We start from the raw sequence: 57,671 nt of genomic DNA on the forward strand, positions 1-57,671 counted from the left end.
TGTGTTTCTAAAAAATCATTTGCAAATTCGCCTTCTCGTAAATATTCTTCTGTGATAGCTATAATTTGATGTTTACCATGAGAGCTTATAGTTTCTACACTAAATTGTCTACCTTTTAAAACTTCTTCGGCTAAAACGATTTTATTATAAGAGAAATCTTTAGCTTTGTAAAAATATTTTTTTAAATTTTCTTTATCAAATACTTTTACAACTCCTCTTCCAGCACTTCTATCGCTTGGTTTTACAACAACAGGGAAATTAGCAATTTGTTCTAAATCTTTTTCATCTTTGAGTATAAAGTATTTAGCATGATTGATATTGTTTCTTTCAAATACTTTTTTCATTAAGCTTTTATCTGTAGTATTTTTAGCACATTCATAAGAATTAGTTCCAAGATTAAGCTTTTCTCCAATGTAGCATACTGTTAAATTTCCAAGTTCTGTAGCAGCAGTAGCAATACCTACTATATTAAATTTGATAGCTAATTCCAGAATTTTTTCTTTATCAGCAATAGAAATAGGATGAAAATAATCTGCTAAATCTTTGCAAAAACAATTTTCATTGTAGTCAAAAACATGAGTGATAAAATCTTTTTTTGCATGTAACACTAAATCTGCTTGTAAATCACCACCGCCAATAATAAAAAAATGTTTGTTTTTCATGAAAACTTTCTATATTTTTGTTATTTTATTTTTATTATAACAAAATATTTATAATATAATTATACAAAGTATAGATAATATTACTTGGTATATTTTAATATTTGAGGGAAAAATGAAATTCTGTAAAAAATGTGTAATGCCAGATACCAAGCCTGATTTGCATTTTGACGAAGAAGGGGTTTGCGATGCTTGTCGTTCTCAAGAATCTAAAAATAAAAAAATCAATTGGCAAGAAAGGGAAAAAGAATTTTTTGAGCTTGTAAAAAAGTATAAAAAACATCCCGCTTATGATTGTGTTATCGGAGTAAGTGGTGGAAAAGATTCTACTTTTCAAGTGGTTAAAATGCTTGAACTTGGACTTAATCCTTTGTGTGTGTGTTTTGAGCCTAGTGTGCCTACGAAAATAGGGCGCAAAAATTTAGACAATTTAAATCATCTTGGCGTGGATTTGATCCATATCAAGCGTGATCCAAAAGTTTATCAAAAACTTGCTCGTGAAGCTTTTATAAGAACAGGGGATAATGAATGGCAAAACCATTTGGGAATTTTTACTTCTGTTCCACGCATAGCGGTAAATTTTGGAGTGCCTTTGATCATCTGGGGGGAAAGTCCGCAGATAGAGTATGGTGGTCCTGCGAGTAGTAAAAATAAAAATATTTTAGGCAGAGAGTGGCTTGAAGAATTTGGTGGACTTTTAGGAAATCGTATTAGTGATATGATAGGTGTTGAGGGTATCACTCAAAAAGATGTGTATTTTTATACTTATCCAAGTGATGAAGAACTTCAAAGAGTAGGGGTTACTGGGCTATTTTTAGGGTATTATTTTAAATGGGATTATAAGGTAAATCTTAAAGTATCTAAAGAACATGGTTTTTCAACAACAGATCGCCCTGTCGAAACTACTTATGAAAATTTTGAAAATTTAGATTGTTATTCTAATCATGTGCATGATTATTTAAAATACTGCAAATATGGCTTTGGTAGAGCAACAGATAATGCTTGTTTGGATATTCGTTTAGGTTATATCAGCCGTGAAGAAGGGGTGCGTTTGGTGCAAAAATACGATGGTAAACCCCCTAAAAAAGCTATTAAAAAATACCTTGAATTCAGTGGTTTTAGCGAGGAAGAATTTCAAAAAATAGTAGATTCTTTTACCAATAAAAAAATCTTTAAACGTGATGAAAATGGCAAATTTATAAGAGATTATGATGGCTCTTTGGTAAGAAAAGACGAGTGTGTTTTAAAATGATAGCACTCATTGATTACAAGGCAGGAAATTTAAACTCCGTTGCTAAGGCTTTTGAAAAAATAGGAGTTACAAATTTCATAGCTAAAAATCCAAAAGATTTGCAAAAAGCCGATAAATTGCTTTTACCTGGAGTGGGATCTTTTAAAGAAGCGATGAAAAATTTAAAAGAGCTTGGTTTTATAGAAGCTTTAAAAGAGCAAGTTTTAGTACAAGAAAAACCTATTTTAGGCATTTGTTTAGGAATGCAACTTTTTTTAGAAAGGGGTTATGAAGGTGGGGTTTGTGAAGGACTTGGTTTTATAGAAGGCGAAGTAGTCAAATTTGAAGAGGATTTAAATTTAAAAATCCCACACATGGGTTGGAATGAACTTGAAATTTTAAAACAAGAGCCTTTATATCAAGGTATAGAAGATAAGAGTGATTTTTATTTTGTGCATTCTTTTTATGTGAAATGTAAAGATGAGTTTGTGAGTGCTAAAGCACAATACGGGCATAAATTTGCCGCATCTTTGCAAAAAGATCATATTTTTGCGACGCAGTTTCATCCTGAAAAAAGTCAAAATTTAGGCTTAAAACTTTTGGAAAATTTTATAAGGCTTTAAATGTTAAAAACTAGAATTATCCCTTGTGTGTTATTAAAAAATTCTCAACTTGTTAAAAGTATAGAATTTAAAGATTTTCGTACCATCGGGCATTTAACTTCAACGATGAGAATTTATAATGCACGTAATGTTGATGAGCTTATTATCTTAGATATAGATGCTTCAAAAAGTGGTGAGATAGACTTTGATAGTATAGAAGATCTTGCTAAAGAATGCTTTATGCCCTTAACCATAGGTGGTGGTATAAAAACTCTTGAAGATATACAAAAGATTTTAAATTTAGGTGCGGATAAAATTTCTATAAATTCTAAAGCCTTAGAAGATATGGATTTTATAAGTAAAGCGGCAAATCGTTTTGGTTCTCAATGTATAGTTTGTTCTATAGATGTTAAAAGAAAAGGAGAGCAATTTTGTGTTTATGATAGGGGAAAATTACTCGAAAAAAGTCCTTTAGAACTTGCTTTAGAATATGAAAAAAAAGGAGCTGGAGAGCTTCTTTTAACTTCTGTGGATTTTGAGGGAAAAGCAAAGGGTTATGATTTAGAACTTTTAAATATCTTTCAAAATAAACTTAAAATTCCTCTTATTATCAATGGAGGACTTAGCAATCCAAGTGATGGAGTTAAGGCTTTAAATTTGGGTGCAGATGCTTTAGCGGGGGCTTATATTTTTCATTTTTCTAAGTATACCCCTAAAGATGTAAAAGAAGAATTAGCTAAGCAAGGTTTTGCAGTGAGATTGCTTTAGGCAAACATAGTAAAAATCTTTATCTTCATCATAAATAGTAAAATGATTTTGTTGATATAATTTTAAAGCTTTGTGATTATTTTTAAAAACATAAGCTTTAAGAGTATCTACTTTTAAAATTTCAAAAGCGTATTTTATAATTTCATTCATTAAAATTTGTCCTACGCCTTTTAAATCAGGTTTTGCATAAAGTCCAAATTCGCAAGATTTAGTTGTGATATTGACAAAATCAATCACACCAATAATCTGCTCATCTTGAAAAACTAAAAAATATTTTTTATTAGAATCTTGATGTAAGTTTCTTATAAATCTTAAATGTTCTTCAAAATCAATTTGTTTTGTTTTCATAAATTGACTAATATAAATATCATTACGCCATTTAAAAATCAGATCTATTTCTTGAGAATTAAGTTCTGTGAAATTTTTAAGTTTTATCAATACCTATACTCCACTTCATAGCCTTTTTTAGCAAGCCAAGATGCTGTAGGTTCTTGATTTTTTATATAGCAAATAGCTTTAAAATTTGCCTTTAAAAGCAAGGCTTCATTGACTAAAGAACTTGCACTGATGATGAGTTTATTGCTTTCATTCATCAATTTTGCAATATTTTCATGATCGATAAATAATCTAATATTGTCATGTAATTTTGCAAATTTTTGTAATTTTTTAAGATTGGGATTAGAAGAGCTGGTTGCAATGCCTATGATTTTTGTTTTAGGTAATTCGCTAGCGATTTGCAAAGAAAGATTTTTTATATCAGTTCCACCCATGCAAATGAAAAAATCATATTTTTTTTCTCTATTTTCTTTGGTTTCTTGATAAAATTCTTCTCTGATTAAAGCATAAGAAAAACCACATCTTACTTCGCATTTAAAAGGCACTAAACCTTCATAATCACTTGCTTTTGAGTAAGCATTGACATTGAGTAAAATGTCACAATGATGAGGCTTTACTTCATCATCAAAGCTTAGAATTTTTACCCCTGTTTCAAGCTTGATCAGTTTTTCATCATCTAAGCTGATGCCATAGTGATCAATGATAAGAAGTTCAAATTTTTCTTCTTTGATGAGATTGATAAGCTCGTAGATACTTTCGCTACTAAGCTCATAAACAGGATAAGGAATTTCATCGATCAAAGAGCCTTCTAAAGGCAAACAAGCAAAACTTACATCATCATATTGTTTAGCTAAGACTAGATCGCGTTTAATGTGTCCAAAGCCTATATGAATGGAGCTATCACTTCTAATAAGAACTTTCATGATTTACCTTATAAAGTATTTTTGCAAATTCTAAATCTTGCATGGTGTCTATATCGCAAACTAAATTTCTTGGTAATACAAACGCACTAGAATGAGGTTTAAACATAAAATCTTCTTCAAGCCAAGCTTTACTTATACCAAAATAAAAAGCCCCTGCATCATGATAAGCTTTTATTAAGTCTTGTGAGCGGCTTTTATAGTGTTTTTCATCAAACATATAAACTTGATTGTTCTCATTTAGATAAAAAGCCCTTTGTATAGGATACTCAAACTCAGTAGCAGCAAATAAAAACTTGCTGTGATTTTGGATAAATTTTTCATAGGCTTGTTTTAAAATGTCTTTGTTTAACAAAGGAGCAGTAGCATAAAGGCAGCAGACATGATCATAAATTTTATTTTGGCTTTGTAAAATTTCTATGGCATTTTGCACTACAGCAGTGCTTGAAGTATAATCATCGCTTAATTTTTTATCACGTATAAAAGGAGCTTTTGCACCGTATTTTAAGGCTACTTCTATGATTTCTTCATCATCACTTGAAAGCACCACTTCATTAAAAATGCCTGAATTTAAAGCATTTTCTATGCTATAAGTGATTAAAGGTTTACCTAGAAAATCAATGATATTTTTTCTAGGAATTCTTTTTGATCCACCACGAGCAGGTATGATACAAAGATTTTTCATAGTTAAGCCTTGTTTTTTTGTGTTTTATTTTACTAAAATTTAAGTATAATTGTCTTTAAAATACAATAAAATAATGCAAATAGGGTGGAATAATGCTCATAAACCAAACCTTTGAAATCGATTCTTGTGATGATGTAGAACTAGGTATTAAAAGAACTAGCAAGCTTGAATACCGCATAAGTTATGATGATGAAAAAGATATTAAAGCTATAGTTTTTGTAATAGGTGGCTTTGGAGCCAATGCAAATATTTCTTTTTTAGACTTTGATAGAGAATATATTGCTAAAAATTTTGATGTTGTAGTGGTTCATGTTTTTTATCATTGTTTTTGTACAAGAAAAAGTATTGATCAAAAGTATAATCCAAAGCTTATTCCTAATCAAGATGATTTAGAGCGTATCAATGGTATTTTAAAAAATATTAATTTGGGACATTTATCGGTTAATAAAGATAATTTTGAACAAATTATTCCTTTTATAGAGCAAAGAGCTGGAGAGATTAAACAAGCAGGTTTGGTTGATGAAAGTCAAAAGATAGAACTTTTTTGCGATTTTGTTCCGCCTAATGGAGACTATCAAAACTATGGCATTATGGCAGCTATTGATCATATCAATGCTTTAAAAGATTTAGTAAAACGCTTTCCAAAATTTGCAAATTTACCAAAAATTTATGGGGGGGGGTCATACGGAGGATACCTATCTTTACTCATAGCAAAAATAGCTCCTTGGTATGTGGATGGTGTGATTGATAATTCAGGTTCAGCTTTGCCTCTTCTAAATTGCATAATAGGAAGAGAATTAAATAAACCCGAATTTATTTACAATGATCCTAATGCGCTAATAGAAATATTTGTTAAAGCTTATTGGATTAGAGAAGATGAAAATTCACCTTATTTTTTTGCTAATGAAAATTATATGATTCGTTCTTTGTTAAATTCTTCTCATTTAACCATACAGGCTAATATTAACAAAAATATCATTTTTACATCTTATCATAGTTTAAAAGATGAGTTTAATACAGCCAAAGATAAACAAACTCTTTTTTTAGCATACAAAGAATTAGGCTATGATGTTACTTTGCATTTAATAAAAGATGAAAGTGAAATAGATGGTAGATTTATAAAAGATTTAAAACATGGACTTAGAATGACTGATAAGGCTCTGCTTAGAAAAGAACTTCCTTTAATACTTGAAAAATTGCAAAAAAGAAAATCTTTTATGCAGGAAAATTCCATCTCTTATCCTTGCGGCGATAAAATTTTTACCTTTAAAGATAAGGGAGATAAATTTGTTTTATGTATCAAATAAAAGCTTGTTCTATCATGTTTTTAATGGCTTGAAAGCTTTCAAAATTTTCAGGTGTGATAAATTCTGCTTTTAAGGGTTTTTTGTAAAATTTTTCTATTTCAGCAACCAAAGCCATGATATCAATACTATCGATAAAATCTTCACTTACTAGATTTTCCATACTCTCATTGATATCTGTTCTTTCTATATTGATAAAAAATTGTTTGATTTCTTGCATTTTTATTCCTTTGTGATTTTAAAAAGGGTATTATCGCTTAAATTTAAAATTAAATCAAGTTCATTAATCTCATAAAACAAAATTTCCTTTTCTTCTCCTAGGATTTTTAATCTAGCCTTGGGCGCTTCGCTTAAAGCGCCACAGTCCATAGCCCTTAAAAAACGAGAAATCTTTTCTTTATCCCAAGTAAGATCTAAATAACCCTCATTTGGTAAAGCCAATTTTTTATGATACCCTTTTTTTGAAATTTGAGCTTTAAGTGCTTTATTTTCTAAATTTTCTATAGCTTCTTTAAATGAAGCTATAGCAAGATTGTGCTGAGTGTTTAAAAGACTTAGAGCGGTAAAATTATCATCAAGTTTTATTTCTTTTTGGATTAAAATCTCACCTGTATCTATATTTTCTTCAACCATATGCCAAGTAATACCTGCTTTTTTATCATTTTCCCATATACTCCAAATATGAGCATTACATCCTCTGTGAAAAGGCAATAAAGCATTATGGTAGTTAATAATAGTGTTATTTTGAATACATTCTTTTTTGAAAATATAAAAATTATTAGCACTAATAATAAAGCAATTTTTAAGATTTTTAAAGAAATCATCCAAATTTTCTATATTCTTTATAGAAATTACTTCTTGCTTAAAAAAACCACTAGCTATTTTTTGGCATTCTTTAGCGACTTTTCCTGTGCCTATAATGTAAATATTTTTAAATTTTTTCATTTAAAACTTTCCTATCAATCTTACCATTTTGATTGAGTTTAAAACTATCTATTTTTTTAAAATGTTTAGGTATCATATAAAGAGGTAATTTATCTTTTAAAAACATTCTAAAATCAATTTCCTCTTTACTCTCATAAAAACAAATAATATCTTCTTTAAAAATACAAGCACTGTTTTTTATATCTGAATGAGAATTTATCACGCTTTCTATTTCTCCAAGTTCTATTCTATGTCCCATATATTTGATTTGATTATCCGCTCTTCCATAGCATAAAAGTTCGCCAAATTCATTATAAGAAACGATATCTCTTGTTTTATAGAGTAAATCTAAATAATTATGATGCAAAGGATTTTGTATAAAAGCTTGTTTGCTTTTTTCTTTGTCATTATAATACCCTAAAGACAAAGAAGTTCCACGCACGAAAAGTTCCCCTTTAACACCTATTTGTTTAGGACTTATGAAATTCATATCTTCATCAAAGACTAGAAGTTCTGTATTTTTACAAGCTTTACCTATAGGTAAGAGTTCATCATCTTTAAAAGGGCGGTTGATGATATAAAAAGAACATACATCGGTGATTTCTGTTGGGCCATAAAGGTTGGCAAATAAAGCATTAGGTAAGTGTTTGCGCCAAATATTTAGCTGCTTATTAGGCATGATTTCACCACAAAAGAGAATTTTATGTAAATTTGATAAATTAAAGTTATCTAGGGCTTCAGTATTTGCAAAATAAATCAGCACCGAAGGTACCCAAAATATAGTGCTTACTTTTTCTTTTTCAAGGCATTCTAAAATTTTATTTGGAAAGGCAAAAAGATGATTAGGTAAAAGGTGTAAAGTCGCTCCTGATTTTACACTTGAAAAAATATCTAAAACACTATTGTCAAAATAAAATGGTGCTTGATTGGCTAAAATTTCATTCTCATCAAATTTAAAAGTCTCACATACCCAAAAAGTATAATCAATCACACTCTTATGTGCTATGCTTACTCCTTTAGGAATGCCTGTGCTTCCACTTGTAAAAAGAACATAGAGTAAATTAGTATCTATATGTTTTTCTTTTGCATTTTTTATTAAATTCTCATCTATATCAAAACTTTCAAAGTCTTGTGTATAAAGCGTAGGTAAATTTAAGTTAAAATTTAAATCCTTTGAAGTAATAAAAAGCTTAGGTTTTAAAACCTCTATAACTTTTTCTACTCTTTCTTTAGGACTTTTTTCATCTAAAAGGGTATAAAAATTCCCACTTAATGCCACTCCAAAAAATGAAATCAAACAATCAATCCCTTTAGGTAAGATGATTAAAATAGGAGCTTGTATAGGATTATCATTTCCTAGGTTTCTTAAAATTTCACTGGCTAGTTTTTTAGAAAAAAGATCAAAGTTTTTATAAGTGATTTCTTTTCTTTCTTTAGCAAAAGGTTCTATAAAAGCGGTTTTTTCGCTAAATTTGATTAAACTTTTTTCTAAAAAATCGTAGATATGGGTTGTCATGATTTGCCTTTTTAGTTTTTTGTAATATAATATCGATAAATTAATAAAAAAGGCCTTTATATGCTTATAAACCAAACCTTTGAAATCGATTCTTGTGATGATGTAGAATTAGGCATTAAAAGAACCAGTAAGCTTGAATATCGCATCAGTTATGATGATGAAAAAGATATCAAAGCTATAGTTTTTATCATAGGAGGTTATGGAGCTAATGCAAATATATATTTTTTAGATTCTTATAGAAATTATATTGCTAAAAATTTTGATGTAGTGACAATAAATGTTTTTTATCATTGTTTTTGCCAAAGGCGTTCAGATGTTGAGAAATATAGTGCTTTTACAATATTTACAATAGAAGATTTGTCAAATTTATCTCAGGCTTTATTGGAAATAGGTGTTAATATCAATGTCAATCTTGAGAATGCACAACAATGTTATGAATTACTTAATCAGAATATTACTACTTTAAAATTACAAGGAAAACTAGTACAAAATTATCAAGCGAAATTTACTTCAACTTTTATCCCACCTAATGGAGATTATCAAAATTTTGGCATTATGGCAGCTATTGATCATATTAATGCCTTAAAAGATTTAGCTAAACGCTTTCCAAAATTTGCAGATTTACCAAAAATTTATGGGGGGGGGGTCTTATGGAGGATACTTATCTTTACTCATAGCAAAAATAGCTCCTTGGTATGTGGATGGCGTGATTGATAATTCAGGTTCGGCTTTGCCACCTTTGATTTATATTTTAGGAAGAGAAATGGATAGTGGTTGTGATTATGTATTTGATGATCCAAATACTCTAATAGAATGTTTTCTAAAAACCCATTGGACACGTAAAGAAAATTCACCTTATTTTTTTAATAATGAAAATTATTTTATTAGAACATTGTTAAATAAAGATCATTTGATTTTACAAAGTCAAAAAAATAAAAATATTATTTATGTGAGTTATCATAGTAAAGAAGATCCTTTAACTCCAGCAAATTTTAAAGAACAAACCATGCAAATATTAAAAATTTTAGGATATGATGTAAGCTTAAATTTGATAGATGAAAATAAAATTGATGGAAAATTTATTAAAAATTTAGACCATGGTTGTGGTATACCTGATAAAGCCTTATTTAGAAAAGAACTTCCTTTAATGCTTGAAAAATTACAAGGAAGAAAATCTTTCATGCAAGAAAATTCCATCTCTTATCCTTGTGGGAATAAAGTGTTTATATTTAAAGATGTGGGAGATAAATTTGAATTAGAGATAAAAGATTAAAACCTTAAAGGTTTTAATCAAGCTTTGCTAAATCGATTAAATCACTCACTTTTTGGCAATTTTTCAAGTCCTCGGCTGTGATTTTTAAAGTAAAAAGATTTTTATAAAGCACCATCACAGATACAAAAGCCAAACTATCCCACTCATCTATATCATCAAGTAGCATATCTTCATTTAAGTCTTCATCTCTATGCATAGCTTCTTTAAGCTCTTCTAAAAATTCAGTTTTTGTCATTATTTCTCCTTTGTGTAAATTAAAATATCTTTTGTGTATAAATCCTTGAAATTTAGCACCGCACTTCCCCAACTAAGCCCTGCGCCAAAAGCACTTAAGCTCGCTTTAAATTCTTTTGGAGTATCTAACTCGCAAAGTAGGGCAGGTAGTGAACAAGCGCTTAGATTAGCGTATTTTTCCATGATGAAATTAGGAACTTTATCATCATTAAGTTTTAATTCTTCTTTAATACAATCAACCAAATACGCATTAGATTGATGAAAAAGATGAAAAGCAATGTCTTTTTCTTCTACCTTGGAAAATTCTAAAATTTCTTTAAAGCTTTTAGGTTCGCATTCTAAAGCCATATTAAAAATATTTACTCCGTCCATGTAAAGATTTTCTAATTGTCTAAACTCCTCAGTTTGCATGAGCGAATCATTGTTAAAAATATCTGCTTTAGGTATTCTCATCGCACCTTTTGGAATGATGAGTTTATCAAAATGTCTTCCATCACTTCCAAGTTCAAAAAAGGCTTCATTAAAATCCGTTTTTTCAATCAAAGTTGCGCTTACTCCATCGCCAAAAATAGGGGCTAAATTCATATTTTTAGGATGGATGAATTTGCTTAAAGTATCCCCACAAATGAGTAAAATTTTACCTAAGCCACTTTGTATTAAAGAATGAGCGACAAATAAGCCGTATAAATACCCTGCACAAGCTTGTCCTAAATCAAAAGCTATGGTTTTAGAGCTTAAATTTAAAAGCTGATGCAAATAACAAGCCGTAGAAGGCATGAAAAAATCAGGACTTTGAGTTACTACGATGAGTGCATCAAGGCTATTTTTATCTATATTTAAACCTTGTAAAAGTGTATTGGCTGCGTGTTTTCCAAGATCGCTTACACAAGTGTTTTCATCGCAAATATAACGCGTGTTTAAACCTATGACTTTTTTCATTCTTTTAAGGGTTTTGATATCGTTTGAAAAAACGCTTTCTAACTCATCATCAATGCAAATTTTATGTTCAGGTATGCTTACGCAAATGCCTGAAATTTTGGCTTTATCAAATCTAGTTTTCATGGATTATAAGTCCTTTAAAATTTAAATTTTGAAATGAAACAAGGGCTGAGTTTTTTTCAATTTCTTTAGAAATTTGTTCTAAAAAGCTTAAAAATGGCATATTTCTTTCGCCTTTTTGATAATAAAGCCTTGCATTATTGTTTTTAAGATCAAAGAAATTTAAAGCTAGTTCAAAGGCTTTAAAAAACATTCGAGTTTCAAGTTTTCTACCTAAAGCTCTGCAAGAAATGCAAAGATCATTGATAAATAATTTTCCTTCTTTGCAAGAAAAAACAAAAATAGCGATAATCCCACTATCGCTTAATTTATCACTCATGCTCACACTTACAATGAGCTCTTTTTGCATGTGTTGTGCGACTTTTTCTTGATTTAAGCGTGTGTAATTAGCGATAAATTGATTAGTTTTGCCTAAAAGTTCGCTAATGCGAGGGATATTTTGCAGATCATTTTTGCTAAAATCTAAGCTGATTTCAAGATTTTGAAAATATTCTTCATCGCTTAAACTTTTAAGCTCGTCTCTTAAAGCATTGGCTGCTATATCTTTGGCACGAATTTGATCTTCTTTGGTATTTGAAAGTTTTAAAAGATTAGGAAAAAGCTTGATTTTATAAAGTATATTTTCATCGCATAAAAGTGTTTTAACACCTGTAAATTTGGTATTTTCAAGCTCGGCGATATTATCATCTATAAAAAGCATAGCATTAGTATTTATATTAAATTTTTTAGCAATTTTTAAGATATTTTCACTCTTTGGCTCCCAATTGATCATTCTAGCATCAAAATCATCCCATTGTAAGATGAAATCTTTCCTTGTTTCAAAAAGTTTTTTTGCGTCTTTTTCTTCATTTTTTGAAGCTAGGGCGAGCAAAAAGCCTTGTTTTTTAAAAGTTTTAATTTTTTCTTGTAAGGTTTTGTGCAAAGGACTTAAATTAAGATTATCTATACCCTCTTCACCTAAAATTCCTTGATACAAGGTATTATCAAGATCAAGTACAAGAGCTTTAAGAGCAGGTTTTATGAGTGCAGGGATGAGGCTAAGTCCTAAAATTTGTGCTAAAAAAATCAAGGCTTTATTATTAAGTTTAGAGCCTGTAAGTTCTTCTTTAGCTAAGTCTAAAATATCTTCTTCATCAAAATACTCTTTTATGAGTTTTTCCACATTAAAAATTTCGCAATTTAAAATTTTTTTATCTGTTTTAAATTCTCCTAAACTAAGGACTAAAATAGGGCTTTGTGAAATTTTTCTTAATGCTAAAAGCCTTTCTTCTAGAAAATTTTGCACATTATTTTTATAGTGGGTCAAATCTAGCCATAAAAGTTCTAAACTAGCTTCTTTAAAGTTATCAAAACTCAAGCTATCATCATAAGAGCTGAAATTAAAATCAGCTTTTAAATTGGCAAAATGTAAAAAAGGAGCAATGATGCTTTGCACTCCTTCAAAAGCATGATTTCTATGGATATTGATAAGAAGATCTTGACTTTTACTAAAGTCTAATTCTTTGGCAAATTTTATAAGTTCATTGCGTTTTAAATGAGGTGAAAAAAGATTCATTATTTTTCCAAGACCACTGCCATAACAATGGCATTTTTTGTTTTTAATGCTTTTTCTAAAGAATAATTATTTGCCATAAAATATTCGCATTCTTTGATTTTTAAACCTACATTTTTAAGCAAATCTTTAACTTCATCAGGATTGGAAAATAAATAAATATGATCAATAGCAGGAGCGTTGATAGGGATGGTTGCAAAAATTTCTCCACCATCATTAAGTAAAGTTTTCACATCTCTCATAAACTGTAAAGGTTGTTCCACGTGCTCCAAGACTTCTCCCATTACAACTAAATCTGCTTTATTGCTGAAATTGCATTTAGTGAAATCTTTACATATAAAATCACATTTAAAATTATTTTGATTAATTGCTCCAAATTGATTTTCTACCATATCTTTGCTCATTTGACAACTTATAGGAGAAATGTCTATACCATAATATTCTATAAATTTTTGACTTCTTAGTGCTTTAACAAAAAATTCTCCATGACCAGGACCGATTTCAAGATAAGTGCTTTTTCGATCTTGTTTTTTATCTATATATTTAGCAAAATATCTTCTAACTTCAATATGAGCATTCCAAATAAAAGAAGATATAGCAAGTCCCACCATGTATTGCTTCATATAATTTTTATTGAAATATACCATATTTTCTACTTCTGCTAAAGTGCTATATCTATATTTTCCAAATTCTATAAAATATTTAGTTTCTTCTAGGGTATCATTGAGTACAACTATATAACTTTTAGCCTGTTCTTCTAGATTGATGTTTAATGTATCTTTATAATAGATGATAAGTTTTTCTAAATCATTATATTCTTCATCTGAAAGTTGCAATCCATCTAAACATTTTTTATGCAAGGCATTTTTTTCTTCTATGAGTTTAAATAGTTTTTTAGTATTTTTTAACATAATTTCTCCTTAATAGTCTTTAAAAGTTCATTTTGAGATTTTAATAGGCTTAAATCTTCTTTGTTAAATTTGATTTCAAATTCTTCTTCTAAACTCATGATGATATCAATATGGGCTAAAGAAGTCCAGTTCTTGCAGTTTTCCATACTTAAATTTGTATTTTCATCTACTTTGATTTCAAGGATATTTTCTAAAATTTCATAAAATTGTTTTTCCATTGTATAGCACTTTCTTAAGAATGTTGAAAATTAATATATTGTATCATAAAATTTTTCATTAATTATAAAATATTTTATTTAGGTTTTAACATGGAAAAGATAATACGATTTATAAATTTCTTAGAGTTAAATAAAGATGATTTTATTTTATTTACAGGGAATTTAATGCAATTTTTGCAAAATATAGATGGAGATAATAGAAAAAAATTAAATTTTTTATTAGATTGTATGAAAGATAATGTAGATACATTAGCTATTCATACTTTTAATTGGGATTTTTGTAAAGGTTTGGCATATGATATTTTAAATTCTAAATCACAAACTGGAGTTTTAGGTAATATAGCTCTTAAAAGAGATGATTTTAGAAGAACAAAACACCCTATTTATTCTTTTGCGGTTACTGGAAAATTTCAAAAAGAACTTGTTGCACTTGAGAATAAAGGAGCTTTTGATAATAATTCTCCCTTTGCTTTTATGTATAAAAATAATACAAAAATGATTATTGTAAATTTGCCTTTGCAAGATTCTTTTACCTTTGTGCATTATGTGGAAGAATGTTTAAAAGTGGATTATCGCTTTAACAAAAGTTTTGAGGCTTTATATACAGATGAAAAGGGATTTACGCAATTAAAAACTTATGATATGTTTGTTCGCAAAGATGGAGTTTTAACGGATGTTAATGGTTTGGAAGATCTTTTTATAAAAGAAAATGTGATGGAACTTAAAAAATTTGAAAATCTTTGCATTAAGAAAATTGATTTATCTAGGGCATATGACATAATTGTTAAGGATATTAAAGATAATTATGCTAAAAATTTAATGAATTATGCTTAAAAGTTTATATTCTAAGATTTTTTCCAAAAGCTCTTTAAATTCATAAGCTTGCATATTTAAGATATTGGCTATATCGATGATATCATTCTCTCCATCGCAGTAAGCTAGAAAATTACAAGCTAAAGGAATGTCATTGGCAGTGCTAAGGGTATGATATAGTCCTCTTTTGCCAAGATTAGGTTCACATACTATAGTGTTTTCATATACAGTGTTGATTTCTAGATTTAAAATCATTTCTTGCATACTTTGAAGTCCACCCATTAAACCTTTTTCAGAGATAAAATTGAGATCATCTTTACTAGTGTGGTATTGTTCGTATTCTAGGTATCTTGTGCGACATACTCCTACAATGCCAAGATTTACAAGCGGAGCATTGTATTGTCTTTCATCGCTTCCACGATCTAAAAAACTAAAAGCTTTGAAATTTTTTTTATTTTTAAGCGTATGCAAGGCAACTTTATCACTTAGAGTGTTTTTTTTGGGTGTGTGTATGAGTGAGTAAGCATGATCATCACCTAAGCAAGAAAGCACAAAGCCTGCTTTAACATGTTTTTTTAAATGCTCTAAATGTTTGCTAAGATAGACTATAGAGCCTATGGTTTCAGGAATGATGACAAAGCGGTAATTATACTTTCTTTCTTTTAAACTCAAAAGCCATTTTGCTAGGAAAATAGCCACCACAGGACCACTAAGCTCATTATTTGCCATGGAAGGATGACAAAGATAGGTTGAAATTAAAATTTCATCTTTTGAATTTTGCGTACTAGGTAGGATAAAATCAGCATAATCCAAAACCCCATTTTCATCATGTTTTGCATCGATATAAACTTTGTATTTGCCTTTTTTGAGTTTTTTTCTTTCGTTGTGTGCAAGGCAAAATCCCCAACGCCTTTTATAATAACTCGTTACATAAGGAATGGCATCAGGCATTTCTTCTATGGAGTAAAGATGATCTTGAAGTTCTTCTAGTTCGATTTCTTTGTCGATAGCTTCGCTATAGTTTAGAAGGTGTAAATTATGCTTTTTAAAATCACAAATTTTTTCTCCTTCTGGAGTGATGATATAGGCTTCTTTAACATTCCATTCATCAGGGACTATCCAGTCAAAAACCTTTGTACCACTTTTTATAGAGTGAAATTTGAGTATACCCCCCCCCAGAGTTTTATTTAAAATTTCTAAGCTAGCTCTAAAACCTTGCCCTGTGATGCTTCTAAGGATAGGAAAAAGTTCACAAGCTAGTTCATACATAGCCTTTCCAGTTTGGCTAAAATCTTGACTTCTAAAGTCTAGCTTATCCACAATATCCCTTTTTAACTTTTTCAAGAATGCTAAACAAAGTATCTTTTACAAATTTTGCATCTTTTAGATTCATTTCTTGATGACAAGGTATGCTAAGCTCGGCTTTGTAAAAATTATCCGCATTTTGGAGTCTGATTTCTCCTAAGAGTTTTTTATAAAAACTAAACTCATAAGTAGGTTTATAATGTACCTGTACACCAATTCCTGCATGAAGCAAGCTCTCAAAAAGTTCTTCTTTTTGACAATAAAATTCAGGAAAAAGCAAAATAGGATATAAATGTCTCGAGCTTTTTTTATAATCTTTGATTTTTATCGTGGAGAAATAAGGATTTTTTTCAAATTCTTTATCATAAAATTTTGCGATTTCTTCTCTTTTTTCAAGATTGTGATCGAGTTTTTTAAGCTGGTTTATCCCTAAAGCACAAGCAACATCACTTAAGCGGTAATTATAGCCAAGTTCTACCATATCACTATCCCAAAGCCTTTTTTTAATTATGCCATGGCTTCTTAAAAGCTTGATTTTAGCGATAAGCTCTTTATTATCACTCACCACAGCCCCACCTTCAAAAGTGGTAATAGGCTTAACAGGGTGAAAAGAAAAGATAGAAAGATCAGCTTTTTTCCCTACTTTTTCGCTCTTATACAAAGCACCTAAAGCATGGCTTGCATCATCGATTAAAGGAATATTATATTTTTTAGCAAGGTTTGAAATTTCATCCATTTCAACGCTATTGCCCGCAAAATCCACTACGCTAATAGCTCCTATATTTTCGCTATCTTTTAAAAGTCTTGCTTCTAATTTTTTTTCATCGATATTGCCATCGTTTTTAATGTCGATAAACTCTACCTTAGCTTCCGCCATTAGGGCTGCATTAGCTGTAGCAGCGAAGGTTAAAGGGGTGGTTAAAACGATTTTTTCTTTGACGTCTAGTGCTGTATAGGCAAGATGAAGGGCTGAAGTGGCTGAGTTTAATACACAAGCGTGTTTTACACCCACATATTCGCAAAGGGCTTCTTCAAATTCATCTACCTTTTTACCCCCTGTTAAAATTTCATCTTTTAAAGCTTTTGTAAGCGTATCTATATCGCTTTGATCGATGTTTTGATGAGAATAAGTAAGCATTTTAAAAACCTTCAGTGTGATTGATGATTTCTAAAAGTTCTTTTTCGCTTGCCCATAAAGGATTATTATCCGAACTATAAGAAAAACCATCTTTTACTTTTTGCCCTTTTTCGCCTAGGGCATTAATGCTAAAGTCATTATCTTTATCCACAAGTTTAATACTCGGGCTTATAGCATAGTAGTTTTCAAATTCGTAGGTTAAATGACTATCATCGCTTGAAATCATGATTTCATGTAGTTTTTCTCCTGCTCTTATACCTATGATTTTATGGCTTAAATGAGGAGCTAAAGCATGGGCTAGATCGGTGATTTTCATAGAAGGAATTTTAGGGATGAAAATTTCTCCTCCGTGCATTCTTTCAAAATTACTCAGCACAAATTTCACTCCATCTTCAAGGCTGATCCAAAAACGAGTCATTCTTGTATCGGTGATAGGAAGTTCTTTAGCTCCTTCGCTGATGAGTTTTTTAAAGAAAGGCACTACTGAACCTCTTGAACCTACAACATTGCCATATCTTGTAACGCTAAAGCGTGTTTGTTTATTGCCTGCTATGTTGTTTGCAGCGACAAAAAGCTTGTCGCTTGCAAGTTTGGTTGCGCCGTATAAATTTACAGGATTGCAAGCCTTATCTGTACTAAGAGCGATACATTTTTTAACCCCATTTTCAAAACAAGCATCGATGACATTTTGCGCACCGTGTATGTTTGTTTTTATGCATTCCATAGGGTTATATTCAGCAATAGGCACATGCTTCATCGCAGCAGCATGTATAACAAAATCCACATCACGCATAGCAGCACTTAAACGCTCTTTATCTCTTACATCTCCTATGAAATAACGCATACAAGGAGCATTAAAAACGCTTGCCATTTCAAATTGTTTAAGCTCATCACGAGAATAAATGATAATCTTATTAGGTTTATAATTTTCTAGCAAAACCTTAGTATAGGTTTTTCCAAAAGAGCCTGTTCCGCCTGTGATTAAGATATTTTTTTTGTTAAACATTTTGCCTTCCTTTGCTTAAGTTTTTTTAAAATTAAAGCAACAAGTGTTCCTATTTTAAAATTCTTGGCAAGGTTATGCCAGTTTGGGCTTGATACTTGCCTTTTTTGTCTTTATAAGTGGTATCACATTTTTCATCGCCTTGTAAAAACAACACTTGTGCTATGCCTTCATTGGCATAAATTTTTGCAGGTAAAGGCGTAGTGTTTGAAATCTCTATAGTGATATGTCCTTCAAAACCTGGTTCAAAAGGAGTAACATTGACGATGATACCACATCTTGCATAAGTGCTTTTGCCAAGACAAATAGCTAAAACATCATCAGGCATTTTAAAATACTCTATAGTTCTAGCTAGGGCAAAAGAATTTGCAGGAACTATACATACATCACCTTCAAAATCTACTACATTTTCTTCTACGAAATTTTTTGGATCTACTACGGTTGAATTAACATTGGTAAAAATTTTAAACTCACGCCCTACGCGTATATCGTAGCCATAACTTGAAAGTCCATAGCTTATTACACCTTTTCCTATATTTGCTTCGCAAAATGGCTCGATCATCTTGTATTCTAATGCCATTTTTCTTATCCAGTTATCTGCTTTTAAGCCCATTTTTAACCTTTTAATATTTGTAATTTTTTATAAGGATTATAACCTAAAAAATCTATATTTTTTATGATTTTTTTCTTTTTTAAAGTTAAATTTTAAGTTTTTTTATATAATACAAGATTAAGTTCTTAAATTTTAGGAGAATTTTATGACAAAAGAAGAAATTAAAGAGTTAGTAAACCTTTTTGCTGAAGCAAATATTAGTAAAATTAAGATCAAAGAACAAGATGGTTTTGAAATAGAACTTGAAAGAGATATGTGTTGCGATGTTCCAGCTCCTGTTTGTCCTCCAGTTCCAGCTCCACAACCTATCAATGTAAGTGTTGTAAATGAAGCTCAACCTAGTCAAAATGCAAAATCAAACAAGCCAAGTATAAACAGCCCTATGGTGGGAACTTTCTATCAAGCTCCAAGCCCAGGTGCAGCACCTTTTGTAAAAGTAGGTAGCACGGTTAAAAAAGGCGATACTATAGCTATTATCGAAGCGATGAAAATCATGAATGAAATTGAAGCGGAATTTGATTGCAGGATCGCTGAAATTTTAGTTGCTGATGGTCAGCCTGTAGAATTTGGAATGCCTTTATTTGCGGTGGAGAAATTATAAAATGGAAATTAAAAGCATATTAATTGCTAATCGTGGAGAAATAGCATTACGCGCTTTAAGAACGATTAAAGAAATGGGTAAAAAAGCAATTTGTGTGTATTCTGAAGCAGATAAAGATGCTTTATATTTAAAATACGCTGATGCAAGCATTTGTATAGGAAAAGCAAGAAGTTCTGAAAGTTATTTAAATATCCCAGCTATTATCACAGCAGCTGAAATTGCTGAAGCAGATGCGATTTTTCCAGGATATGGATTTTTAAGTGAAAATCAAAATTTTGTTGAAATTTGTGCTAAACATAACATCAAATTTATAGGTCCTTCTGTAGAAGCTATGAATTTAATGAGTGATAAATCAAAAGCTAAACAAGTAATGCAAAGAGCAGGCGTGCCTGTAATCCCAGGAAGCGATGGGGCTTTAGCAGGAGCTGAAGCAGCTAAAAAACTTGCTAAAGAAATAGGCTATCCTGTGATTTTAAAAGCAGCTGCTGGCGGTGGCGGCCGTGGCATGCGTGTGGTGGAAAATGAAAAAGATCTTGAAAAAGCGTATTGGTCAGCTGAAAGCGAGGCTATGACAGCTTTTGGTGATGGAACTATGTATATGGAAAAATACATTCAAAATCCACGCCATATAGAAGTGCAGGTTATAGGAGATAGTTTTGGTAATGTGATTCATGTGGGTGAAAGAGATTGTTCTATGCAAAGACGCCATCAAAAACTTATCGAAGAATCTCCCGCGATTTTGCTTGATGAAAAAACACGCACTAGGCTTCATGAAACTGCTATTAAGGCAGCCAAAGCTATAGGATATGAAGGTGCGGGAACTTTTGAGTTTTTAGTTGATAAAAATTTAGACTTTTATTTTATAGAAATGAATACACGTTTGCAAGTTGAACACTGTGTAAGTGAAATGGTAAGTGGGATTGATATCATAGAACAAATGATTAAGGTAGCAGAAGGTTATGCCTTACCATCTCAAGAAAGTATTAAATTAAATGGGCATTCTATAGAGTGTAGAATCACGGCAGAAGATTCTAAAACTTTCTTGCCAAGTCCAGGCAAGATTGCTAAATACATTCCACCCGCAGGACGCAATGTCAGAATGGAAAGTCATTGTTATCAAGACTATAGCGTGCCTCCTTATTATGATTCTATGATAGGTAAGCTTGTAGTTTGGGCAGAAGATCGCAATAAAGCTATTGCAAAAATGAAAGTAGCTTTAGATGAGTTACTTATAAGTGGGATAAAAACAACCAAAGAATTTCATCTTTCTATGATGGAAAATCCTGATTTTATTAATAATAATTACGATACAAATTATCTTGCAAGACATTAAAATTTCCCTATTAAAGGGAAATTTTAATTGTAATTTTTATCTTAAATATTCTATATTGATTTTAGAGCGGAGTTTATCAAAATAATCCTGTATGAAATTTTGTCTTTGTTCGCTTACATAAGCGTTTAAAACTTCATTTTTAACTTGTTCGTATTCAGGAGTTTGTGCTCCATCTTTGCTTTTAACTTCATAAAGTTCATAGCCATTTTTTCCATTTAAAACAGGGGAAAAGCCTCCAACAGGAATTTGCGATAAAAGCCCTAAAAGTCTTGGATCGGCATTGCTTGTGTTTAAAGATGCATTTTGTGGTTTAAGGATTGTTTTTTTTGTATTTTTGATATTTTCTAAAGTTTGAGGATTGTTTGATAAATAAATATTTGCATTAATTTGTGTATAAAAAGTGAATTTATCTTTATTTTGTTCGAAAAATTTTTTTGCTCCATCATCACTAAAATCAGTTTTTGCCATACTTGCGATTTTTTCATAAAGCTTTCTTTTTTCTAAATCTTTTTTTAAATTTGCACGAAATTGTTCATAGCTTTGATTTTTGGATTTTAAATTTGCTTTGAAAGCATTTAAAGTAGTTTTGTTTTGAGCAAGCATTTTATTTATAGCATCATCAAGCTCTAGATCATTGACTACAATACCCAGTTGTTTCATTTGTGAAATTTCCATTTTTTCATTGATGAGTACGCCTAAAGCTTGATTTCTATCAATTTTAAGTACTTTCATAGTTTGATCTATATCATAAGTTGTAATAGGCTCTTTGTCTACAACTACAGCTATAGCATTAATGGTATTTGCACTAGCTAAACTTGCAAAAAATGCAAAACTTAATAAAATTTTTTTCATTTCAAACCTTTATTTAAGTATAAATATCGCATTATATCAATAAAAATTTAAGAAAAGGCAAAAAATGCACGAAAAACTTACAACGCGTTTTGCTCCAAGCCCAACAGGGTATTTGCACATAGGTGGACTTAGAACAGCTCTTTATAATTATTTATACGCTAGAAAAAATGGTGGAAATTTTTTACTTCGTATTGAAGATACGGATTTAAAAAGAAATTCCAAAGAAGCTACAAAAGCAATTATCGAAGCTTTTAAATGGTGCGGTTTAGAACATGATGGAGAAGTAACTTATCAATCAGAGCGTTTTGATCTTTATAAAGAATATGTCAAAAAGCTTTTAGATGAAGACAAGGCGTATTATTGTTATATGAGTAAAGAAGAATTAGAAGAATTACGCGCCAAGCAAGAAGCCGCCAAAGAGCGCCCAAGATATGATGGAAGATATAGAGAATTTAAAGGCACGCCACCTCAGGGTATAGAACCTGTTGTGCGTATTAAAGCACCTCAAAGCGGCGAGATTATTTTTGAAGATGGGATTAAAGGCGAGGTAAAATTTAAAGCAGAGGATATAATGGATGATTTTATCATTGCAAGAAGTGATGGAACTCCAACTTATAATTTTACTGTTGTTATTGATGATGCTTTAATGGGAGTAAGTGATGTGATTCGTGGGGATGATCATCTTTCAAATACTCCTAAACAAATTGTACTTTATGAAGCATTGGGTTTTAAAATTCCTAAATTTTTTCATGTGGCTATGATACATGGAGAAGATGGTAAAAAGCTTTCAAAAAGACATGGGGCAACTGATGTTATGGAATACAAAGAAATGGGAATTTTACCTCAAGCTTTGCTTAATTTTCTTGTGCGTTTAGGTTGGAGTCATGGTGATGATGAGGTATTTTCGCTAGAAGATTTGAAAAAACTTTTTGATCCTTATCATATTAATAAAAGCGCATCTTGTTATAATGCTAAAAAGCTTGAATGGCTTAATACTCATTATATTAAAACTTTACCTTTTGAAGAGATTAACCGTCAGCTTAAAGATCTTGGTTTTGATTTATCTGTTTATGAAAAGGCAGGATTTTTACTTGATTTATTAAGAGAGCGTGCAAAAACCTTGCATGATATTATCAATGGTGCAAAAAGCATAGTTAATACGCCGCAAAATTATGATGAAAATGCAGTGCAAAAATTTGTTAACGAAAATAATTTAGAATTGCTCCAAGCATTTGCTAATACACTTAAAGATCAAAAAACAGGTAAAGATTTTGAAGATTTTACAAATGATTTTTTAGAAAAAAAAGAAGCAAAGTTAAAAGATTTGGCTCAGCCTATACGCATAGCTTTAACAGGGAGTGCGGTAAGTCCTAGTATTTTTGAAGTATTAGAATTTTTAGGGGTTGATGAGTGTAAAAAAAGAATAGAAAATTTTTTAAAAGTTAGAGGAAAATAAAATGAATTTAAAAGAAGAAGCTTTAAAATACCATTTAGGTGGGAAAATTGATATTGTCCCAAGTAAGCCAATGGCTACAAGTCATGATCTATCTTTGGCGTATAGCCCAGGAGTTGCAGAACCTTGCCTTGAAATCGCTAAAGATAATGAGCTTGCTTATACTTATACAAATAAGGCTAATTTGGTAGCTATAGTTAGCGATGGTTCTGCTGTTTTAGGACTTGGAAACATAGGAGCACAGGCTTCAAAACCTGTTATGGAAGGTAAGGCTTGTTTGTTTAAAAAATTTGCAAATGTTAATGCTTATGATATAGAAATTGATGTTCATAGTGTGGAAGAGATTGTAAATTTTTGCAAAGCTTTGGCTCCGACTGTGGGTGGGATAAATTTAGAAGATATAGCTGCTCCAAAATGTTTTGAAATTGAAGCGGCTTTGCAAGATTTAGGAATTCCTGTAATGCATGATGATCAGCATGGAACGGCTATTATTTCAACTGCGGGACTTATGAATGCTATGGAGATAAGCGGTAAAAAATTTAAAGACATTAAGGTGGTTGTAAGTGGCGCAGGTGCCGCAGGTATAGCAAGTGCTAAGATGTATAGAAATTTAGGGGTCGAAAATATTATTTTAGTAGATAGCAAAGGTGTTGTTTCTAAGGATAGAAATGACTTAACTCCTCAAAAGCTTGAATTTGCTGTTGATTCTAAGGAAAAGACTTTAAAAGAAGTTTTAAAAGGAGCTGATGTTTTCCTAGGACTTAGTGCGCCAAAAATTCTTGATGATGAAATGGTTTTAAGTATGGCAAAAGATCCTGTAATTTTTGCTTTGGCAAATCCTATCCCTGAAGTGATGCCTGAAGATGTGGCTAGACTTAGAAAAGATGCGATTGTAGGAACAGGAAGAAGTGATTATCCAAATCAAATCAATAATGTTTTAGGTTTTCCTTTTATTTTCCGTGGGGCTTTAGATGTGCGTGCAAGTAAAATCACTGAAAATATGAAAGTAGCTGCTGCTAAAGCATTAGCAGATCTTGCAAAACTTCCTGTAAGTGATGCAGTTAAAAAGGCTTATAATTTAAGCGCTTTAGAATTTGGAAGAGAATATGTTATACCAAAACCTTTTGATGAAAGAGTAAAAGCTGCAGTAAGTACAGCTGTAGCAGCAGCTGCGGTAAAAGATGGTGTGGCTAAGGTGAAAAATTTTAACGAGAAAGCTTATTTTGAAAGCTTAAAATGAAAAATATTCATTGTATCAATCATCCATTGATCGAACATAAATTAGGAATTTTAAGGGCTAAAGAGACAAAGCCCTTTCAATTTCGCATGTTAATCGATGAAATTTCATCTTTTTTGCTTTTTGAAGCGAGTAAAGATTTTTCTTTAAAAGAAATTGAAATTTCAACACCTATACAAAAAACTACAGTAAAAAAACTTGATGAAAAAATTATGATTTGCCCTATTTTAAGAGCTGCATTAGGAATGCTTGAAAGTGTTTTTAAGATGATTCCTGATGCAAGTGTTGGATTTTTGGGATTTATAAGAAATGAAGAAACTTTAAAGGCGGATTTTTATTTTCAAAAACTTCCCAAAGATGCAAAACAACGCACCGCTATTGTCATAGATCCTATGTTTGCTACAGGTGGAACTGCTATAGAGGCTTGTAATTTTTTAAAAAGCCAAGGAGTTAAAAAAATAAAATTTATATCCATACTTGCTACTCCACAAGGTTTGCAAAAATTTAGCCAAATGCATGATGATGTAGAAGTTTTTGTGGCTTGTATTGATGAAGGTTTAAATGAAAAAGGTTATATTATACCAGGACTTGGAGATGCAGGAGATAGAGTGTTTAACACTCTTTAAAAGAGATGATTTTTGGAAAAATTGATTATATTAATCTTTTGCCTTTACATATATATCTTAAGAAATATCCCTTACCTAATGGTTATAAAGCAAGCATGGAGTATAAAAAAGGAGTTCCAAGTAAGCTAAATAAAGATTTATTTTATAGAAGAATTGATGCAGCTATCATTTCAAGCATAGAAAGTGCTAGAAAAAAATATAAAAATTTAGATTTGGGTATCTGTGCTAATAAAAGAGTTTTAAGTGTTTTAGTAGAAAAAAATACATCAAATGCTAAAGATCCAAGTTCAGCAACTTCAAATGCTTTAGCTAAAGTATTAAAACAAGATGGAAAAGTAATTATAGGTGATAAGGCTTTAAAGCTTTATCTAAAAGATTCTTCTAAATATATCGATTTATGTGCAAAATGGCACGAAAAAACAGGGTTGCCTTTTGTTTTTGCTAGATTCTCTTGTGTGCAAAAAAAAGCTTTATATAAACAAATTTTGAAAAAATTTCCAAAAACAAAGATTAAAATTCCTTATTATATACTGCAAAATTATGCCAAAACAAGGGATTTGGATATAAAAGATGTTAGATATTATTTAGATGAAGTTATATATCATAAAATTTCTACTAAAGAAAAAACAGCCTTAAAGCGTTTTGTAAAGGCTTGCAAGGCTTTAAATCTTGATTAGTATTCGAATTCTCTAAGTTCTTTAACTGTTCCAAGAAGTATTACAACATCTCCACTATAAACTGTTGTGGTTTCTAAATCAGGCAATATTTCCCAGTCGCTATTTAATTTTTTATAAGAAATCACTTTCATATTTTGTGCTACATGTTTTAAAGAATTTCCTGCTAATTTTTCATCTATATTGATCTTAATAGCTCGTATAGTATTTGCTGAAAGATCAAAAACTTCATAATCGGCATCTTTGGTTAAAAATTCTTTTACTAGTCTTTTAGCGCTTTCTTTTTCAGGATAAATAACCTTTGTTGCACCTAACTTAGAAAGAATTTGACCATGGATATTAGAGGTTGCTTTAGCAATGATGTTTTTAACACCTATATCTTTAAGCGCCATAAGAGTAAGGATTGATTTTTCAACATTTTCTCCTATGCTAACAATAACAACTTCAACATCATGAAAGCCTGCTTCTTTTAGAGCTGAAATATTTGTAGAATCTAAAATATAAGCATAGCTTGGAGGATTTTGTATACTTTTTAAAGTTTCCTCATCTTTATCCGCAACGATAACAGTATGACCTCCAGCAATGAGTTCATCTGCTACAACTGAGCCAAATTTTCCAAGTCCTATAATTCCATAATTAAGATTTTTCACGATTTTACCTTTATAAATTAACCTTTCCTTCAGGGAATTTTAAATGAATAGCTTTGTCTTGTTTGAATACCGAGAGTAAAAAAGCAAAAACACCTATCCTGCCACTTAGCATCATAATGATGATAATCACCTTGCTAGGATCACTAAACAAAGCACATAAAGATAAAGTTCCACCATTTCCTACTGAAATTCCTACGGTTGCAAAAGCTGAAGAAGTTTCAAAAAGTAAGGCTATAAAATCAAAATTTGACTCTAGCAAGGAAAGCAAAATAACAGCTATTACTATATAAACAGCTGAACCTACAGCTATAATAAAAGCTTTAGATATGGTTTCTCTTGGAATTTCATGTCCAAAAATTCTAACTCTTCCATCTCGGATACTCCAATAAGCATAGAGTAATAAAACCATTACAGTTGTTACTTTCATACCCCCAGCTGTCCCTCCTGGTGCACCACCAATAACCATAAACAATGATCCAAAAAATAAGCTCGCATCATGCAAATGTCCCATATCTAAGGTGTTAAATCCTGCTGTGCGGTAATTAATAGCGATAAAATATGAACTTAAAATTTTATCAAAAAATGAAAAATGTCCTATAGTTTGAGGATTTGAGTATTCAAAAGCAAAAATAATAAGCGTTGAAGAGAAAATAAGAAAAATACTTGCAACAACAACAATTTTTGTATGTAGGCTTAAATTTTGCAATTTTTTTCTTTGAAAAAAGTATAATTCAACCAAAACAAAATATCCAAGCCCTCCAATAATAATCAAAGAAGTGATAATAAGATTAATTGCTATATCATGTTTGTAAGCTATAAGTCCATGTTCAAATATGGTAAATCCAGAATTATTAAAAGCACTAATAGAATGAAAAATTCCAAACCATAAAGCTTTCTTAAAATTCATTTCAAGGGCAAAACGCATGGTAAGAAGTATAGCACCTACCAATTCTATAGTAAAAATGAACAGTAAAACCTTTTTAAAAAATTTAAATAAACCATCCATTGATGGATAAAATAAAGACTCTTTTAGTAAATTTCTTGCACTAAAACCAACTTTTTTGCGTATGAGTATATAAACAAATAAACCTATACCCATATATCCCAAGCCTCCAATTTGCACCAAAGCTAAGATAATAATTTGTCCTGCTAAGGTAAAATCAACCGCAGTGTTCTTAACTGCTAATCCTGTCATACTAACAGCAGATGTGCTTGTAAAAAAGGCATCTAAAAAATCAACAGGAGTTGTATGTGCCCAGCTTGAATGTAGCAATAAAGCCCCAAACAATGCAATAATAATATAACCAGCTAGTAAAATTTTAAAAGTTCGTCTATCTAATCCAAATTGTTTCAAAAAATTTCCATTTGATAATGATCTAAAGCGGGTATTCTATCTTATTAAAACTTTAAGGGAAATAAAATTTTATTTTTGTATTTAAACTTAAATTAAAGAAAAAAAGATACAATTACATTTTTACTTTATCAAACTAAGTGGTTGGATAGCTCAGTCGGTAGAGCAGCAGACTGAAAATCTGCGTGTCGGCAGTTCGATTCTGCCTCTAACCACCACTTTATCTTTCAAAAAATCACATCACATATTTTTTTACACAAGACCGAAATATTTAAAGGACTAAAAATTATTATTTTAAAGAGAGAGTCTATAACTTATAATAGAATGGTGGATTTAGCAGGACTCGAACCTGCGACCAACCGGTTATGAGCCGGTTGCTCTAACCAACTGAGCTATAAATCCGCCTAAGTTGAATTAAAAGATAAAATTATATCTTATTAATGCTTAAAAATATTTTATTTAGCCTTTATATCCATCCAAAAATATCTAAAAGTGATTAAATGCTGTAAAATTCCAAAAAAAATCATAAAAATAGTAAAAGAACTTCCACCATAACTAAAAAAAGGCAAAGGGATCCCAACTACTGGTGCAAAACCTATAGTCATTGAGATATTTACTGCCGCATAAATAAAAATAAATAATGCAACACAATTAATAGCAACTCTAGTAAAATAATCATCTTTAAGTTTATAATTTAAACTAAGTAGATGAAAAATAAGTAAAATATAAAATATAATTAATGTCAATCCCCCAATAAATCCAAATCTTTCTATCATATAAGCGAAAATAAAATCACTAGTTGAAATAGGTAAAAATTTAAAATGAGTTTGCGTAGCTTCATCTTGAGATTTTCCAGTTAAACCACCATTTCCAATAGCTATCATTGATTGGGCTACTTGATAGCTTGGTTTTTCTGAAATAAAATCATGAATTCTTTGCTTTTGGTAGGGCTTTAAAAGATGTGTATAAATAATAGGAGAACTAACACTTATAGCTATAACAATACTTAACCAAATTTTATAATGAACTCCCATGATAAAAAGCACTCCAAAACCAACAAGTAGTAAAACCATAGCACTTCCTAAATCAGGTTCTTTTGCAATTAGCAAAAAAGGTAAGATGATGTAAAAGCTAAGTTTGATGAATTGTTTAAGTTTGTATCCATTTTTTGGAGGAGGATTTTGATAAATAAGATAAGCAAGCATTAAAATAAAACTAGGTTTAAAAATTTCAGAAGGTTGTATAGTAAAGTGAGTAAAAGGAATTTCAAGCCATCTTTTAGCACCTAATTTTTCAACCCCAAAAATATCTACGCTTAGCAATAAAAAAATATTAATCCAATAAGCAACAGGAATAATCCAAATAAATTTCCTTATGGGAAAGAAGAAAAAAACCATAAAAGCAAACAATCCCACACAGGCATAAACAAACTGTTTTTCTGCTAAAAAAGGATTAGCTTCAAAGATCAAGAAAAATGAAATAAGAATTATGGGTAAAAATAAAATGGGTTGCATATAGTCAAAATGAGTTAAAATTCTTCTATCTAATCTAAACAAAATTTGCCTTCAGTTAGTAATATAAAGCTATAATTATAAACTAAAATTTTAAATTTATCAAAACCTCCAAGGAAAAAATGCAAACTTTTTTAGTAGATGAAAATTCAAGGCTTGATGTGTTTTTGGCTAAAAAATTAAACCAAAGTCGCAATCAAGTTGCTTTACTTATAGAAAAAGATTGCGTACAGGTTAATGATAAAATTCAAGATAAAAATTCATTTAAGCTTAAAAATGGTGATATTATTTCTATTGTAAGTTTAAAGCTTTACGATGAGATAAAACCTCAGTTTGAAGTGGATTTTGATATTGATGTGTTATACGAAGATGAAGATTTGCTTGTTTTAAATAAACCTTCAAATTTAGTCGTTCATGGAGCAAGTAGTGTTAAAAATGCCACTTTGGTGGATTGGTTGATAGAAAAAAAATATACTTTATCAAATTTAGGAGGAGAGATAAGAGCTGGTCTTGTTCATAGATTAGATAAAGATACAAGTGGGGCTATACTAATAGCGAAAAATAATTTCACCCACCAAAGATTAAGCGAACAGCTTGCAGATAAAAGCATGGGAAGAATTTATCTTGCGTTAATTGATTTGCCACTAAAAGAAGATAAAATTATAGTAGAAAAATTTTTAATGCGTTCGCCTTCTAATGCTATTAAAAAAATAGCCATAGATAAGGAAAATAAATTCAGTAAAAATGCAAAATCAGCTTTTATAAATGTAGTAAAAACTGAAAATTTAACTCTGATGGCTGCTAAGCTTTTTACAGGAAGAACTCATCAAATTAGAGCGCATTTGGCTAGTTTAAATCGCCATATTTTGGGCGATAGTTTGTATGGTTATAAGGGTAAGTATGATTGTAGGATAATGTTGCATGCCTATTTTTTGTATTTTATCCATCCAAAAACTAAAGAGCAAATTTTTGTTAAAGCACCTTTGATGGAAGATTTTAAAAACATTATGTTTGAACAAATTAATTTAGGAGAGAATGATGAAAAGATTTCGCTTGAGTTTTTACTTGAGTTTTTTAACTCTTTTGCTTAGCGCTTGTAGTGTTTCGCAAATGAATTCGCTAGCTTCAAGTAAAGAGCCTGCCGTAAATGAAAGCTTACCAAAGGTTGAAAGTTTAAAAAGTCTTAGTGATATGAGTAATATTGCTTTTGAATGGGAGCCTTTATATAATGAAAATATCAAAGGATTTTATTTGTATCGTTCTAGTGATGAAAATCCTGATTTTAAACTTGTAGGCACTATTAAAGATAAGTTTCAAACTCATTATGTAGATACTAAATTAGAGCCTGGTACTAAGTATCGTTATATGATGAAAAGCTTTAATGAGCAAGGACAAATTTCAGAAGATGGCAAGGTTATAGAAGTGAGCACAGCTCCAAGACTTGAAGCTGTTCCTTTTATTCAAGCTGTGACCAATTTGCCTAATCGTATTAAACTTATTTGGCGTCCGCATCCTGATTTTAGGGTTGATTCTTATATTATTGAAAGAACTAAAGGTGATGATAAAGAATTTAAAAAAATTGCAGAAGTAAAAAATCGCTTAAACGCTGAATACATCGATAGTGATTTAAAACCTAATGAAAATTCAAGTTATAGAATTATTGCTGTGAGTTTTAATGGGATAAAGAGTGAGCCAAGTCAAGTTGTAAGTTCTACAAGCAAGGCTTTACCCCCTCAAGTTGAGCATTTAAGTGCTAGTACAGATGGTTCTAATAAAATCATTTTAACTTGGGATGCTCCTACGTATGAAGATTTTTCTTATTATAAAGTTTATTCTACGAGCTCAAGCTTCCTTCCTTTTAGTGTTTTGGCAAAGACTGATAAAAATTCTTATGAGGATATAGTAGAAGGAGCAGGTAAAAGCAAGTATTATAAAGTAACAATAGTGGATAAAGATGGTCTTGAAAGTCCTATGCCAAAAGATGGTGTAGAGGGTAGAACTTTAGATAATCCTTTGGCTCCTAGTATTATTTTGGCTCAAAGCACAAGCGAAGGGATAAATTTAGAATGGAGTGATAATGATGCTAGAGCTGTTGAATATGAAGTAAGACGCTATGGTGGAGAGCAAAATGCAGTTTTTAAAGGCATTAAAGAAAAGCGATTAAAAGATGTAAAAGCTTTACCAGGGGTGGAATATAGTTATGAAGTTATTGCTATTGATTCGGCTGGGCTTCGTTCAGAACCTTCAAGCAAAGTTAAGGCGGCTCAGTAGTGCCAAATTTTAGAAGCAAAAAGATCAAAGAAATGAATCTGCCTTATAGCAAGGATGATGTTGAATTTCTTTGGCTTGCTAAGAATGATAATGTTGGTCTTATTTATACAAAGGTTCAAGAAGAGAGTTTTTTTCTGCAGATTAAAAAAGCACAAAATGGTTTTGTGATTAAAGGCGATAAACATACAAAACCTTCTAAAATAGGTTATCTACAAAAGGCTTTAAAAATCTTTAAAGAAGGTTTTTGTGAGGATATTATCAATGAAGCTTTTGGACTTAAAAACAATGCTTTAATTGAAAAAACACCATTTATCGTTGATAACTTTGATGAACTTTTATCTAGACTTCAAGGTAAAATTTATATAGAAATAGGCTTTGGATCAGGAAGACATTTGCTTTATCAAGCAAAAGAAAATCCAAATGTTTTAATTTTAGGGGTGGAAATTTACAATCCAGCTTTAACTCAAGTAGCTAAACTTGCTAAGGCACAAAATGTAAATAATATTTTGCTAATCCAAAGTGATGCGAGATTGTTATTGAGTGTATTAAAATCAAAATCAGTTGAAAAGATTTTTTTACATTTTCCTGTTCCTTGGGATAAAAAGCCTTATAGGCGAGTTATTGGGAAGGATTTTTGCAAAGAATGTGCTAGGGTTTTAGTTCAAAATGGTCGTTTTGAGCTTAGAACAGATAGTTTTGAGTATTTTAATTTTGCTTTAGAGCAATTTTTGACTTTTCCTGCGCCAAAATTTAGTCTTAGAAAAAATGAAAATTTAGAAATTTCAAGCAAATATGAAGATAGATGGAAAAAGCAAGAAAAAAATATATATGATCTTTGGGTGTGGAATTTTAACCAAGACTGTAAAAATTATGAGTTAAATGAATTTAATCTCTCATCGGTTGAATTTTCTAGAGAGGATTTAAAAAAAATAGAGCAGAACTTTAAAAATATTACTATAAAAAAAGATGATTTTTTCTTGCATTTTGAAAGCATCTATAAACAAGATGAGAATTTGCTTTTAAAGGTTGCTTTTGGAGCTTTTAATAAGCCTGAACATTGTTATTTGCATCTTGATAAAACGATTGATTTTGCTTTTAAAGAGCCATTTAAAATTCAAGAAAATATTAAAGCGATAAATGAATTAAAAGAAATTTTAAAAGTTCAGTTTAAAATATAATTTTTCTTGAAAATTAAGCAAAAATAAAGCATAATTTAAAAATTTAAAAAGGGAAATTAAGGAAAAAGGATGCCTAATTTAATCCAAGCAAATAAACTTACTTTAGGTTATGATGAACTAGTTATTAAAGAAGCGAGTTTTGCTTTTAAGGATGATGATTTTGTTTTTATTACGGGTAAAAGTGGGAGTGGTAAGAGTACGCTTTTAAAGTCTTTTTATGGGGATTTAGAACCTATTTCTGGCAAGCTTGAAGTATGTGGATCTTTGATGAATAAAATTGGAAATTTAGAACTTTTAAAATTGCGTCAAAGAATAGGGATTATTTTTCAAGATTATAAACTTGTACAAGAATATAGTGTTGAAAAAAATGTTATGTTGCCTTTAATGATTAAAGGTTATAGTAAAAAAGTATGCCATGATCAAGCTGCTAAGCTTTTAAAGCATGTAAATTTAACTTTTAAAGCAGATAAATTGCCTAATCAACTTAGTGGTGGTGAGCAACAACGCGTCGCTATGGCTAGGGCTTTAGCTCATAATCCAAAGCTTTTGCTTTGCGATGAGCCAACGGGAAATTTGGACGAGTATTCTTCTGATATTATATGGACTCTTTTAAAGTCTGCTAGAGAACTTTTAGGAACTTGTGTTATAGTGGTAACACATAGAATTCCTAGCAATTTAAGAGTGGATTATCGTCGTTTTAATATAGAAAATGGAAAAATGAATGAAATTTTTTAAAACACATTTATCTTTAATTTTACCTTTACTTTTTATGATGTTTGCTTTTGAATTTATTTTGATTACAAATGCAACTTTAAAGCATTATGAAGAACTTGTTAATAAAGATTATAATATTATAGTTGTCAGCAAAACTGAACTTGATCAGAATGTAGTAAAAACAAAAGTACCATTTTTTGCTGGGCTTGAATCTTTAGATCCTAAGGATTTAATCGATCGTTTGAAAAATGATGTTTCTGAAAAGAATTTGAAAGTTTTAAAAGATTCTCTGCCGAAATTTTATACTTTAAAATTAAATTCTTTGCCCGATCAAAATGAACTAAATTCGATTAAAAATCAACTTTTAAATATTGTAGGTGTTAGTAAGGTTGAAACTTTTTCTAAAACCCATGATAAGATATACTCTTTGCTTATTTTGATGAAATTTGTTTTTTGGTTGTTTTTATTTATCATTATTTTGCTTGCCTTTGTTTTGTTTTTAAAACAGATGAGAATTTGGCTTTATGAACATACCGATCGTATTGAAATTATGTGTTTATTTGGAGCTCCGTTTTGGTTTAGATCTTTTATGCTTTATAAGGTGGTTGTGGTTGATTGTTTTATTGCTTTTGTTATTTTACTTGCCTTTTTTACGCAAATTTTTGATCTTTCTATTATCCAAGAAAGTTTAAAGGCTGTAGATATTATTTTTCCACCTATTAATTTTATTTTACATTTGACTTTAATTTTTTTAGCTACTTTGTTTATTTGCTTGTTGTGTGTAAATACGGTTATGTTTAAGGTTAAAAGATGAGAAAAAATATTCTTATCTTTTTTTGTTTTTTTTTGTTTGTTGATATAAGTTTAGCAAACGCTATAAATGAAAAAACAAAAAGTTTAGAAGAAAATAAACGCATACAAGAACAGTTAAATAAAAAACTTGAAGATTTGGCTAGCGATATTTTAAATGGTGAAAAAAGTTTGAAAGATCTAAGTTTTCAAATTGAAAGCTTAAATTCACAAACTTCTAAGCTTGAAGCAAGTGCTAAGGCTCAAAATCAAGAGTTAAACACCCTTACAAGCCAAAATGAAGATTTGCTTAAAAGTAAATCAAATATGGAAGGTAAGCTTATATCTTTAATGGCTAAAGATTTTGCTTATGATTTACCTATCCCTCAAGGCTATATTGAAAGTGAAGAAAGTTTTATGGCTTTTGAAATTTTAGGAAGTTTAAACAAAGTTTTAAATGAAGAAATTTTAAAAATTTCTAAAGATTATGAGGGAGTAAATAGGCTTATTGATGATAAACAAGCTCAGATTAAGAAAATCAATGATAGTCTTAAGGATTACAACGCTCAATTAGCTAAACTTCAAAGTTTAAAACAAAAACAAATTAGCGAAATTAATAAACAAAAAACAGATCGAACCATATATGCAAAAAAACTTGATGACTTACAAGCTCAGCAAGAAGAGCTTAGAAAAACATTAAATCAATTAAAAATTATTAATGATAAAGAAAATGTAAATTCAAGCAAAAATGATACTAAAATAGTAAAAAATAATCAACAAATAAGGCAATTAGGTTCAAGCTATCAAGGAGGTTCAGTCAAGCGTTACACAGGAAAAAAAACCATAGCTCCATTAGATTCTTTTACTGTGAAGCAAAAATTTGGAAATTATGTTGATCCTGTTTATAATCTTAAAATTTTTAACGAGAATGTAGTTTTAAGAAGTAATAAAAGTGATGCAGTTGTTAAAAATGTGTTAGATGGAAAAATAGTTTTTGCCAAAGATACTAGCATGCTAGCTCGAGTTGTTATTGTTGAACATGATAATGGCATACATACAATATATGCACATTTAGATAAGATTGCTCCTAATATTAAAGTTGGTAAGAATATTAAAAAAGGTGCCGTAGTGGGTAGAATAAAAAATGATCTTACTTTTGAAGTAACTCAAAAAAATTTTCATATCAATCCTTTGGAACTCATTAGCTTAAATTAGCTAAATTTAATGGAATTTAAAATATAATTTCAAGTTAAATAAGGAGAAATAATGCAAGAGAGAAAAAGAGTTTTAGTAAAATTTTCAGGAGAGGCTTTAGCAGGTGAAAATGGCTTTGGTATAGAAAATTCTATTTTAAAATTCATAGCTTCAGAGATTAAAGAACTTATAAAAAATCAAATAGAAGTAGGCATAGTTATAGGCGGTGGTAATATTATTCGCGGAGTAAGTGCTGCTAAGGGCGGATTGATTAAAAGGACAAGTGGAGATCATATGGGAATGCTTGCTACAGTTATCAATGCTATTGCTATACAAGAAGCTTTGGAAAGCTCTGGACTTGAAGTTAGGGTTCAAAGCGCCATTCAGATGGAAGCATTTTGTGAAACTTATATTATGAGAAGAGCGCAAAGACACTTAGAAAAGGGTCGTGTTGTGGTTTTTGCTGCAGGCACTGGAAATCCTTATTTTACTACAGATACAACAGCTATTTTAAGAGCTGTAGAAATTGATGCAGATATGGTAATAAAAGCTACAAAAGTTAATGGAGTTTATGATAAAGATCCAAAAAAATTTGATGATGCAGTATTTTTAAATACTTTAAGTTATGATGAGGCTATGCAAGATAATATTAAAGTGATGGATGATACAGCTATAGCTTTAGCTAAAGATAACAAACTTCCTATTGTGGTTTGTAATATGTTTGAAGAGGGTAATTTACTTAAAATCATACAAGGTGATACTAGCCTTTGTTCAATCGTTAAAAATAATTAAGGAGAAAATTATGGATAAAAGAATAGAAGAAGTAGCGGCAAAAGCTTTGGAAAAAATGGGTAATGATAGATATCGCCTTTCTTTAGTGGTAGCAAAAAGAGCGGAACAATTGGCCAATGGAGCAACCCCTTTGGTAGACTTTGATAAAAATAAAAATAAATTTGCAGATATAGCTTTATATGAAATTGCAGAAAATAAAATCACTTTAGAGGGTTTAGTTGAAACCAATCGATGAAGAATTATTGCTTGAACAATTAATCGATAATGTAAAAAATTGTAAAGATTTAGAAGCTGCTAAGGCTTTGCTTTTTGAAATTTGTGGCCATGATGCCATTCTTGAAAAAGCGGTAGATTACTGTATATTTTGCCATGAAGGGCAGTTTAGAAAAAGTGGAGAGCCTTATGCGGTACATCCTATTTTAGTAGCAACACTGGTTGGATTTTTAAGTGAAAATAAAAGCAATATTTTAGCTGCTTTATTGCATGATGTGATCGAAGATACAAACTGCACCGAAGAAGAACTTAGAGAGCAGTTTGGTTCTGAGGTTTTAAAACTTGTTTTAGGACTTACTAAAATTGTAGAAATTAGAGAAGATAATCTCATTTCATCAAAATCTAAAAAAAGTTTAACTAAATCAGCCTTGACTTTCAGAAATATGCTTTTAGCAAGCATTGAAGATGTTGGGGTTTTGATTGTGAAGTTATGTGATAGGCTGCATAATATGCTTACTCTTGATATTCTAAGAGAAGATAAGCAAAAAAGAATCAGCGAAGAAACTTTAGTTGTATATGCTCCAATAGCTCATAGACTTGGCATTTCAAGCATAAAAAATTATTTAGAAGATCTTAGCTTTAAATATCTTATGCCAGATGAGTATAAGCTTATTGACAATTATATCAATTCCAATAATCAAGAAATGCAATTAGGTTTAAATGAATTTATTTCCAAAATCGAACTTTTATTTTTGAGCAATGGCTTTAGACAAGGTAGTTTTGAAATTCAAAAACGCATTAAGCATAGTTATTCTATTTATCTTAAAATGCAAAGAAAAGGCATTGGTATTGAAGAAGTTCTTGATTTACTTGGGGTAAGAATTTTGGTTGAAAAAGTAAGTGATTGTTACTTGGCTTTGGGAATTTTACATACGCATTTTAATCCCTTGGTTTCGCGTTTTAAGGATTATATAGCCTTGCCTAAACAAAATGGTTATCAAACCATACATACCACACTTTTTGATACTAAAAGTATTATAGAAGCGCAAATTCGAACTTTTGATATGCATAAAATTGCGGAATTTGGTATAGCAGCGCATTGGAAATATAAAGAAGATGGCAGCGTGGTTGCACCTCGTCTTGATTGGCTTACAGATATTTCAATGCAAAGTATAAACAATCTTGAAAATGCAGAAGATTACAATGCTATTGAACTTTATGAATATGCTAAAGATAGTCTTTATGTTGAAGATGTTGCAGTTTATTCTCCTAAGGGAGAAATTTTCACTTTACCTCGTGGTGCAACGGTTCTTGATTTTGCTTATGAAGTGCATACCAAAGTAGGGCTTCATGCAAAAAGCGCTTATGTAAATCGTATTAAAGTGCCTTTGTTAACTGAGCTTAAAAATGGCGATATTGTGCGAGTGGTTACTAGCAATGATAAATTTTATCGCTGTTCTTGGATAGATAGTGTTAAAACAGGAAAAGCAAAAGCAAGTATAAGGGAATTTTGTAAGCAAAAAATCAGAGAGATTAATCTAGCAAGTTCTATTAATATATTAAGTTTTATTTTTGGAGTTGATAAAAACAGAATTGAAACTTGGATAGAAAAAGAAAATTTAATCAGACGCATTAGACAAGTAGCAACAGATAGTGCTTATTTGAAAGATATAGTCAATGGTCTTAAAAAATACGCCAAGAAGTCATATTGGTTTGATAAATATGAGATTAAAGAACAAAAAATAGGAAATTTTACTCTATATTGTAACCATAAAATTGCTAATGTGGATTTTGATTTTTGTTGCCATCCAAAAAGAGGTGATGCTGTTTTAGCTTTTGTTAAAGGTGGTAACGCTATTGTCCATCATAAGCTTTGCGATAGAGCCGATAAAATGATAGATAATAATCAAGATATGGTATTTATAAAATGGGATTCTAATATCCCTAAATCTTATAAATTGATTTTTTCTTTGGAAAATAAAAAAGGTGTTTTAGCGGAATTTTTGGCATTTTTAGCTAAAATGCAGATAAATTTATTAACAATTAATTTATCAAGTGATTTAAATTCGGCGGTAGATTATTTTGAGATTACAATGGAAATTCCTGATAATATCAACCCAGATAGTGTCAAGGATAGGTTAAAATCTCGTTGTAAAATTTTAGATTTTACATCTTTAAATGATGCTTATAAAGAAGGTTAAAAAGGTTTATTATGGATATAAAAAAAATATTAGCAGAAGTTAAGCGTGGCTGTGCAGAGCTTATTGATGAAGAAAGAATAGAAAATTTAATTAAAAATTATTATGAAAAGGGTGAAAATTTCTTTATAAAGGCAGGGTTTGATCCTACAGCGCCTGATTTACATTTAGGCCATAGTGTGGTTTTAACAAAAATGGCTTTTTTGCAAAAACATGGAGCTATTGTGCAGTTTTTGATTGGAGATTTTACGGGACAAATTGGCGATCCAAGTGGAAAAAGTGCAACGCGTAAAAAGCTGGATAAAGAGCAAGTTTTAATCAATGCTAAAACTTATGAAACGCAGGTTTTTAAGGTTTTGGATAAAGAAAAAACACAGATTAAGTTTAATTCTACTTGGCTTAATGAACTTGGAGCTGCGGGTATAGTAGAGCTTACTTCAACTTTTAGTGTAGCTAGAATGCTTGAGCGTGACGATTTTACCAAGAGATTTAAAGAGCAAAGCCCTATTTCGATTTGCGAGTTTTTGTATCCTTTACTTCAAGGATATGATAGCGTGGCTTTAAAAAGCGATATTGAAATGGGCGGAACGGATCAAAAATTTAATCTTTTAATGGGAAGACAGCTTCAAAGGGTTTATAACATAGGAAAAGAACAAGCTGTGATTATGATGCCTTTACTCGAAGGTTTAGATGGTGTAAACAAAATGAGTAAGAGTTTAAATAATTACATTGGTGTTACAGAAAAAGCTAATGATATGTATGCTAAAATTTTAAGTATTAGTGATGAATTGATGTTTAGATATTATGAACTTTTAAGTCAAAAAAGTCTAGAAGAAATCGCGCAAATAAAAAAAGATATAGAACAAGGCAATTTACATCCTAAAAAAGCTAAAGAAAATTTAGCTTTAGAGATTACGGAGCGTTTTCACTCCAAAGAAGAGGCTAATAATGCTAAGTCTGAATTTGATAGGATTCATTCTCAAAATGCTTTACCAAGTGATATGGCTGAGTTTGAAATACAAGGAAAAATTTGGCTTGCTAAGGCTTTGGTTGAATGTGGTTTGGAAAGTTCTACTTCTGCGGCAAGAAGAAGCATCAGTGCTAATGCAGTAAGTGTAAATTCTCAAAAAGTTAGCGACGAGCAAATGCATTTAGAACAAGGAGAATACATCTTACAAATAGGTAAAAGAAAATTTGCAAAATTAAAGGTAAAAGAATGAATTTACAACCCTTACAAATAGGAAAACATACTATAAAATATCCCATTTTTCAAGGGGGAATGGGACTAGGCATAAGCTGGGATAGATTAGCTTCTGCAGTTTCTTTAAATGGTGGACTTGGGATCATTTCTTCTGTGGGAACAGGATATTATGAAGAAAGAAAGTATGCGAGTAAAGAATTAAACGCTAAGCCTTATGGAAGTGAAAATTTTTACTCACGCAAGGGTTTGCAAGCTTTAATTAATAATGCAAGAAAAGTTTGTGGCGATGCACCTTTGGGGTGTAATATCTTATGTGCAAGTAATGATTATGCAAGAATAGCACGCGATGCTTGTGAGGTTGGTTTTAATGTGATTGTTTCAGGCGCTGGACTTCCTACAAATTTACCTGAATTTACTGTAGATTTTCCTGATGTGGCTTTAGTGCCTATTATTTCATCTGCAAAGGCTTTAAAAATTATTTGCAAAAGATGGCAAAGCCGTTACAACCGCCTACCTGATGCAGTGGTTTTAGAAGGGCCAAAAAGTGGAGGTCATCAAGGTTTTACTTATGAGCAGTGCTTAGATCCAAATTATCAACTAGAAAAATTAATCACTCCTGTGGTAGAAGAGGCTAAAAATTGGGGATCTTTTCCTGTGATTGCTGCAGGTGGAATTTGGGATAAAAAAGATATAGAAAACGCTATTTCTTTAGGAGCTAGTGGTGTTCAAATGGGAACGCGTTTCATAGGAACTTTTGAATGTGATGCAAGTGAAGAGTTTAAAAGCGTTTTGCTAGCTTCTAAAGAAGAAGATATAGAGCTTATTAAATCTCCTGTGGGCTATCCTGCTCGTGGAGTTAGAACCAATCTTTTAAATTTGGTAGATAAAAGAATGGGCCCAAAGATCAATTGTATAAGCAATTGTGTAGCACCTTGTGGACGCGGAAAAGAGGCGACTAAAGTAGGGTATTGTATAGCAGATAGGCTTTTTGATGCATGGTCAGGTAAAAAAGAAACAGGACTTTTCTTTACAGGTGCAAATGGATATCGTTTAGATAAACTTATCAGCGTTAAAGAACTTATGGAAAAATTGGTTAATGGTGAATAATGGCTAAAATTTTTGTATTTTTAGTATTTGTTTTTACAACTCTTTTTGGAGCTTATGAAAATGAACTTGCAAATTTCGATAAAAATTTTATCGGTTCTAAAAGCGAAGTGCAAGTAAAATTTCATCATCAGCTCAAAAGCCTTTATATACAAAGTGTTATCAATGAAGATGAAAAAACTAAAATTGAAATCTTAAAAAGATTGATCATCAGTTCAAATACTTTAAATTTAGACGACAAGTCATATGCTAATGAGTTAAAAGAAAGTGGTATAAGTGAAGCAAGTATCAATGCTTTAAGAAAGGCTGTTATTAAAGATATTAAGGTTCAAAATATTTCTCAAGATACTGAAAAATCAACTTTTAAACCTGTAAAAACAGTTCAAAAAAGTGAAAAAAAATCACCTAATGAACAAATAAAAAATATAGAAAAAATAGATTCTAAAACTTCACAAGAGCCAAAGAGTAGTATCGTTTCTAAAACAAAAAGTGATGATAAAATTTATGTTTTAAAGTCAAGTAAAACAAGCCAAGGTGTAGAGCTTGAATTAAATACAAATTTAGATAAGAATCAATTAAAAAGTTTTGCTTTAGATGAAAAAGGAAACTATCGTTTTATTAGTGATTTTGATGGGGTTTTAGAAGGAGGTAAAAAAGAGTTTAAATTTGATGACTATCGTTTAGTGATTTCACAATTTAATCCCAAAACCATACGCATAGTGGTTTATGCTAAAGAAAAAATTCCTATTGATATATCTTTTAAAGAAGAAAAAATAATTTTTTCAAAAGAAATTACTAGCCAAAAAAAGACCGAGCAAGTTAGTAAAATTTCAGAGAAAAAGCAAGATCAAAAAATAGAAATTAAAGCCAAAGTTTTAGAAACAAAAAAACAAGATAAAAAAACCAATAACGAAAAAGAAGATCAAGGACCTTTATATGTTTTAGATGTGGATAAAATTTCTAACGCTGTGGTGTTAAATTTGAGCGATGATTTGGATGAAAAAGAAATAGCAATATTTGAAACCAAAGATCAAAAATTCCGATATGTTGTAAGTTTTAAAGGTGTGTTAGAAGGTAATAGAAAAAGCTTTACCTTTGGACAAAATACAATTGTCGTTACGCAATATAATCCAAAAATTGTTCGTGTGGTTTTGAGTGCTCCTAAAGAATTTAAACTTTTAAAAAAGTTGGATAATAGAAATCTCACTTTAGGTTTTCATGCGCAAACTTCAAGTCAAAATGTAGATAAAAAAGCAACTCAAAGTTTTAATAAAACCTTAAGTACGAGATACAAATCAGGAAAACTTATAGTTATCGATGCGGGGCATGGTGGAAAAGATAGCGGTGCTCTAAGTGATAAAAAAGGAAGTTTAAAAGAAAAAGATATAGTTTTAAGCGCGGCTTTAAAACTTGGAAATGAACTTAAAAAACGTGGTTATAAAGTGCTTTACACTAGAAGTTCGGATAAATTTATCAATCTTCGCGATAGAACTAAATATGCTAATGATAAAAGAGCGGATTTGTTTATCTCTATACATGCTAATGCAGCACCCAATGCTGCCAAGGCTAAAAGTAGCGAAGGCGTGGAAACTTTCTTTTTAAGTCCTGCAAGAAGCGAAAGAAGTAAAAAAGCAGCAGAAAAAGAAAATCAAGGAGATTTTGAAGAGATTAATTATTTCTCAAAACAAAGTATTTTAAATTTCTTAAATCGTGAAAAAATCGTTGCTTCAAATAAACTAGCCATTGATGTACAAAAAAATATACTCATTCAAACACGCAAAAAGTATAAAATTGTAGACGGCGGTGTAAGAGAAGCACCTTTTTGGGTTTTAGTGGGTGCGCAAATGCCTGCAATTTTGATTGAAATTGGCTATATTACACATCCAAATGAAGGTAAAAGAATCGCCAATAAAGCTTTTCAAGATTTATTGGTTAAGGGTATTGCTGATGGAGTTGAGAGTTATTTTTATAACAACCGATGAAAAAAGCTAAACTAATTTTTAAGGATAATACTCCTTTTTCTTTGGATTTTGATGATTTTTATTTTAATTCCAAAGATGGCTTAAATGAAAGCAAATTTGTTTACACTCATTCTTTTGAATGGAAAAATCAAGAAAATTTCATTATCGCAGAGAGTGGTTTTGGTATAGGTTTAAATTTTTTTCTTACTTTGAAACGCTTTTTAGAAACCACTCCTTCTAAGCGTCCCAAAAAACTTTTTTATATCAGTATAGAAGCTTTTTATATCGAAAAAGAACAATTAAGAGAAATTTATCAAAAACTAGGATTTTATGAAGAGTTTAAAGAGTTTTTAGAGCAATTTTTAAAATTTTATCCTAAAGCTAAAGAAGGAATTTATCGTTTTTATTTTGAAGATTGTTTTTTAGATCTTGTTTTTGAAGATATTGCTATTTTAAAAGAATTAGATTTTAAAGCTGATGTTTGGTATTTAGATGGATTTTCTCCAAATAAAAACTCGCAAATGTTTGATGAAAATTTAATTTTTGAAGTGGCAAGACTTTCTAAAAAAAATACACAAATTTGCACCTTTTCTTCGGCAAGTTTTTTACAAAAAAATTTAAAAAAATATGGCTTTAGAGTAGAAAAAACCAAAGGTTTTAGAAAAAGAGAAATGATTAAAGCTTATTTGGAAAATGAGCTTGAGTTTAAAGATAAAGAAGCGTATTTTTCAAGAACATTTTCATTTTTAAAAAATAAAAAAGTAGCTATTATTGGTGCGGGTATATCAAGTGCTGTTCTAGCTTATGAGCTTAGTTTAAGGGGTTTTGAAATAGATGTTTTTGAAAAACATTTAGAACTAGGCAAGGGTGCAAGTGGAAATGAAAGTGGAATTTTAAGCTCTTTAATCTTAAAGCCTAAGGTAAATTTAGGGGAATTTTCAGAGCTTTCTTTTATAGAAGCAAGCCGTTTTTATAGACAAATTTTAGATTTAGAATTTAAGGGTGTGGTGGAGTTTGCACATAATGATTTGATGCAAGAAAGATTTGACACACAAAGAGAAAATGTTTTGTTTAAAATTTCAAAAAATCAAGCTTTTTTAGAAGAGGGTGGAGTGATTTTTCCAAAAAATTTGGTTAAAAATCTTTTTGAAAAAAGTAAAGCTTGTATATATTTTAATCATGAGTTTCAAGCTTATAAATTTGAAAATGAATGTTTTACTTTAAAATTTAAAAATGATATTGTTAAAAGTGATTATGCGGTTTTGATTTATGCTATGGGTGCAGATACAAAAGATTTTGTTTTTTATGATGAGATGAAATTAAGTAAAGTAAGAGGTCAAGTTACACATCTAAAACCTTTTTTAGACTCTCCATTTCCTTTATCTTCTAAGGCTTATATTTGCCCTATAAAAGATGATTTGCAAGTGATTGGAGCAAGTTATGATAGGCTTGATACAAGTTTAGAATCAAAAGAAGAAGATGATAAACAAAATATAGAAAATATAGCCGAATTTATAGATAAAAATACAAAATTAGAAATCATAGGTTCTAAGGTAGGTTTTAGATCTTATTCGAGTGATCGCTTTATGATAGTTGGAAATGCTTATGATGAAGTGTTTTATAAAGAAGAATATAAAGCTTTATTATGGACAAAAAACAAGGAGCAAAAACCAGCTAAAATGTCTTGTAATTTGTATTTTAATTTTGCTCATGGATCAAGGGGTTTTAGCACAAGTGTTTTAGCGGCAAGGTATTTGTGTGCATTGATAAATAATGAACCCTCGTGTTTAGAAAAAAAATACATCCACGCTATTCACCCTGCAAGATTTTTGATTCGCAAACTCAAAAAAGGTTTATGATTAAACTTTAATTAAGATTGATACTAATATTTGCTTATGAGAGTAAGTTTTTAATTTTATTTTAACTTCCTTTATTTTATTATTATAGAGAATAAATTTCATGTTATAAAGGAAATATAATGATTGATTATCATCAAATAGAGTCGCGTTTATCGGCTCTTGAAAAGCTTCCTTCTTTGAAAGACAATGATAGTATTACAAAAGCATTAGAAAAGTCAGGTTTTTCTAGAAGGGATTTTATGAAATGGGCAGGTGCTATGACGGCATTTTTGGCTTTACCAGCGAGTTTTACTCCTATGGTAGCAAAAGCTGCTGAACTTGCTGATAGACTTCCTGTTGTGTGGCTTCATATGGCTGAGTGTACAGGCTGTAGTGAGAGTTTGTTAAGAAGTGATACTCCAACGATTGATAGTTTGATTTTTGATTATATTTCTTTAGAATATCACGAAACAGTGATGGCTGCAGCAGGTTGGCAAGCTGAAGAAAATTTAGAAAGTGCCATTCAAAAGCATAAAAATAAATACATTTTAATGGTTGAAGGTGGTATCCCTATGGGTGATACAGAGCATTTTTTAACCATAGGTGCACATGGAAAAACAGGCTATGAGCTTTCAAAAATGGCAAGTGAAAATGCTTTGGCTATTTTTGCTATAGGAACCTGTTCTAGCTTTGGAGGAATCCAAGCAGCAAGACCAAATCCTAGTAATGCGCAGCCTTTAAGCAAAGTAACAAGCAAAACTGTGATCAATGTTCCCGGCTGTCCTCCAAGTGAAAAAAATATAGTGGGTAATGTGCTTCATTATTTATTATTTGGTGAGTTACCAGCACTTGATGTATATAATAGGCCAAAATGGGCTTATGGCTTAAGAATTCATGATCTTTGTGAAAGACGCGGACATTTTGATGCGGGTGAATTTGTGCATGCCTTTGGAGACGAAGGAGCAAAGCAAGGTTTTTGTCTTTATAAAGTAGGTTGTAAAGGGCCTTATACTTTCAATAACTGTTCAAGAGAGAGATTTAACCAGCGCACTTCTTGGCCTATTCAAGCAGGGCATGGTTGTATAGGTTGTTCTGAGCCCGATTTTTGGGATACTATGGGACCTTTTGAAGAGCCTATGGCTAGTCGTAAATTTGATACTGTTTTTGGTTTGGGCGCGGATAGTGTTTCAGATAAAATCGGCATAGGCGTTCTTACGCTCACAGGTGTTGCTATAGCAGCGCACGCAGTTATATCTTCCATGCAAAAAGATAAGGAATAAAAATGAGTCAAAAAATAATCGTAGATCCTATTACAAGAATTGAAGGGCATTTAAGAGTTGAAGTTGTTGTTGATGATAACAATGTGGTAAAAGAAGCTTATGCTGGCTCTACTTTGTGGCGTGGTATTGAAACCATAGTAAAAGGGCGTGATCCAAGAGATGCGGGTTTTATGACACAAAGAATTTGTGGAGTTTGTACTTTTTCACATTATAAAGCAGGTATAGTTGCTGTTGAAAATGCTTTAGGTATTACTCCGCCTTTAAATGCCCTTTTAACAAGAACTTTAATGAATGCGGCTTTATTCTTACACGATCATATTGTACATTTTTATCAACTTCATGGGCTTGATTGGGCTGATGTGGTAAGTGCTTTAAGTGCTGATGTTAAAAAAGCAAGCGATGAAGCTTTTAAATACACTCCAAATCCTTATGCAACAGGTGCGGATAAACTTCTTGAAGTGCAACAAAGACTTAAAACTTTTGTAGATAAAGGAAATTTAGGACCTTTTGCTAATGCGTACTATGGTCACCCAACTTATCGTTTAAGTCCTGAGCAAAATTTAATCGTTCTTTCTCACTATTTAGAATGTTTAAGAATCCAAAGAATCATTGCTCAATGTATGGCGATTTTTGGAGCTAAAAATCCACATCCACAAAGCTTAACTGTTGGTGGTGTAACTTGCGTTATGGATTTACTTGATCCTGCAAGAATGGGTGAATATATGGTTAAATTCCAAGAAGTACAAGACTTTGTTAATCGTGCGTATTATCCTGATCTTGTGATGGCAGGAAAAGCTTATGCGCATGAAGCAAGTGTTTTAAACGATATAGGGGTAAATAATCTTTACACCTTTAAAGAATTCCAACTCGGAAGAGATGAATGGCTTTTTGAAAGTGGTATTATCAAAAATGGAGATTTAAGCAAGGTTTATGAAGTAGAAGAAGATAAGATTACTGAAGAGGCAACTCATTCTTGGTATGCAGACAATGAACCTTTACATCCTTATGATGGCAAAACAAATCCAAATTATACAGGACTTGTAGATGGAGAAAGCGTAGATCATCATGGAAATAATGTTCATTCTAAAGTGTTTGATACTAAGGGTAAATATAGTTGGATTAAAGCTCCACGCTATGAAGGAAACCCTATGCAAGTAGGACCTTTAGCAAATATCGTTGTAAATTATGCCAAAGGTAATCAAAATGTTGTTCCTGTGGTAGATGAGTTCTTAAAAGAAACAGGACTTCCTTTAAATGCTGTATTTAGTACACTTGGAAGAACAGCTGCTCGTTGTATTGAAGCAAAAATCGTTGCAAATAATGCTTTAAAAGCGTTTAATAATTTAGTTGAAAATTTAAAAGTAGATCAGAGTACTTGCGCGCCTTATGTGATCGATAATTCTAAAGAATACAAAGGACGCTATATGGGGCATGTGCCACGCGGAACATTAAGTCATTGGTGTAGAATTAAAAATGGCGTCATTGAAAACTGGCAAGCTGTGGTGCCTTCTACTTGGAATGCAAGTCCAAAAGACGCAAATGGCGTAGGTGGAAGTTATGAGCAATGTTTGATAGGACTTAAAATCGCTGATGTAAAACAACCGCTTGAAATTATTAGAAAAATTCACTCTTATGATCCTTGTATTGCTTGTGCGGTGCATGTAATGGATACTAAGGGCAATAATCTAAGCGAATATAAAGTGAATGTCAATTTATAAGGAGGCTTTCATGCAAAACAAAGAAGAAAAATTGCAAAGAAAAGCTGAATATGAATTTAGCATAGGTTTGCGTTTAACGCACTGGGTAAGAGCTATTGCTATAGTGGTTCTTATTGGCACAGGGTATTATCTTTCTTATGTGTTTCAAAGTCCTATTAGTAACGGCGAACCCGTAAATTTTATGCAAGCAAAATACCGTTTAGTACATCAAGCGGTGGGTTTTGTTTTAATCGCTTGTATTATTTTTAAAGTATATTTGTTTTTCTGCGATAAGGTAAGTGCAAAAGAACGCAGAAGTGTATGGGATATTTTTAATATCAAATTATGGATAGAACAAGTAAAATTTTACATTTTCTTAGGAAAACATCCGCATTTAAAAGGGGTTTATAATCCTTTGCAATTTGTAACTTATTTTTTCTTTTATCTTGTGATGTTGGGTATCATTCTTACAGGGCTTATTCTTTATACTCATACTTATCATGAGGGCTTAGGTGGGCTTTTATATCATATTTTAAGACCACTTGAAGCTGCAATGGGCGGTTTGGCTGATGTAAGAACTTATCATAGAATTTTGATGTGGGTGATTATGATTTTTGTACCAGTACATATTTACATGGCGATTTTTAACGCAGTAAAAGGTAAAGATGGTGCTATGGATGCTATTATTAGCGGATATAAATTTGTAAAAGAAGAAAAGCATTGAAATTCTTAGTCCTTGGAATAGGCAATATCATGTTTGCAGATGAAGGCTTAGGCGTTCATCTTTGCAAACAACTTGAAAAAAACTACAAATTTACTCATCCTGAATTTACTTTAGATTTTATTGATGGTGGAACTTTAGCTTTGCAACTTAGCTATATCATCGCTAGGTACGATAGACTTATCGTTTTAGACTGCATAGAAGCGCAAGATGCGAGTATAGGAGATGTATTTTTCTTTCCTTATGATGCTATGCCTAATAAAATTAGCTGGAGTGGAAGTGCTCATGAAATAGAAATGCTTCAAACCTTACAATATATGGAACTTGCAGGAGATTTGCCTAAAACACACATCTTAGCTTGTGTGCCAAAGCGTATTGAAGCGATGAGTTTTAAGCTCTCAGATGAGCTTATACAAGGGGCTAAAATCATGGAAAAAACTTTACTTGATTTTTTAAGCAAGGAAGGTTTTATTTATGAAAAGATTGCGGATTTTTCTTTGCAAGAATTAGCCGATATTTCTTATAAAAATTTCTAAATTTTTGTTCTAAAATTCATAGCTTTATTTAAAGAGATTAAATCCACATTTTCTAAATTTACACCACTTGGAATTCCTTGAGCGATTTTACTAAAAGTTAGGTTTAAATCTTTAAATTTATCTTCTATAAAAAAGATAGTTGCATCAGAATTAATGCTATGTGTCAATGCAAAAATGAGCTCAGAGATATTTAGCTTAAGTATGATTTGCTTTAGTTTTTCAAGTTTTTCTTCATTTAACTCATCTAAAACAAAATATAGCCCATTGTAACTTTGACTCTCTTCGAGCGTTAGTATATCTTTTGGACTTTCAACTATACATAAAATGTTTTTATTTCTTTCTTCATCACTGCAAATTTCGCAAAGCTCATTTTCGCTTAAAGCACCGCATTGCTCACAAGGTTTTATAAAGCGGATAGCATTTTCTATATTGTGTGCGAGTTTCATACCATCGATTTGATTATTTATGCAAAGGTGATAAGCAAGCCTTATGGCAGTTTTTTTCCCTATGGTAGGTAAATTTGCAAAACTTTCAACAAGTTCGTTGAATTTTTCTAGGCCTTTTGCCATTATTTTTCTTTATCTCCAAAGAAAATTTTAAAGCAATGCTTTCCATCATCATAAAAATAAATCAAATCAAAATTATGCAGTTTACATACCTCTGAAACTATATAAAGTCCTAGTCCCATACCTTTGACCTGATTGTGTTTTTCTCTTGCGAAAGCTTCAAGATAATGTTCTATAGGCTCTGCTAAAGGCTTGCCTGGATTTTTAATGGTAAAACATTCTTTACAACAAAAAAGCTCACAAGTGCCATTGTTTGAGTATTTTAAGGCATTATCGATAAGATTTTTTAAAATTACAGAGAAAATTTCCATATCAACATTGATTAAAGCATCATCTCTGATATCGACTTTTACAACTTTATTAAAATCATCTCTCATAAGGTGTTCTTTAGCTTCCTCAAGTATAGTGCTAAAACGACTAGGTTTAAAGTGTAAGTTGTAGTTTTTTGAAAATAAATTTTCGATTTTGGCAAATTCATTGATCAAAGAATCCATACGTAAAAATATAGCGATAAGTCTTTCTTTTTGTCTGTCTTCTTTGATCATTTCAGAAATAATTCTCCCTTTTCCTATAGGGGTTTTTAACTCATGCATAATTGTTCTTAGGAAAAGTTGTCTTGATTGGATTAATTCTTGATTTTTTTTAAAAGCTTTTTGAAATTCAAAGGCGATTTTTCCTACTTCATCTTCTTGATAATCTAAAAAATCAGGTTGCTCCCCATTTGCAACTTTAGCAACTTGCCTTCTTAATTTTTTTAAAGGTTCTAAAGATTTTAATACCGAAAAATACATAAAAACAACCAACAAAGAAAAAGAAAAAAATCCTATTAATAAAAGATTATAAACTCTATCGCTAGTATTTTCTTCATATAAGCCATCAAAATCTTTACATTGAACATCAAAATAAAGATTGCTATGATATTTTAAAGAAGAAAGGGTGCAAAATTCTCCATTTGCTTTAAAAAGTGATTGTCCATTATTTCTTATGCTTTTTACAAGATAGGGATTTTGTATAGTATTAAAACCGCTATTTTCAAGATAGGATCCTATTTTAGCACCTGAAGTGTTTTCATAGGAGATGAGTAAATTTTTTATAAGATTTTCTTGTTTTAAACTTTCTTCTTCGTTGTAAGCACTTCCTTCTATTTTCAAAAGAACGATAAAAAGCACACAAACTAAGAAAAAAGTAACAACAAATAAAATAATTAGCTTGGTATAAATAGAATAATTTTTTGTCATCCTATTAGTTTATATCCTATACCTCTAACAGAAAAAATATGTTTTGGAGATTTTGAACTATCTCCTATTTTTACTCTTAATCGACCAATGATAACATCAAGACTTTTAGAATCTTTATCTTTTAGATTTTTACAGCGACTTACAAGCTGTTCTCTTGAAACGCTATATCCGTGCTGCTGGATAAGGTATTCTAAAATTTCAAACTCAGCAGGAGTAAGTGTTAAAACCTTATCTTCATAGGTGATCTCATGCCTTCTCTCATCGATTTTGAAAGCAGAATTAATATTTTCATTATTTGCGTGTTCAACTCTTTTTGTGCGACGAATAAGACTCATAATCCTTGCATACATTTCTTTTGGATCGTAAGGCTTTGGTAGGTAATCATCAGCACCAATTTGAAGCCCTACAACCTTATCGCTTAAGTCGCCTCTAGCTGATGAGATAATAATGGGAATATTGCTTTTTTGTCTGATTTCTCTACAAACTTCAAGACCATCAATTCCTGGTAAAGTTAAATCCAAGATTAGGCAATCATAGCCTTGAACGCCTACATTTAAGGCGCTTTTAGGATTTTCAAAATTTGTGATTTTAATATTAAACTGCGCTAAATACTCAGATAATAATTGCGCAAAATCAGGATCATCTTCTATCATCAACACATTAATCATTTTAGTATCCTTTAAATTTTATCTAAGATTTATAATATTTGCATAATTTTATTTAAAATTTGATAAATTATTGATTTTATTTTTGCTAAAATTAGATTTTTGAATTTTTAAGATTAAAATTCTAGCAAAATTTTAAATTTTTTAAAGGAATAATGTGGAAATAAGTTATTATGAAATTCTTGAAATCACGCAAAGTGCTGATAAAGAAACCATAAAAAAAGCCTATAGAAAAATGGCTTTAAAATACCATCCCGATAGAAACCAAGGCGATAAAGAAGCAGAAGAGAAATTTAAGCTTGTTAATGAAGCCTATGAGGTTTTAAGTAATGATGAAAAGCGAGCTATTTATGATAGATATGGAAAAGATGCTTTAAAAGGCGGTGGATTTGGTTCTAATAGCTCAGGTTTTGGTGGTTTTGAGGATTTAGGAGATATATTTTCTAGTTTTTTTGGAGAAGGCTTTGGCTCATCATCGCGTCGTAGAAAGAGTTCAAATGATGAGAAAATCCCTTCCGATTTTATCGTTAATTTAAAATTAAGTTTTAAAGAAGCGGTTTTTGGTTGCAAGAAAAATATAGACTTTACTTATAAATGTTCTTGCAAAACTTGCAATGGAACAGGGGCTAAAGATGGAAAACTTCAAACTTGTCCAAAGTGTCAAGGTAGAGGACAAGTTGGAATTTCTCAAGGTTTTATCACTTTTGCACAAACTTGTCCTGATTGTCAAGGAAGTGGAGAAAAAGCTAGTGAAAAATGTAGCGATTGTAAAGGTTTAGGTTATAATGAAAGCAAAGATAGTGTCGAGCTTAATATCCCAGAAGGTGTAGATACAGGTATGAAACTTCGTGTCAATGCTAAAGGCAATATCTTAAAAAATGGCACTAGAGGGGATATGTATGTTAAGATCATCGCTGCTGAAGATGATACTTTTATAAGAGATGATGATGATATATATATAGAATTTCCAGTGTTTTTTACTCAAGCTATCTTAGGAGAGAGTATAAAAGTACCTACCATACGCGGTGAAGCAAGTTTAAATTTACCAAAGGGTGCTAAAGATGGGCAAAGATTTGTTCTTGAAAAAGAAGGAGTAAAAGATGTTCATAGTTCTCGCATAGGAAATCAAATCGTTCAAATTTCTATCAAATTCCCAACTTCTTTAAACGATGAACAAAAAGAACTTTTAGAAAAACTAAGTGAAAGTTTTGGTATCAAAGATGGTATGCATCAAGAGCAAAAAGGGCTTTTTGAAAAAATCGCTAATTGGTTTAAGTCCTAATTTTCCTAAAGCTTTTTAGCTTGGGAAAATCTTTTTTTTATATAAATTTAAGTTTTAAAAATCAGGCATAAAAAAAAGGCGGGGTAAAATCCCGCCTTAAAGTTAAACTTGAAAACCCCTTAGAATTTGTAAAGAGCTTGAAGTCTTACAGCATCGTGATGAGTGCTTTCAGGATCTGTATTAACATTTACATAAGAGTAGAATGCTGAGAAGTTAAGTTTTGGAGAGTATTTGTAATCTACTCTTGCAACAGCTTCAAGTTTCTTACCACCATTGCCAATTTCTCCTGTTTTTGTTCCACCGTATACAAAGTCAGCACCAACGCGAACTGTTTCATTAAAAGTATATCCAGCAGTTACATAACCAAAGATATTTCTACCAATATCGCCATTTAAATTAGAACCATTAGTATAGAAAATTTCTTCACCTGCAAGCAAAGAGCCAAGATTACCTTGATCTTCAATTGTGGTTAAAGTAACTTTATCTTTTTTACCATAGTATAAACCACCAAGGCTAGCATCCCAACCATTTAATTCAACACTACCTCTTAAAGCGAAGAAATTACCGTTAGCTGCTTGATTTGAAAGTGCATTTTTAAGTTTGCTATCCAAGGAATTTCCTAGGTAAGCTCCTTCAAGAGTCCAGTTGATTCCATCAAAGATAGTTGTGCTATAAGCTGCATCTACAGCATATAAGAATGCATTATCACTCATATAAGCTAACCATAATTGAGGATTAAATTGTCCACCTAAGAATTCATAAGAACCTATGGCAGCAGCACCATAAAGATTTTTATCCCAGTTTAAAGCACCGCTTGTATCGCTATCACCTTGAGGATTTCCACGGTTAAATTGAACTCCTGTAATTTTGTTGCTACCATTTTGAGTGATTATTACAGTAGAGTCTGAAGCTTCGTTGAAACTATCTACTGCAAAAGCAGCTAGAGTTAAACCATCGATGCTGTTGTTTACTACTTTAATACCTGTTCCCACTAAACCATCAACTCCATTGTCAGTCCAGATAGTGTTTAGTTGTTGTTTACCAGCGATCACGCTTGTAGCAACATCTTCATTTGTATAAGTTAAATATAATTGGCGAACACTTAAGGTATCACTTGTGTTGCTGATGCTATTTTCACCATAACCACCATCTTTCGAATTATAGTCAAATTGAACAAAAGCTTTGAAGTTATCAGCTATAGCGGCATTAAAGTTAACTTGTGCTCTGTATTTATGATCTTGTTTACCAGAAATACCAGAACCAAAATTATCATTGCTCCATGGATTGCTACTTTCATATCTGTATCTTAATACTCCAGATACATCAACATCTTTGATCGCTTCTTCAAGTGGAGTAGCGTTAGCTGCTGAAAAAGCACCTGCAGCAAGAGCTGCAACTAAACTAAGTTTAACTAGTTTCATGAGAATTCTCCTTGTCAAAAATTAATAAAACGATGTAATTGTAGCACATAAATTTGGAGTTTTTTCTTAAGAAGCACTTAAAATAGTAAAAATTTTAAATCCGAAGGATAAAAACATCTAAAGAAAAGCCTAGCTAAAGGGATTTAAGCTAGGCGTGTAATTTTAAGGAGTTTTTCTTATGAATGTTTTTCGGTTCGTTTAGAAGTATAAGTCTAAAAAGTAAACGAGAAGTAATATATAGTTGTTTTAAATTATTTTGATAAAAAAACAAGTAAATTTTTACAAGCTAGGGATAAAATTTTATAAGTTTCATCAAAATTCCCACTATACCAAGGATCAGGGACTTCATCGTAGTTTAGACTAGGACTAAAATCGGTGATTTTTAAAACTTTGTTTTGGGTGTTGGTGAAGTTTTTTAAAACATTTTTGAAGTTAGAATTGTCCATGGTGATTAAAAAATCGCTTTCATCGCAAAGCTTTTGAGTGAGTTTTTTGCTTATGAAATTTTTGTGTTCTATGTTAAGTTGAGCAAGTTTGTTTTTGGTACCATAGTGCATACCTTCTCCATCGTGTTCTCCTGAAGTTCCAGCACTGCTTATAAAAAATTCTTTTTCTAAATTTGCTTTTTTGACAAGATCTTTCATGATAAATTCTGCCATAGGCGAACGGCATATATTGCCTAAGCATATAAAGAGTATTTTTTTCATTTTTATCCTTGAGTTTTAATTAAAAATTATAAAAAATATCATACAATAAATCCATGGAAAATTTCAATAGAACTTTGCTTGTGTGTTGGTTTGGTGTTTTTACCACAAGCATGGGGCTTAGTCAAATCGCTCCGATTTTGCCTTTTTATATCAAAGAACTAGGACATGTTAATACGAGTGAAATAGCGTTTTACTCAGGACTTGCTTTTGGGATCACTCCGCTTTTTATGGCTGTTTTTTCACCTTTATGGGCTTTTTTGGGTGCAAAGTATGGTTATAAAAATATGCTTCTTCGTGCAAGTTTTGGAATGTCGGTTTTAACCTTATGGCTTAGCTTTGCTCATAGTGCTTTAGAAGTGGTTTTTGTGCGGGGTTTAACAGGGATAATTTCAGGTTTTACTTCTGCTGCTGTTGTGTTTATCGCTGTGATAGCACCTAAAGAAAAAGTGGCTTATGCTTTAGGAACTCTTTCTACGGCTTCTATAAGTGGAAGTTTGCTTGGGCCTTTGTTTGGTGGCTTTGTGGCTGAATTTTTTAGCATTAGTGCGGTTTTTGATGTGGTGGCTTTTTTGATTGCTTGTTCTTTTGTGACGATTTATTTTTTTATCCATGAGAGAAAAATTCAAAAAGAGGCGAAGAAAAATACTCAAAAAGTAAAAGAAAACAAAACCCTTATCATCGTTCTTTTTATCACTACTTTTGTGATACAATTTGGTACTTTTGGAGTGATGCCGATTTTAAGTATTTATGTTGAGCAAATTCATCAAGGTGGAAATTTGGCTCTTTGGGCGGGTATAGTGGTGGCTGCAAGTGGGATTAGTAATCTTTTTTTTGCACCAAAACTTGGAAAAATCGCTGATAAGATAGGGCCTAGTAAGATTATTTTTGGAGCTTTGATATTTTGTGGAATTTGCTTTTACTTGCAGGCTGTAGCAAGTAATGTTTATATGCTTATTTTTGTGCGTTTGCTTATAGGTATAGGGCTTGGAGGGCTTTTGCCTTGTGTAAATGCCTTGCTTAAAAAAAGTGTGAGTGCTAAAAATTTAAGTGTGATTTTTGGTTTTAATCAAACTTGTCAATTTTTGGGAAATTTTTGTGGAGCTTTTGGCGGAGGGATTATGGCTTCACATTTTAGTGTGGAATTTGTTTTTACTTTTGTGTGTTTGATTTTTATCATTAATGCTTTTATTTTCTTAGCGTTTGAGAAAAAATATATCTTTTCAAATCAAGGTTTATAAATTTAGAAAGGTTTAAAATGGAAATGATTTTATTTGTTTTAGTGATGATTTTACTTGTGCTTTTGTTTGTAGTGCTTTTTAGACAGTATAAAAGCCCTAAAATAGAAGAAAAAAGCACGCAAAGTTTTAGCGATATCATGCAGCTTAAATCCATAGGAGAATTAAGTGTTTTTCAAGTTTTTAGTAAAGAGATTGTCACTAAAAAAGATAGCGCTTTTAATGGAATTTGGAAAAATCTTTTAGGATGGTCTTTGAGTGAAAGACAGATTGCTTTGATTTTTGAATTTGAGATCACTTTCTTGTATGATTTAAGGGATAAAAACTTTGATATTTTGCCTTTAGGGGACGATGCTTATAAGATCATCATGCCAGAGTGTAGATACAAACACAGCATCATAGATATGAAATTTTATGATGAAAAAAATGCTAAATTTTTACCTTTTTTGCTGCCTGATTCTATCAATAGTACGGGGATTAGTTTTAGCGAAAGTGATAAAAACAAACTCATAAAAGAAGCCAAAGATGAGGTTAAAGACTTGTCTTTAAATCTTATCCAAAATTTAGAAAGCAAAATTCATAAAAGCGCTAAGGATACTTTAGAAGCTATTGCTAAAGGTTTTGGAGCTAAGAGAGTGGAATTTGAATTTAAGGATAACACACAAAAGCTAGATGTAAACTAGCTTTTTTCTTTTCTTGCTTGGGCGATGCTTAGTTTGCTATTTTGTAAATTTTTTGATTATTTCATAGTTTTGTAAAAGCTGTTCAAAAGAAAAATTTAAATTTGCAGGAGAAGTTGAGGGTAGGGCTATGGCTTTTAAATGAGAGTGAAATTTAGTAAAAAATTTATAAGCACTTTGTCCGGTGGTAAAAATGGCTTGGATTTTGGCTTGAGAAAGGATCAGGTTTAAATCATTGGCTTTTGCATAGCTTATGGTTTTATCATCTGAATTTTTTATCTTGCAACTTTGAAGTACATCCCAAAGAGCGATATGTTTTTTTCTTAAAAAGGCTTGTTGTTCTGTGATATTTTCTAATTTTACATCAAAAAGTGTTTCTAGTATAGGCCAAAAACGATTTCTTGGGTGTTGATAATAAAAGCCGTCTTGTCTTGATTTGATAGAAGGAAAAGAGCCCAAAATTAAGATTTTAGAATCCTTGTCAAAAAAAGGCTCAAAAGGGTGAGTTAGAAATTCACTCACTCGCACAAATCCACAGAAATTTTTCCGTTTTTAATTTCGCTGATTTTAACTTTTAAGCTTTGGTTTTCGCTTAAATTAAGATGCTTGCTTTTTGAACTATGCAATAAACCATCAACACCATTTTTAAGTTCCACAAAGGCTCCAAAAGGAGCGATTTTTTTAACAATACCTTGAAATTCTTGCCCAAGTTCAAAGTCTGATATATCTTTGTCTTTAGAGCCTTTTTTAGTTCCTTTTTGAGAGCTTGTGATATTTATGATGTAGTCTTTTGCGGCTTTGATTTGCTCGTTTTGATTACCTGCTATTTTTACTTCAC

The 57,671-nt window shown here is 31.0% G+C and carries 58 protein-coding genes, 2 tRNA genes and 1 pseudogene (1 of these 61 running past the window's edge); 33 read left to right on the forward strand and 28 right to left on the reverse strand.

What is annotated here, in order from left to right:
* A partial coding sequence (locus AJ932_RS03855) for an acetyl-CoA carboxylase biotin carboxylase subunit family protein (RefSeq protein ID WP_044809742.1) occupies positions 1-662 on the reverse strand: 662 nt, incomplete at its 3' end.
* Between the two features lie 112 nt (positions 663-774).
* On the opposite strand from AJ932_RS03855, the gene pseA reads away from it, so the two are divergent.
* The 3 genes from pseA to AJ932_RS03870 are packed head-to-tail and all read left to right on the forward strand — an operon-like array spanning position 775 to position 3,260.
* On the forward strand, positions 775-1,911 hold the full coding sequence (gene pseA / locus AJ932_RS03860; protein ID WP_044780619.1) for a pseudaminic acid biosynthesis protein PseA: 1,137 nt from the start codon (positions 775-777) through the stop codon (positions 1,909-1,911).
* Positions 1,908-2,513, forward strand: coding sequence for an imidazole glycerol phosphate synthase subunit HisH (gene hisH / locus AJ932_RS03865; RefSeq protein ID WP_079396843.1), 606 nt, complete (start codon positions 1,908-1,910; stop codon positions 2,511-2,513). Before pseA ends, hisH begins: the two co-directional genes overlap by 4 nt.
* Positions 2,514-3,260, forward strand: a complete 747-nt coding sequence (locus AJ932_RS03870; protein WP_070278264.1) for a HisA/HisF-related TIM barrel protein — start codon at positions 2,514-2,516, stop codon at positions 3,258-3,260.
* Here AJ932_RS03870 and pseH read toward each other — a convergent pair.
* From pseH to pseF, 3 genes are read right to left on the reverse strand one after another with little or no spacing between them, the layout of a single operon-like run.
* On the reverse strand, positions 3,225-3,698 hold the full coding sequence (pseH, locus tag AJ932_RS03875; RefSeq protein WP_044780614.1) for a UDP-4-amino-4,6-dideoxy-N-acetyl-beta-L-altrosamine N-acetyltransferase: 474 nt from the start codon (positions 3,696-3,698) through the stop codon (positions 3,225-3,227). The genes AJ932_RS03870 and pseH overlap by 36 nt on opposite strands.
* The gene (pseG, locus tag AJ932_RS03880; RefSeq protein ID WP_044780611.1) at positions 3,695-4,519 is read right to left on the reverse strand and encodes a UDP-2,4-diacetamido-2,4,6-trideoxy-beta-L-altropyranose hydrolase; all 825 of its coding nucleotides are present in this window, start codon (positions 4,517-4,519) and stop codon (positions 3,695-3,697) included. Before pseG ends, pseH begins: the two co-directional genes overlap by 4 nt.
* Positions 4,503-5,201, reverse strand: coding sequence for a pseudaminic acid cytidylyltransferase (gene pseF / locus AJ932_RS03885; protein WP_070278262.1), 699 nt, complete (start codon positions 5,199-5,201; stop codon positions 4,503-4,505). The genes pseG and pseF overlap by 17 nt, the downstream gene beginning before the upstream one ends.
* Before the next feature lie 92 nt (positions 5,202-5,293).
* On the opposite strand from pseF, the gene AJ932_RS03890 reads away from it, so the two are divergent.
* On the forward strand, positions 5,294-6,508 hold the full coding sequence (locus tag AJ932_RS03890; protein ID WP_070278260.1) for a DUF2920 family protein: 1,215 nt from the start codon (positions 5,294-5,296) through the stop codon (positions 6,506-6,508).
* Here AJ932_RS03890 and AJ932_RS03895 read toward each other — a convergent pair.
* From AJ932_RS03895 to AJ932_RS03905, 3 genes are read right to left on the reverse strand one after another with little or no spacing between them, the layout of a single operon-like run.
* Complete coding sequence (locus tag AJ932_RS03895; RefSeq protein ID WP_002854125.1) at positions 6,501-6,725, reverse strand: hypothetical protein; 225 nt, start codon at positions 6,723-6,725, stop codon at positions 6,501-6,503. The two genes, AJ932_RS03890 and AJ932_RS03895, sit on opposite strands and share 8 nt — an antisense overlap.
* Positions 6,726-6,727: 2 nt before the next feature.
* Complete coding sequence (locus AJ932_RS03900; protein ID WP_070278259.1) at positions 6,728-7,450, reverse strand: formyltransferase family protein; 723 nt, start codon at positions 7,448-7,450, stop codon at positions 6,728-6,730.
* On the reverse strand, positions 7,437-8,945 hold the full coding sequence (locus AJ932_RS03905) for an AMP-binding protein (RefSeq protein WP_070278257.1): 1,509 nt from the start codon (positions 8,943-8,945) through the stop codon (positions 7,437-7,439). The genes AJ932_RS03900 and AJ932_RS03905 overlap by 14 nt, the downstream gene beginning before the upstream one ends.
* 60 nt (positions 8,946-9,005) lie before the next feature.
* On the opposite strand from AJ932_RS03905, the pseudogene AJ932_RS10335 reads away from it, so the two are divergent.
* A pseudogene (locus AJ932_RS10335) lies at positions 9,006-10,218 on the forward strand (DUF2920 family protein).
* 13 nt (positions 10,219-10,231) lie between these two features.
* Here AJ932_RS10335 and AJ932_RS03915 read toward each other — a convergent pair.
* From AJ932_RS03915 to AJ932_RS03935, 5 genes are read right to left on the reverse strand one after another with little or no spacing between them, the layout of a single operon-like run.
* Entirely contained in the window at positions 10,232-10,453 is a 222-nt protein-coding gene (locus AJ932_RS03915) for an acyl carrier protein (protein ID WP_002815232.1), read from the reverse strand.
* Positions 10,453-11,514: a beta-ketoacyl-ACP synthase III gene (locus AJ932_RS03920; protein WP_044780602.1), complete on the reverse strand. Its 1,062-nt coding sequence runs from the start codon at positions 11,512-11,514 to the stop codon at positions 10,453-10,455. The genes AJ932_RS03915 and AJ932_RS03920 overlap by 1 nt, the downstream gene beginning before the upstream one ends.
* Positions 11,504-13,066, reverse strand: coding sequence for an HAD family hydrolase (locus tag AJ932_RS03925; RefSeq protein WP_070278255.1), 1,563 nt, complete (start codon positions 13,064-13,066; stop codon positions 11,504-11,506). The genes AJ932_RS03920 and AJ932_RS03925 overlap by 11 nt, the downstream gene beginning before the upstream one ends.
* Positions 13,066-13,974 carry a class I SAM-dependent methyltransferase gene (locus tag AJ932_RS03930; protein WP_070278253.1) on the reverse strand — a complete coding sequence of 303 codons (909 nt, stop codon included), beginning with the start codon at positions 13,972-13,974 and terminating at the stop codon, positions 13,066-13,068. Before AJ932_RS03930 ends, AJ932_RS03925 begins: the two co-directional genes overlap by 1 nt.
* The gene (locus AJ932_RS03935; protein ID WP_070278251.1) at positions 13,968-14,192 is read right to left on the reverse strand and encodes an acyl carrier protein; all 225 of its coding nucleotides are present in this window, start codon (positions 14,190-14,192) and stop codon (positions 13,968-13,970) included. The genes AJ932_RS03930 and AJ932_RS03935 overlap by 7 nt, the downstream gene beginning before the upstream one ends.
* A 90-nt stretch (positions 14,193-14,282) precedes the next feature.
* Here AJ932_RS03935 and AJ932_RS03940 point away from each other — a divergent pair, with 90 nt between their 5' ends.
* The gene (locus AJ932_RS03940; RefSeq protein WP_070278249.1) at positions 14,283-15,026 is read left to right on the forward strand and encodes an AAC(3) family N-acetyltransferase; all 744 of its coding nucleotides are present in this window, start codon (positions 14,283-14,285) and stop codon (positions 15,024-15,026) included.
* Here the strand turns inward: AJ932_RS03940 and AJ932_RS03945 are convergent.
* Genes AJ932_RS03945 through dcd form a run of 4 tightly spaced genes read right to left on the reverse strand, consistent with a single transcriptional unit; the run spans position 15,009 to position 19,064 of the window.
* Positions 15,009-16,325, reverse strand: a complete 1,317-nt coding sequence (locus tag AJ932_RS03945) for a DUF4910 domain-containing protein (protein ID WP_070278247.1) — start codon at positions 16,323-16,325, stop codon at positions 15,009-15,011. The genes AJ932_RS03940 and AJ932_RS03945 overlap by 18 nt on opposite strands.
* Positions 16,318-17,448 carry a UDP-4-amino-4,6-dideoxy-N-acetyl-beta-L-altrosamine transaminase gene (pseC, locus tag AJ932_RS03950; RefSeq protein WP_070278246.1) on the reverse strand — a complete coding sequence of 377 codons (1,131 nt, stop codon included), beginning with the start codon at positions 17,446-17,448 and terminating at the stop codon, positions 16,318-16,320. Before pseC ends, AJ932_RS03945 begins: the two co-directional genes overlap by 8 nt.
* A 1-nt stretch (position 17,449) precedes the next feature.
* A complete protein-coding gene (pseB, locus tag AJ932_RS03955; protein ID WP_070210002.1) occupies positions 17,450-18,454 on the reverse strand; it encodes a UDP-N-acetylglucosamine 4,6-dehydratase (inverting) in 1,005 nt (334 codons plus the stop codon).
* A 49-nt stretch (positions 18,455-18,503) separates the two neighbouring features.
* Positions 18,504-19,064 (reverse strand): dCTP deaminase, encoded by a 561-nt coding sequence (gene dcd, locus AJ932_RS03960; protein ID WP_002861983.1) that lies wholly within the window; start codon positions 19,062-19,064, stop codon positions 18,504-18,506.
* 145 nt (positions 19,065-19,209) lie between these two features.
* Here dcd and accB point away from each other — a divergent pair, with 145 nt between their 5' ends.
* Positions 19,210-19,665: an acetyl-CoA carboxylase biotin carboxyl carrier protein gene (gene accB / locus AJ932_RS03965; protein ID WP_002861982.1), complete on the forward strand. Its 456-nt coding sequence runs from the start codon at positions 19,210-19,212 to the stop codon at positions 19,663-19,665.
* A gap of 1 nt (position 19,666) precedes the next feature.
* Positions 19,667-20,998, forward strand: coding sequence for an acetyl-CoA carboxylase biotin carboxylase subunit (locus tag AJ932_RS03970; protein WP_070278245.1), 1,332 nt, complete (start codon positions 19,667-19,669; stop codon positions 20,996-20,998).
* Positions 20,999-21,034: 36 nt separating this feature from the next.
* On the opposite strand, the gene salC is transcribed toward AJ932_RS03970, so the two are convergent.
* Entirely contained in the window at positions 21,035-21,850 is an 816-nt protein-coding gene (gene salC / locus AJ932_RS03975; protein WP_002861980.1) for a peptidylprolyl isomerase SalC, read from the reverse strand.
* Positions 21,851-21,914: 64 nt separating this feature from the next.
* On the opposite strand from salC, the gene gltX reads away from it, so the two are divergent.
* From gltX to AJ932_RS03995, 4 genes are read left to right on the forward strand one after another with little or no spacing between them, the layout of a single operon-like run.
* A complete protein-coding gene (gltX, locus tag AJ932_RS03980) occupies positions 21,915-23,306 on the forward strand; it encodes a glutamate--tRNA ligase (protein ID WP_044780588.1) in 1,392 nt (463 codons plus the stop codon).
* Between the two features lies 1 nt (position 23,307).
* The gene (locus AJ932_RS03985) at positions 23,308-24,543 is read left to right on the forward strand and encodes a malic enzyme-like NAD(P)-binding protein (protein WP_044780586.1); all 1,236 of its coding nucleotides are present in this window, start codon (positions 23,308-23,310) and stop codon (positions 24,541-24,543) included.
* Positions 24,540-25,166 carry a uracil phosphoribosyltransferase gene (gene upp, locus AJ932_RS03990; protein ID WP_044780585.1) on the forward strand — a complete coding sequence of 209 codons (627 nt, stop codon included), beginning with the start codon at positions 24,540-24,542 and terminating at the stop codon, positions 25,164-25,166. The genes AJ932_RS03985 and upp overlap by 4 nt, the downstream gene beginning before the upstream one ends.
* Positions 25,167-25,171: 5 nt before the next feature.
* Entirely contained in the window at positions 25,172-25,843 is a 672-nt protein-coding gene (locus AJ932_RS03995; protein ID WP_044778991.1) for a menaquinone biosynthetic enzyme MqnA/MqnD family protein, read from the forward strand.
* On the opposite strand, the gene AJ932_RS04000 is transcribed toward AJ932_RS03995, so the two are convergent.
* Both AJ932_RS04000 and AJ932_RS04005 read right to left on the reverse strand, forming a co-directional pair.
* A complete protein-coding gene (locus AJ932_RS04000) occupies positions 25,840-26,490 on the reverse strand; it encodes a potassium channel family protein (RefSeq protein WP_002861975.1) in 651 nt (216 codons plus the stop codon). The two genes, AJ932_RS03995 and AJ932_RS04000, sit on opposite strands and share 4 nt — an antisense overlap.
* Before the next feature lie 10 nt (positions 26,491-26,500).
* Positions 26,501-27,844: a TrkH family potassium uptake protein gene (locus AJ932_RS04005; RefSeq protein WP_044780584.1), complete on the reverse strand. Its 1,344-nt coding sequence runs from the start codon at positions 27,842-27,844 to the stop codon at positions 26,501-26,503.
* 139 nt (positions 27,845-27,983) lie between these two features.
* On the opposite strand from AJ932_RS04005, the gene AJ932_RS04010 reads away from it, so the two are divergent.
* Positions 27,984-28,059, forward strand: a tRNA-Phe gene (locus AJ932_RS04010).
* A gap of 107 nt (positions 28,060-28,166) precedes the next feature.
* Here the strand turns inward: AJ932_RS04010 and AJ932_RS04015 are convergent.
* Together AJ932_RS04015 and AJ932_RS04020 are read right to left on the reverse strand one after the other, a co-directional pair.
* Positions 28,167-28,243 (reverse strand) — tRNA-Ile (locus tag AJ932_RS04015).
* A 53-nt stretch (positions 28,244-28,296) separates the two neighbouring features.
* Positions 28,297-29,397, reverse strand: coding sequence for an FtsW/RodA/SpoVE family cell cycle protein (locus tag AJ932_RS04020; RefSeq protein WP_044780131.1), 1,101 nt, complete (start codon positions 29,395-29,397; stop codon positions 28,297-28,299).
* A gap of 77 nt (positions 29,398-29,474) precedes the next feature.
* Between AJ932_RS04020 and AJ932_RS04025 the strand changes: the two genes are divergently transcribed.
* The 17 genes from AJ932_RS04025 to AJ932_RS04105 all read left to right on the forward strand — a co-directional run bounded on the left by AJ932_RS04025 (position 29,475) and on the right by AJ932_RS04105 (position 49,039).
* Positions 29,475-30,443 carry an RluA family pseudouridine synthase gene (locus AJ932_RS04025; RefSeq protein WP_044780130.1) on the forward strand — a complete coding sequence of 323 codons (969 nt, stop codon included), beginning with the start codon at positions 29,475-29,477 and terminating at the stop codon, positions 30,441-30,443.
* On the forward strand, positions 30,388-31,623 hold the full coding sequence (locus tag AJ932_RS04030) for a fibronectin type III domain-containing protein (protein WP_083261767.1): 1,236 nt from the start codon (positions 30,388-30,390) through the stop codon (positions 31,621-31,623). The genes AJ932_RS04025 and AJ932_RS04030 overlap by 56 nt, the downstream gene beginning before the upstream one ends.
* A complete protein-coding gene (gene trmB / locus AJ932_RS04035; RefSeq protein ID WP_044780128.1) occupies positions 31,623-32,801 on the forward strand; it encodes a tRNA (guanosine(46)-N7)-methyltransferase TrmB in 1,179 nt (392 codons plus the stop codon). Before AJ932_RS04030 ends, trmB begins: the two co-directional genes overlap by 1 nt.
* 69 nt (positions 32,802-32,870) lie before the next feature.
* The gene (locus AJ932_RS04040; protein WP_002856386.1) at positions 32,871-33,536 is read left to right on the forward strand and encodes a cell division ATP-binding protein FtsE; all 666 of its coding nucleotides are present in this window, start codon (positions 32,871-32,873) and stop codon (positions 33,534-33,536) included.
* Entirely contained in the window at positions 33,523-34,329 is an 807-nt protein-coding gene (locus tag AJ932_RS04045; protein ID WP_002853622.1) for an FtsX-like permease family protein, read from the forward strand. The genes AJ932_RS04040 and AJ932_RS04045 overlap by 14 nt, the downstream gene beginning before the upstream one ends.
* The gene (locus tag AJ932_RS04050; protein ID WP_044780127.1) at positions 34,326-35,519 is read left to right on the forward strand and encodes a murein hydrolase activator EnvC family protein; all 1,194 of its coding nucleotides are present in this window, start codon (positions 34,326-34,328) and stop codon (positions 35,517-35,519) included. The genes AJ932_RS04045 and AJ932_RS04050 overlap by 4 nt, the downstream gene beginning before the upstream one ends.
* Before the next feature lie 51 nt (positions 35,520-35,570).
* Positions 35,571-36,290 carry a UMP kinase gene (gene pyrH / locus AJ932_RS04055; RefSeq protein ID WP_002861967.1) on the forward strand — a complete coding sequence of 240 codons (720 nt, stop codon included), beginning with the start codon at positions 35,571-35,573 and terminating at the stop codon, positions 36,288-36,290.
* Between the two features lie 10 nt (positions 36,291-36,300).
* Entirely contained in the window at positions 36,301-36,525 is a 225-nt protein-coding gene (locus AJ932_RS04060) for a DNA-directed RNA polymerase subunit omega (RefSeq protein ID WP_038816865.1), read from the forward strand.
* Positions 36,509-38,704 carry a RelA/SpoT family protein gene (locus tag AJ932_RS04065; protein ID WP_044780126.1) on the forward strand — a complete coding sequence of 732 codons (2,196 nt, stop codon included), beginning with the start codon at positions 36,509-36,511 and terminating at the stop codon, positions 38,702-38,704. The genes AJ932_RS04060 and AJ932_RS04065 overlap by 17 nt, the downstream gene beginning before the upstream one ends.
* Positions 38,705-38,715: 11 nt before the next feature.
* The gene (gene tyrS, locus AJ932_RS04070) at positions 38,716-39,921 is read left to right on the forward strand and encodes a tyrosine--tRNA ligase (protein WP_002856563.1); all 1,206 of its coding nucleotides are present in this window, start codon (positions 38,716-38,718) and stop codon (positions 39,919-39,921) included.
* Complete coding sequence (locus tag AJ932_RS04075; protein WP_044780125.1) at positions 39,918-41,009, forward strand: nitronate monooxygenase; 1,092 nt, start codon at positions 39,918-39,920, stop codon at positions 41,007-41,009. Before tyrS ends, AJ932_RS04075 begins: the two co-directional genes overlap by 4 nt.
* Entirely contained in the window at positions 41,009-42,988 is a 1,980-nt protein-coding gene (locus AJ932_RS04080; RefSeq protein WP_070278243.1) for an N-acetylmuramoyl-L-alanine amidase, read from the forward strand. The genes AJ932_RS04075 and AJ932_RS04080 overlap by 1 nt, the downstream gene beginning before the upstream one ends.
* Entirely contained in the window at positions 42,985-44,826 is a 1,842-nt protein-coding gene (gene mnmC / locus AJ932_RS04085; protein WP_070278242.1) for a bifunctional tRNA (5-methylaminomethyl-2-thiouridine)(34)-methyltransferase MnmD/FAD-dependent 5-carboxymethylaminomethyl-2-thiouridine(34) oxidoreductase MnmC, read from the forward strand. Before AJ932_RS04080 ends, mnmC begins: the two co-directional genes overlap by 4 nt.
* Positions 44,827-44,945: 119 nt before the next feature.
* Positions 44,946-46,085, forward strand: coding sequence for a hydrogenase small subunit (locus tag AJ932_RS04090; RefSeq protein WP_070278241.1), 1,140 nt, complete (start codon positions 44,946-44,948; stop codon positions 46,083-46,085).
* A 2-nt stretch (positions 46,086-46,087) separates the two neighbouring features.
* Positions 46,088-47,803, forward strand: a complete 1,716-nt coding sequence (locus AJ932_RS04095) for a nickel-dependent hydrogenase large subunit (protein ID WP_002861960.1) — start codon at positions 46,088-46,090, stop codon at positions 47,801-47,803.
* A gap of 10 nt (positions 47,804-47,813) precedes the next feature.
* On the forward strand, positions 47,814-48,506 hold the full coding sequence (gene cybH / locus AJ932_RS04100; RefSeq protein ID WP_070278240.1) for a Ni/Fe-hydrogenase, b-type cytochrome subunit: 693 nt from the start codon (positions 47,814-47,816) through the stop codon (positions 48,504-48,506).
* Complete coding sequence (locus AJ932_RS04105) at positions 48,503-49,039, forward strand: HyaD/HybD family hydrogenase maturation endopeptidase (RefSeq protein ID WP_070261352.1); 537 nt, start codon at positions 48,503-48,505, stop codon at positions 49,037-49,039. The genes cybH and AJ932_RS04105 overlap by 4 nt, the downstream gene beginning before the upstream one ends.
* Here the strand turns inward: AJ932_RS04105 and recR are convergent.
* From recR to AJ932_RS04120, 3 genes are read right to left on the reverse strand one after another with little or no spacing between them, the layout of a single operon-like run.
* The gene (recR, locus tag AJ932_RS04110) at positions 49,036-49,608 is read right to left on the reverse strand and encodes a recombination mediator RecR (protein WP_002861957.1); all 573 of its coding nucleotides are present in this window, start codon (positions 49,606-49,608) and stop codon (positions 49,036-49,038) included. The two genes, AJ932_RS04105 and recR, sit on opposite strands and share 4 nt — an antisense overlap.
* On the reverse strand, positions 49,608-50,843 hold the full coding sequence (locus AJ932_RS04115) for an ArsS family sensor histidine kinase (RefSeq protein ID WP_002861956.1): 1,236 nt from the start codon (positions 50,841-50,843) through the stop codon (positions 49,608-49,610). The genes recR and AJ932_RS04115 overlap by 1 nt, the downstream gene beginning before the upstream one ends.
* Positions 50,840-51,511, reverse strand: a complete 672-nt coding sequence (locus tag AJ932_RS04120) for a response regulator transcription factor (RefSeq protein WP_002861955.1) — start codon at positions 51,509-51,511, stop codon at positions 50,840-50,842. The genes AJ932_RS04115 and AJ932_RS04120 overlap by 4 nt, the downstream gene beginning before the upstream one ends.
* Before the next feature lie 154 nt (positions 51,512-51,665).
* On the opposite strand from AJ932_RS04120, the gene dnaJ reads away from it, so the two are divergent.
* A complete protein-coding gene (dnaJ, locus tag AJ932_RS04125) occupies positions 51,666-52,790 on the forward strand; it encodes a molecular chaperone DnaJ (protein ID WP_070278238.1) in 1,125 nt (374 codons plus the stop codon).
* A gap of 119 nt (positions 52,791-52,909) precedes the next feature.
* Here dnaJ and AJ932_RS04130 read toward each other — a convergent pair whose 3' ends face one another.
* Positions 52,910-54,211: a major outer membrane protein gene (locus AJ932_RS04130; RefSeq protein WP_070278237.1), complete on the reverse strand. Its 1,302-nt coding sequence runs from the start codon at positions 54,209-54,211 to the stop codon at positions 52,910-52,912.
* 251 nt (positions 54,212-54,462) lie between these two features.
* Positions 54,463-54,918: a low molecular weight protein-tyrosine-phosphatase gene (locus tag AJ932_RS04135; RefSeq protein ID WP_070242770.1), complete on the reverse strand. Its 456-nt coding sequence runs from the start codon at positions 54,916-54,918 to the stop codon at positions 54,463-54,465.
* 53 nt (positions 54,919-54,971) lie between these two features.
* Here AJ932_RS04135 and AJ932_RS04140 point away from each other — a divergent pair, with 53 nt between their 5' ends.
* Together AJ932_RS04140 and AJ932_RS04145 are read left to right on the forward strand one after the other, a co-directional pair.
* Positions 54,972-56,156 (forward strand): MFS transporter, encoded by a 1,185-nt coding sequence (locus AJ932_RS04140; RefSeq protein WP_070278235.1) that lies wholly within the window; start codon positions 54,972-54,974, stop codon positions 56,154-56,156.
* Between the two features lie 17 nt (positions 56,157-56,173).
* The gene (locus AJ932_RS04145; protein WP_002853958.1) at positions 56,174-56,836 is read left to right on the forward strand and encodes a DUF4230 domain-containing protein; all 663 of its coding nucleotides are present in this window, start codon (positions 56,174-56,176) and stop codon (positions 56,834-56,836) included.
* Positions 56,837-56,872: 36 nt separating this feature from the next.
* Here AJ932_RS04145 and AJ932_RS04150 read toward each other — a convergent pair whose 3' ends face one another.
* A complete protein-coding gene (locus AJ932_RS04150; RefSeq protein WP_002861949.1) occupies positions 56,873-57,355 on the reverse strand; it encodes a DNA-deoxyinosine glycosylase in 483 nt (160 codons plus the stop codon).
* A protein-coding gene (locus AJ932_RS04155; RefSeq protein ID WP_044779118.1) for a polyribonucleotide nucleotidyltransferase crosses the window boundary here: on the reverse strand, positions 57,352-57,671 show its 3' portion. 1,840 nt of this gene lie beyond the right edge of the window; 320 of the gene's 2,160 nt are visible here — the last part of the coding sequence; its start codon lies beyond the right edge, outside the window; its stop codon occupies positions 57,352-57,354. The genes AJ932_RS04150 and AJ932_RS04155 overlap by 4 nt, the downstream gene beginning before the upstream one ends.

Origin of the sequence: Campylobacter sp. BCW_6873 (assembly GCF_001762365.1) — a bacterium.
In the GTDB taxonomy this organism is placed as follows: Bacteria; Campylobacterota; Campylobacteria; order Campylobacterales; family Campylobacteraceae; genus Campylobacter_D; species Campylobacter_D jejuni.

Bases quoted from the DNA above. Each gene is read 5' to 3' on its own strand.
- pseA (WP_044780619.1), top strand. From the start codon at position 775: ATGAAATTCTGTAAAAAATGTGTAATGCCAGATACCAAGCCTGATTTG.
- hisH (WP_079396843.1), top strand. From the start codon at position 1,908: ATGATAGCACTCATTGATTACAAGGCAGGAAATTTAAACTCCGTTGCT.
- AJ932_RS03870 (WP_070278264.1), top strand. From the start codon at position 2,514: ATGTTAAAAACTAGAATTATCCCTTGTGTGTTATTAAAAAATTCTCAA.
- pseG (WP_044780611.1), bottom strand. From the start codon at position 4,519: ATGAAAGTTCTTATTAGAAGTGATAGCTCCATTCATATAGGCTTTGGA.
- pseF (WP_070278262.1), bottom strand. From the start codon at position 5,201: ATGAAAAATCTTTGTATCATACCTGCTCGTGGTGGATCAAAAAGAATT.
- AJ932_RS03890 (WP_070278260.1), top strand. From the start codon at position 5,294: ATGCTCATAAACCAAACCTTTGAAATCGATTCTTGTGATGATGTAGAA.
- AJ932_RS03895 (WP_002854125.1), bottom strand. From the start codon at position 6,725: ATGCAAGAAATCAAACAATTTTTTATCAATATAGAAAGAACAGATATC.
- AJ932_RS03900 (WP_070278259.1), bottom strand. From the start codon at position 7,450: ATGAAAAAATTTAAAAATATTTACATTATAGGCACAGGAAAAGTCGCT.
- AJ932_RS03905 (WP_070278257.1), bottom strand. From the start codon at position 8,945: ATGACAACCCATATCTACGATTTTTTAGAAAAAAGTTTAATCAAATTT.
- AJ932_RS03915 (WP_002815232.1), bottom strand. From the start codon at position 10,453: ATGACAAAAACTGAATTTTTAGAAGAGCTTAAAGAAGCTATGCATAGA.
- AJ932_RS03920 (WP_044780602.1), bottom strand. From the start codon at position 11,514: ATGAAAACTAGATTTGATAAAGCCAAAATTTCAGGCATTTGCGTAAGC.
- AJ932_RS03925 (WP_070278255.1), bottom strand. From the start codon at position 13,066: ATGAATCTTTTTTCACCTCATTTAAAACGCAATGAACTTATAAAATTT.
- AJ932_RS03930 (WP_070278253.1), bottom strand. From the start codon at position 13,974: ATGTTAAAAAATACTAAAAAACTATTTAAACTCATAGAAGAAAAAAAT.
- AJ932_RS03935 (WP_070278251.1), bottom strand. From the start codon at position 14,192: ATGGAAAAACAATTTTATGAAATTTTAGAAAATATCCTTGAAATCAAA.
- AJ932_RS03940 (WP_070278249.1), top strand. From the start codon at position 14,283: ATGGAAAAGATAATACGATTTATAAATTTCTTAGAGTTAAATAAAGAT.
- pseC (WP_070278246.1), bottom strand. From the start codon at position 17,448: ATGCTTACTTATTCTCATCAAAACATCGATCAAAGCGATATAGATACG.
- pseB (WP_070210002.1), bottom strand. From the start codon at position 18,454: ATGTTTAACAAAAAAAATATCTTAATCACAGGCGGAACAGGCTCTTTT.
- dcd (WP_002861983.1), bottom strand. From the start codon at position 19,064: ATGGGCTTAAAAGCAGATAACTGGATAAGAAAAATGGCATTAGAATAC.
- accB (WP_002861982.1), top strand. From the start codon at position 19,210: ATGACAAAAGAAGAAATTAAAGAGTTAGTAAACCTTTTTGCTGAAGCA.
- AJ932_RS03970 (WP_070278245.1), top strand. From the start codon at position 19,667: ATGGAAATTAAAAGCATATTAATTGCTAATCGTGGAGAAATAGCATTA.
- salC (WP_002861980.1), bottom strand. From the start codon at position 21,850: ATGAAAAAAATTTTATTAAGTTTTGCATTTTTTGCAAGTTTAGCTAGT.
- gltX (WP_044780588.1), top strand. From the start codon at position 21,915: ATGCACGAAAAACTTACAACGCGTTTTGCTCCAAGCCCAACAGGGTAT.
- AJ932_RS03985 (WP_044780586.1), top strand. From the start codon at position 23,308: ATGAATTTAAAAGAAGAAGCTTTAAAATACCATTTAGGTGGGAAAATT.
- upp (WP_044780585.1), top strand. From the start codon at position 24,540: ATGAAAAATATTCATTGTATCAATCATCCATTGATCGAACATAAATTA.
- AJ932_RS03995 (WP_044778991.1), top strand. From the start codon at position 25,172: ATGATTTTTGGAAAAATTGATTATATTAATCTTTTGCCTTTACATATA.
- AJ932_RS04025 (WP_044780130.1), top strand. From the start codon at position 29,475: ATGCAAACTTTTTTAGTAGATGAAAATTCAAGGCTTGATGTGTTTTTG.
- AJ932_RS04030 (WP_083261767.1), top strand. From the start codon at position 30,388: ATGATGAAAAGATTTCGCTTGAGTTTTTACTTGAGTTTTTTAACTCTT.
- AJ932_RS04040 (WP_002856386.1), top strand. From the start codon at position 32,871: ATGCCTAATTTAATCCAAGCAAATAAACTTACTTTAGGTTATGATGAA.
- AJ932_RS04045 (WP_002853622.1), top strand. From the start codon at position 33,523: ATGAAATTTTTTAAAACACATTTATCTTTAATTTTACCTTTACTTTTT.
- AJ932_RS04050 (WP_044780127.1), top strand. From the start codon at position 34,326: ATGAGAAAAAATATTCTTATCTTTTTTTGTTTTTTTTTGTTTGTTGAT.
- pyrH (WP_002861967.1), top strand. From the start codon at position 35,571: ATGCAAGAGAGAAAAAGAGTTTTAGTAAAATTTTCAGGAGAGGCTTTA.
- AJ932_RS04060 (WP_038816865.1), top strand. From the start codon at position 36,301: ATGGATAAAAGAATAGAAGAAGTAGCGGCAAAAGCTTTGGAAAAAATG.
- tyrS (WP_002856563.1), top strand. From the start codon at position 38,716: ATGGATATAAAAAAAATATTAGCAGAAGTTAAGCGTGGCTGTGCAGAG.
- AJ932_RS04075 (WP_044780125.1), top strand. From the start codon at position 39,918: ATGAATTTACAACCCTTACAAATAGGAAAACATACTATAAAATATCCC.
- AJ932_RS04080 (WP_070278243.1), top strand. From the start codon at position 41,009: ATGGCTAAAATTTTTGTATTTTTAGTATTTGTTTTTACAACTCTTTTT.
- mnmC (WP_070278242.1), top strand. From the start codon at position 42,985: ATGAAAAAAGCTAAACTAATTTTTAAGGATAATACTCCTTTTTCTTTG.
- AJ932_RS04090 (WP_070278241.1), top strand. From the start codon at position 44,946: ATGATTGATTATCATCAAATAGAGTCGCGTTTATCGGCTCTTGAAAAG.
- AJ932_RS04095 (WP_002861960.1), top strand. From the start codon at position 46,088: ATGAGTCAAAAAATAATCGTAGATCCTATTACAAGAATTGAAGGGCAT.
- cybH (WP_070278240.1), top strand. From the start codon at position 47,814: ATGCAAAACAAAGAAGAAAAATTGCAAAGAAAAGCTGAATATGAATTT.
- recR (WP_002861957.1), bottom strand. From the start codon at position 49,608: ATGGCAAAAGGCCTAGAAAAATTCAACGAACTTGTTGAAAGTTTTGCA.
- AJ932_RS04115 (WP_002861956.1), bottom strand. From the start codon at position 50,843: ATGACAAAAAATTATTCTATTTATACCAAGCTAATTATTTTATTTGTT.
- AJ932_RS04120 (WP_002861955.1), bottom strand. From the start codon at position 51,511: ATGATTAATGTGTTGATGATAGAAGATGATCCTGATTTTGCGCAATTA.
- AJ932_RS04130 (WP_070278237.1), bottom strand. From the start codon at position 54,211: ATGAAACTAGTTAAACTTAGTTTAGTTGCAGCTCTTGCTGCAGGTGCT.
- AJ932_RS04135 (WP_070242770.1), bottom strand. From the start codon at position 54,918: ATGAAAAAAATACTCTTTATATGCTTAGGCAATATATGCCGTTCGCCT.
- AJ932_RS04140 (WP_070278235.1), top strand. From the start codon at position 54,972: ATGGAAAATTTCAATAGAACTTTGCTTGTGTGTTGGTTTGGTGTTTTT.
- AJ932_RS04145 (WP_002853958.1), top strand. From the start codon at position 56,174: ATGGAAATGATTTTATTTGTTTTAGTGATGATTTTACTTGTGCTTTTG.